Raw genomic sequence first — 57,671 nt, forward strand, 5'->3', positions numbered from 1 at the left:
ATCTCGGGGCCCGTACGCCCGGCCCCGGCGAGTGGGACGTCACCGTCGACGGACGCCCGCTGCATCTCATGCGCCGCGCGGACGGCACGTACCTGAGCATGATCGACCACTACCGCTCGTACCCGATGGCCCTGGAGGCGACCCGCGCCGCCGTCGAGGAACTGGGGACCACGCAGCGCCTGCGCGTGGTGGAGACGGCGGAGGGAGCGGTCGGCCATGGCCTACACACGTAAGGACGTCAGCACGCTCACACGCACGGAGCGGCGGCGGTTCGTGGGCGCGCTGCTGAAGCTCAAACAGCGCGGCGAGTACGACGAATTCGTGCGGATGCACATCGACCACTACGTCTCCGACGGCGACGGCGGTCTGCGGACGGCCCACATGGCGCCCTCCTTCCTGCCCTGGCACCGCCGCTTCGTGCTGGAGCTGGAGAAGGCGCTGCGCCGGATCGACGACTCGGTGACCGTGCCGTACTGGGACTGGACGCGGGACCGTACGACGACGTCGGTGCCCTGGACGGCCGATCTGCTCGGCGGCAACGGGCGGCGCTCCGACCTGCGGGTGACGACCGGTCCGTTCGCGTACGGGACGGGCCGGTGGACCATCACGGAAGGGCTTACGGACATCGAGTACCTCACCCGGGACCTCGGCTACCCGCGCAACCCCGTCGGCCTGCCCACCGCCCGGGACCTGGACGCGGCGCTCGCCGAGTCCGTCTACGACAAGGCTCCCTGGAACTCGGTCACGCGCGGGGGCTTCCGCAACCGGCTCGAAGGGTGGGGCCAGGGCACCGGCAACGGCTCCTGGCTCAACCACAATCGGGTGCACCGGTGGGTCGGCGGGCACATGGTCGGCGGCGCCTCCGTCAACGACCCCGTCTTCTGGCTGCACCACGCCTTCATCGACCTGCAGTGGACGCGCTGGCAGCAGCGCCATCGGGGCGCGCGCTACCTGCCGGCCAAGCCGCCGGGCAGGGGTGACTCCCAGCGGGGGCGGATCGTCGCGCGCGACGAGCGGATGCCGCCCTGGAACGTGACCCCGGGCGCGCTGGAGTCGATCGGTCACGTGTACCGATACGGGTGACCGGCGCCGGTACGGGTGACCGGCTGCGGTCTTCCGGGTTCCCGGGAAAGGCGCGAAGCCCCCGACGGTGGGACACCGTCGGGGGCTTCTTGTCACTGCCGTGTCGCTGCTGTGACGCTCGGGGCTGTGGGCCCCGTCAGTGGCCGTAGCCGGACGGGCCGGGGTTGCCCTTGTGGTCGTCGTGGCTCTTGTTGACACAGACGTTGCCGAAGGCCGGGTTCAGCAGGCCGACGACGTTGATCGTGTTCCCGCACAGGTTGACCGGCACGTTGACGGGGACCTGGATGATGTTGCCCGACAGGACACCCGGCGAGCCGATGGCCTTGGCCTCGGCGCCGGCGTCCGCCGCGGCCAGGCCGGCGCCGCTGAGCACGACGGCGGACGTGCCGAGGGTGACGACGGCTGCCTTCGCGATGCGAGACATCACGTTCTCCTTCTTGATCGGTGAGCACGACCCCCACTTCGTGGCCGCACGCCCCTTCAACGCGGCCGCGCACCGCGGGTCACGGCGTTCGCCGGGGGATCACCCGTTCCGAACGGGAGTATGGGGCGGGACGGGCGGCCGGTCGTGGGCCAATCGTGCGGCCGGTCGGGGGCCGGTGGTGCGGCTGGTGATACGGCCGGTCGGGCGGAGATCCGGCCGACCGGCGCAGCGCCCGCAAGGCCGTCCTGCTCCCGCACGTCTTCGACTCGCCCACAGGGAGGCGGGTGTACGACAACCGGCACACGCGCCTCACGAAGTGGCTCAACGACGGGATCCCACCCGCCCAGGTGGCCGAATGGGCCGGGAACAGCGTGCCGGTCCTGCCGGCCACTTACGCACGGTGCGTCGAGGGTCAGCTGCCTGACCTGAAAAGGCGCCTGGAGGCCGCTGGAGACCTGCCCGGGCCGGCCGACGGAGACTGAGGCTTCTCGCCAAGAATTTCGACACGTATTCGACAGGGCCACCCGCGAAAACCCGGTGACAGCCGGACAGCCCCGGAACCTCCCCTTGATCGTCGGGGGGAGTGTCCGGGGCTTTGTCGTTGCGAGCGATACCCGCTGTGACCAGCAAAAAACCCTCCCAATGGGAGGGTGGAGACTTGCGCCCCCGGCAGGACTCGAACCTGCGGCCAAGCGCTTAGAAGGCGCCTGCTCTATCCACTGAGCTACGGGGGCCGGGTGTGGTGGCCTCTGTCCTGGTGCCCGGGTGTGGGCTGATCCGTGACGTTGCCGGGGACAAGGATAGGGCTCCCGAGTCCTTGACCCTGTTGCTTCGCCTCCGTGGCTCAATGTGGAGGTTCGGTGAAGCGGTCCTGATAATCGCAGGCAGGTACGAATCGTGCACCTCTTTTGGCGCCTCGGGCCTCGCATGTTGTGCACTCGTTATGCCTGCGCCCCTCTCGTCCCCTCCGTCCCCCTGTGTCCGGTCGGCGCGCAGGCGTGCTCATATGCTTCAGAATGTCCCCAAAATTGGGCATTCTTCGCATGTGGTGACCTTGGACGTACGGCCTCAGCTGCTCGACGCGCTCTCCGCCCTGCGCGACCGTGTCGCCGCCGCGCGCTTTCCGCTGCCCCTGGCAGGGGCCCCGCGCGCGCGTGCCAACCGCGACGAACTGCTCGCGCAACTCGACGACTACCTGGTGCCCCGGTTGCGGCAACCCGAAGCGCCGTTGCTGGCCGTCATCGGGGGGTCGACCGGAGCCGGTAAATCCACTCTCGTCAACTCCCTGGTGGGGCGGAAGGTCAGCGAGGCCGGTGTGCTGCGGCCGACGACCCGTACGCCCGTCCTGATCTGCCATCCCGAGGACCACCACTGGTTCAGCGGGATGCGCGTCCTGCCCAACCTCACGCGCGCGTGGGCGCCTCCGCGGGAGCCCGGTCAGGATCCGGACGACCAGCCGTTTCCGCCGGGCGGGGACGGCGGCAAGGAGGGTGAGCGCGTCCTGCGCATCGAGACCGCCGACAGCCTCCCGCCCGGTCTCGCCCTCCTCGACGCACCGGACGTCGACTCCCTGGACGCCGACAACCGCGTACTCGCCGCGGAACTGATCTGCGCCGCCGACATCTGGGTGATGGTGACCACGGCCTCCCGCTACGCCGACGCCGTGCCGTGGCATCTGCTGCGGTCCGCGAAGGAACACCGGGCGACCCTGGTCACCGTGCTCGACCGGGTGCCCCACCAGGTGGTGTCCGAGGTCTCCCGGCAGTACGGGGCACTGCTGACCAAGGCCGGGCTCGGCGACGTGCCGCGGTTCACGGTGCCCGAACTGCCCGAGTCGGCCTGGGGCGGGGGGCTGCTGCCGGGTACCGCCGTCGCACCGCTGCGGGCCTGGCTCGTCCAGCAGGCGACGGACGCCGGGGCCCGGCACGAGACCGTGGCGCGCACCGCGCACGGGGTCCTCGACTCGCTGAGGTCCCGGATGCCCGAGCTGGCGAGCGCGGCGGCCCAGCAGTACTCCGCAGCCCTGCGGCTCACCGCCGCCGTCGACACGGCGTACGACAGCGAGCACGCGCGCGTGAAGGGGCGTCTGCAGTCGGGGGCCGTGCTCGCGGGGGACGCCCTCAAGAGGTGGCGCAGCTACCCGCTCGACTGCACCGCCGGTGAACTGCTCGACGCCCTCGTCGAAAGCCTCGGCACCCTGCTGCTCTGTGCCGTCACCGCCGCCGACGAGCGGATCGGCGAGGCCTGGCGCCGTGAACCGGCCGCCGTGGACGCCGGGCTGACGGAACGTGACGCCATGCGCGAGAGCGTCGAGGACCGGATCGGGATCACCGTACGACGCTGGCGGCGCGTCCTGGAGGAGTACGCCGAGGAAGAGGTGCGCGACCTCGACCGGAGTGTCGCTCCGGACGTGGAGGCGGTGGCCGCGCTGGGCGCCACGGCGCTGCTGGGTGGACGGCGGGCCCGGTCCGCGGGTGAGGGCCTCGCCGAACGGATCGGGGCGCACGGCGCGCTGCGGCTGCGCGACCGGGGCGGACGGCTGCTCACCGAGTACCTGGAGCGGGCCCTCGACACCGAGCGTGAACGCCGTCTCGCCCCCCTCGACGCACTCGACGTACATCCCGAACCACAGGCCGAACTCATCGCCGCCCTGTCCGTACTGCAGAAGGAGAGGTGACCGCCGTGACCGCCGTCACTGACCACACGGATCAGACCGGAGACGACGTCCCCGACAAGGGTGACGACAGGACGGGTGACAGGACGGGTGACAGGAGGGGTGACAGGAAGCCCGTGGACGGCGGGGCCGGCCGTCCCGGGGACGCGGGTGCCGGGGACGGGCGGCCGGGGAACTTCGACGGCGGGCCGTCGGAGAGGGCCGGGGGCGCGCGGTTCGAGGAGCGGCGCGCGGCGCCGGACCGGGCCGCAGGTGAGCCTGCCCGGCCGGGCGAGCGGCTTTCCCAGGGGGATGAGAACCGCGCCCACGCGCGCGTGCCCGAGCGTCCCGGTCCCGGTGGTGCCGCGCCCGGTGATCGGTCCGCCGACCGGTCCGCCGACCGGTCCGGCGACCGGGCTGGTGATCGGTCCGCCGACCGGGCCGGTGATCGATCTGTTGATCGGCCCGTGAATTCGTCCGGTGATCCGTCCGGTGACCCGTCCGCGCGGACGGAGTCCGGTGACCCCTGGGACGACGGGCTCATCGCCCGGCGTGTCACCGAGGCGGGCGCGGCCGAGCGGGCCCCGGGTGTGGAGAGCAGGGCTCAGGTCGCGCAGCCGGTCACCCCGCTCGCGTACGACGGACGCCTGAGGTCGCGGCTCGACGCGCTGCGGGAGCTGGTGGGACAGTCCCGCACACGACTGGACAGCACGACCCTGGCGGAGGCCGGACGGGTGTTGGACGAGGCCGCCGCGCGGCGCAGGCTCTCGGGGCAGCACACGGTCGTCGCCATCGCGGGCGCCACCGGCAGCGGCAAGTCGATGCTGTTCAACTCCCTCGCGGGGGTGACGATCTCGGAGACGGGCGTACGCCGGCCCACCACGGCCGCGCCCATCGCGTGCAGCTGGAGCGACGGCGCGGCGAGCCTCATCGACCGGCTGGGCATTCCGGGCCGGCTGCGGCGGCGGCCGTTGCAGAGCCCGGAGGCGGAGGCCCAGCTGCGCGGCCTCGTGCTGGTGGATCTGCCCGACCACGACTCGGCGGCGGTGCAGCACAGGGAGCAGGTCGACCGGATCCTGGCGCTGGTGGACGCGGTCATCTGGGTCGTCGATCCGGAGAAGTACGCCGACGCCATCCTCCATGAGCGTTATCTGCGGCCCCTGGCCGGTCACGCGGAGGTCATGTTCGTCGTCCTCAACCAGGTGGACCGGCTGCCCGGCGAGGCGGCCCACCAGGTGCTCGACGACCTGCGACGACTGCTCGACGAGGACGGGATCGCGCTGGGGGAGCACGGCGAACCGGGCGCCACCGTGCTCGCGCTGTCCGCGCTCACCGGGGACGGCGTGGGGGAACTGCGCGAATCCCTCGGGCAGTTCGTGGCCGAGAGGGGCGCGCCCGCCCGCCGGGTCCGCGCCGATCTGGACGCGGCCGCCGCGCGGCTGTGGCCCGTGTACGCCAACCAGCGGCGCACGGGGCTCAGCGAGCGGGCCCGGGACGAGTTCGCCGCGCGGCTCGCGGACGCCGTCGGTGCCACCGCCGCGGGCGAGGCCGCCGAGCGCGTCTGGCTGCGCCACGCCAACCGCGCGTGCGGTACGCCCTGGCTACGTCTGTGGCGGTGGTACCAGGACCGGAGCGAACCCCCTACGGGGCGGCTCGCCCTGGCGGCGCCCGTGGACGAGGAGGCCACCGCCCGGCAGCGCGTCGAACACGCCGTACGTACGGTGGCGGACCGCGCCGCGGCGGGGCTGCCCACACCCTGGGCCCAGGCGGTGCGCGAGGCGGCCGTACGCGGGGCGCAGGGGCTGCCCGAGGCGCTGGACGAGCTGGCCATGCGGGTCGGGGCGCCCACGGGACGGCCGCCGCGGCCGGGCTGGTGGCCCGCCGCGGTGCTCGCGCAGGCCTCCATGACCCTGCTCCAGGTCGTCGGCGGGCTGTGGCTGCTGGGGCAGATCATCGGCTTCATGGCACCGAATCTCGGGGTGCCGGTGCTGCTGATGGTGATCGGCATCGTCGGCGGCCCGGCCGTCGAGTGGGGCTGCCGGCTGGCCGCACGCGGTCCGGCGCGGCGGTACGGCCAGGAGGCGGAACGGCGGCTGAGGGAGGCCGCCGCCGGGTGCGGACGGGCGCTGGTGCTGGATCCGGTGGCCGCCGAACTGCTGCGGTACCGGGAGGTGCGGGAGCAGTACGGGCGGGTGCTGGGGGCGGCGCCGGTGGGGTGAGGCGCGGCTCCGGTCGGGTCGGTTCACCCCGTCGGGTGACGGAGTTGTCCACAACCGGCGGGTAGTGCACAGGGCTCCGCGGGCTCGGCCCGGCGGCGGCAGTCTGAACGGGCGGCGATCACAGCACCGCCGCACGACAGACGCAGCAGCCGTACGGGACGGGCCCGTACGCGTGTCCGTCGGCGCCGGCCTCGGTGCCGGCGTCGAGGAGGGGTTCACGAGATGAACGAGACGATGGTGTGCGTGGTGGGGAACGTGGCGACCCAGCCGGTCTGCCGGGAGTTGTCGACGGGTTCGTCGGCCCGGTTCCGGCTGGCGGTGACCTCGCGGTACTGGGACCGGGAGAAGAACGAGTGGACCGACGGGCACACCAACTTCTTCACGGTGTGGGCGCGGCGCACGCTCGCGGCGAACGTGGCCTCGTCCGTGGCCCTGGGCGATCCGGTGGTGGTCCAGGGGCGGTTGAAGGTGCGCACCGAGCAGAAGGACGGTCAGAGCTGGGCCTCGGCCGACGTCGACGCGGTCGCCATCGGGCACGATCTCTCGCGGGGCACCTCGGCGTTCCGGCGGACGCCCAGGGGCGAGACACCGGCGGATCGGTCCCCGTCCCAGCCGGAGCCGAACTGGGAGACACCGCCGCCCGGCGGCCGGCTCGATCCGGCCGCCGAACTCAGGTTGGAACCGGCCGGGGTGACGTGACCTCAGGCCGTGGCGGCGCGGTCGTGGGAGATCCGAGTACGCGTGGTGAAGGCTCCGTGTGCGGAATCGAGGGATTTGTCGACAAGAGCTGTTCACGAGCTGTGCAAGCGATAACGATTCCGATTCGGATCGGTTGTCTGACGATACGACTGGGAAGAGTGGTGCGCCTCGTCCCTAGGATGCCGGGCATAGCTCACGGGGCTTCTGATTCTGCTGGTGGGACCACACCCCCCACGTCAACGGGTCCTGCTCGAAGGGAAATTCTGTGCTTTCTTCGTTCTCGGCGTCGTTCTCCGGGTGGTCCGGGTGGGCCGCGCGCAGGCGAGGGGCTGCCCGCCTCGCCGCCGTGTCACTCGCGTCCGGCCTCGTCGTCGCGGGCGCGGTCGTCTCGGCGGGCCCGGCCGCGGCCGACGACACGGCGCCGAGTTCGGGCGGGGCGACCGCGACCATAGGTGGCCTCAAGACGTACGGAACGGCCGTGCTCCGGACCGAGGACGGCCAGGAACAGCAGCTGCCCGCCGGACTGTTCGAGATGTTCGTCGACGGCGGTGGCACCCTGCAGACCTACTGCGTCGACGTCCAGAACCCGACGCAGAAGGACGCCGAGTACCGGGAGACCTCCTGGAGCGGTACCTCCCTCGGTGCCAACAAGCAAGCGGGCAAGATCCGATGGATCCTGCAGAACTCCTACCCGCAGGTGAACGACCTCGCGGCACTCGCCGGCAAGGCCGGGGCCAAGGGCCTCACCGAGGAGGACGCGGCGACCGGCACGCAGGTCGCGATCTGGCGGTACTCGGACGGGGCCGAGGTGACGGCCCTGGACCCGGAGGCGGAGAAGCTCGCGGACTACCTGGAGAAGAGCGCGCGGAACCTGGCGGAACCGACCGCCTCCCTGACCCTCGACACCTCGGCGGTCTCCGGCCGGCCCGGCGAGCGGCTCGGCCCCGTCACGGTGCACACCACCGCGGACGCCGTGACCGTGACCCCGCCCTCGGACGCGACGGCGGACGGCGGAGGAGTGCGGGTCGTCGACGCGAAGGGCGAGGCCGTCACCTCGGCCGGGGACGGCGGCGAGCTGTACTTCGAGGTGCCCGAGAAGGCCGCGGCCGGCACGGCCGAGCTGACCGTGGAGGCCTCGACCACCGTGCCGGTCGGCCGCGCCTTCGCCTCCGAGACCCGCAGCCAGACCCAGATCCTCGCGGGCTCCAGCGAGTCGACGGTCTCCGCGACGGCGACCGCGCACTGGGCCGGGAAGGGCGCGATACCGGCGCTGTACGCCGAGAAGAACTGCGCCGCGGGCGGCCTGGACCTCACCGCCGCCAACCAGGGCGACGAGCCCTTCACCTTCGAGTTGATGGGGATCACCTACACCATCGAGGCGGGCGAGACCCGCACGGTGACGATCCCCTTGCAGGAGGACCAGGCGTACGACTTCACGATCGAGGGGCCGAACGGTCTCGCGAAGCGGTTCCGGGGCGTGCTGGACTGCCGGACGGAGACCGCGGCCGGCGCGGACGGGGAATCGGTCCAGACGCTGAGCGAGCCGAGCCCGGCGACGGTGGGCGGCGGCGGGGCCGCCGACACCGCCACTGACCTGGCCGAGACCGGAAGCTCCGGCGCCACCCCGGTGATCGGGGGCCTCGCCATCGGACTGGTCGTGATCGGCGGCGCGGTGATGATCCTCCTCCGCAAGCGGAACCAGTGAGCGGACCCGGTGAGCTGAGCGGAACCCCTGAGCGGACCCGGTGAGCTGAGCGGAACCCGTGAGTGGACCCTCTGAGCGGAACCCCTTGAGAAGAAGCGCTCCTTGGCAACTCAACAGTGAGTGACCGCGCGATCACGCACGCGTGCGATGCGGCCCCGGTACGCCCCCAAGGCGCCGGGGCCGCGTCGTTCGTCCGGGGGGCTTCACCATCCGGTTTCCGTCGAGGGCTGGCCGTGCGGCAAGATGGGTGGTACTGCCCACTGCCAGATTTCAAGTTGCCGGACGGTTTCTCTTGGCTGAGTACATCTACACGATGCGCAAGACACGCAAGGCGCACGGCGACAAGGTGATCCTTGACGACGTCACGCTGAGCTTCCTGCCCGGCGCGAAGATCGGTGTGGTCGGTCCGAACGGTGCCGGTAAGTCCACCGTTCTCAAGATCATGGCGGGCCTCGAGCAGCCCTCCAACGGTGACGCGTTCCTGTCGCCCGGCTACACCGTCGGCATGCTCCTGCAGGAGCCGCCGCTGGACGAGTCGAAGACGGTCCTGCAGAACGTGCAGGACGGCGCCGCCGAGATCATGGGCAAGCTCCACCGCTTCAACGAGGTCGCGGAGCTCATGGCGACCGACTACTCGGACGCGCTCCTCGACGAGATGGGCAAGCTCCAGGAGGACCTGGACCACGCGAACGCCTGGGACCTGGACACCCAGCTGGAGCAGGCCATGGACGCGCTGGGCTGCCCGCCCGGCGACTGGCCCGTCACCAACCTCTCCGGTGGTGAGCGCCGCCGCGTAGCGCTGTGCAAGCTGCTGCTCGAAGCCCCCGACCTGCTGCTCCTCGACGAGCCCACCAACCACCTGGACGCCGAGTCCGTGCAGTGGCTGGAGCAGCACCTCGCGAAGTACCCCGGCACCGTCGTCGCCGTCACCCACGACCGGTACTTCCTCGACAACGTCGCGGGCTGGATCCTGGAGCTGGACCGCGGCCGCGCGATCGGCTACGAGGGCAACTACTCCACCTACCTGGAGACCAAGCAGACCCGTCTCAAGGTCGAGGGCCAGAAGGACGCCAAGCGCGCCAAGCGGCTCAAGGAAGAACTGGAGTGGGTCCGCTCCAACGCCAAGGGCCGCCAGGCCAAGTCCAAGGCCCGTCTCGCCCGTTACGAGGAGATGGCGGCCGAGGCCGACAAGATGCGGAAGCTGGACTTCGAGGAGATCCAGATCCCGCCGGGCCCGCGCCTGGGCAGTGTGGTCGTGGAGGTCAACAACCTCAGCAAGGCCTTCGGCGACAAGGTCCTGATCGACGACCTCTCCTTCACGCTGCCGCGCAACGGCATCGTGGGCGTCATCGGCCCGAACGGCGCCGGCAAGACGACCCTCTTCAAGATGATCCAGGGTCTGGAGGTGCCCGACTCCGGTTCGATCAAGGTCGGCGAGACCGTCAAGATCTCCTACGTCGACCAGAGCCGCGAGAACATCGACCCCAAGAAGACGCTGTGGGCCGTCGTCTCCGACGAGCTGGACTACATCAACGTCGGCCAGGTCGAGATGCCCTCCCGCGCCTACGTCTCCGCGTTCGGCTTCAAGGGCCCGGACCAGCAGAAGCCGGCCGGGGTGCTCTCCGGCGGTGAGCGCAACCGCCTCAACCTGGCGCTCACCCTCAAGCTCGGCGGCAACCTGCTGCTCCTCGACGAGCCGACCAACGACCTCGACGTCGAGACCCTGTCGTCGCTGGAGAACGCGCTCCTGGAGTTCCCGGGCGCCGCGGTGGTCATCTCCCACGACCGCTGGTTCCTGGACCGGGTGGCGACGCACATCCTCGCCTACGAGGGCGAGTCCAAGTGGTTCTGGTTCGAGGGCAACTACGAGTCGTACGAGAAGAACAAGATCGAGCGACTCGGTCCGGACGCCGCCCGTCCGCACCGCGCCACCTACAAGAAGCTGACCCGGGGCTGATCTTGCGCCACATCTACCGCTGCCCACTGCGCTGGGCGGACATGGACGCGTACGGCCACGTCAACAACGTGGTCTTCCTCCGCTACCTGGAGGAAGCCCGTATCGACTTCCTGTTCCGCCCGGAGAAGGACTTCAAGCAGGGGTCCGTGGTGGCGCGCCACGAGATCGACTACAAGCGGCAGCTCGTCCACCGGCACAGGCCGGTGGACATCGAGCTGTGGATCACGGAGATACGAGCGGCGTCGTTCACGATCACCTATGAGGTCAAGGACCCCGAGCAGGTCTACGTCCGGGCCTCGACGGTGATAGTGCCGTTCGACTTCGCGACCCAGCGGCCCCGCCGGATCACCGCCGAGGAGCGCGAGTTCCTGGAGGAGTACAGGGACGACGAGGAGAGGGCCGTCGCCGCATGACGGTGCTCCACCTCGCCGACGAGGGGGAGGCAGCGGATCTCGCGGCCTTCCTCTCCCGGCTGCTCCACTACGACCGTGGGGCCGCGGTGCGCCTCCAGGCGGCCGGCACCGCGCTGGCCGTCTTCGGCCGGCCTCCGTCCTTCGAGGTCCTGGCCATCCGCTCCGCGCGCCTGGCCAAGCCCTACGAGAACGGGCTCGACGCCACGCTCGACGTGACCGTGTCGGCCGGTGAACTCCTGGAGTCCGTCGACGAGTCCGCGGGCACGGCGGTCGTCCCGGAGGCGGTGACCGGGCCTCCGTGGGCCGGAGTGCTCCCCCCGCGTGGCGGCTGGCGGCCGGAGGCGGGGCTGCCCGCGCCGGACGCGCTGCGGGCGATGGTCTCGGGAGCCGTACGCGAATTCCGCTCCCGCACCGAGGAGTTGGCGCCCGAGCGGCGTACGCGGGCCGAACTGGACCGGATCGGGCGGGAGATCTGGTCCCGGACGGTCGGGGACACCCCCCTGCCGGTGCGTGCCGTGCACGCGGCCCAGTCGCTCGGCTTCCTGCGCACCGCGCGGCAGACGCCCGGCGCGCCCGAGCAGGCGATGCCGGGACTGTTCTCGTCGGGCGCGTGGCTGCGGCTGCGCACCCCGTACGGGTCGATCGCCGTGCGCAGGGCGGGACTCGGGGCGTTCGACGTCAGCGTCCGCTGACCCGGCGCTTGCGCGGCCGGCTCAGCCCGGGGCGTTCACCATCGAGGCGGCGGCGTACGTCAGGTAGTTCCACAGGATGCGCTCGTGCTCCTCGGAGAGCGACAGCTCGTCGACGGCGTCGCGCATGTGCTTCAGCCAGGCGTCGTGGGCGGCGCGGTCGACGGTGAAGGGGGCGTGACGCATGCGCAGCCGGGGGTGCCCGCGGTTCTCGCTGTACGTGGTGGGGCCGCCCCAGTACTGGATCAGGAAGAGGGCGAAGCGGTCCTCGGCCGGGCCCAGGTCCTCCTCGGGGTACATGGGGCGCAGGATCGGATCCTCGGCGACGCCCTCGTAGAAACGGCGCACCAGGCGCCGGAAGGTCTCCTCGCCACCGACCTGCTCGTAGAAGGTCTGCTCCTGCAGCGTGCCGCGCCGAATCTCGTTCACGTCACCCATGGTCTCAGACGCGTGGGAGGAGGACTCGAGGCTTAGGACCATCGCACGGCGGACCGGGAGCACGGACCGGTCGATTCCGGACCGGTGCGGCGTGGTACTCGCCTCCGGGGGCGTCCGGCCGCACAGTGGAGGTATGGGCACGCGCGCTGTGGACCACGACCTGGAGCGTCTCGCCGCCGAGGCCCGGTCGGCGCTCGTGCGCGAGATCGAGGCCAGTGGGGCGTGGGACGCCGACCCGGTGTGGCGCAAGGCCTTCGAGAGCGTCCCCCGGCACCTGTTCGTGCCCTACTACTACGTGAGCGCCATGGGCGGCTTCGAGCGGCTGTGGGGCGAGGAGCGCGACCCGCGGCGGCGCGACCGCTGGGTGCGCGGCGCGTACGCCGACGCCCCGCTCGCCACGCGGTTGCGCGACGGGCGGCTGATCTCCTCCAGCAGTCAGCCCTCGCTGATGGCGAAGATGCTCGCCGAGCTGGAGGTGGAGGACGGCGACCGGGTGCTGGAGATCGGTGCCGGCACCGGGTACAACGCCGCCCTGCTCGCGCACCGGCTCGGGGACGACCTGGTCACGACCGTCGATCTGGACGCGGACATCACCGAGGCGGCGCGCAGACATCTGGACGCCGCCGGCTACCACCCGACCGTCGTCACCGCGGACGGGGCGCGTGGGGTGCCCGAGCGGGCGCCGTACGACCGGATCATCGCGACCTGCACCCTGCCCTCGATCCCGCGCGCCTGGCTCGCCCAGTGCACCCCCGGCGCGCGCATCCTGACACCGCTGGCCACGGGGCTGGTACGGCTGTGGGTCGAGGACGCGGAGCAGGCCGAGGGGCGCTTCCTGCACACGTCGGCGTACTTCGTACCGCTGCGTGGGGGCAGTGAGCCGGAGGCGATCCACCCGCACCTCGGCGGGCTGCCGAGCCGCGCCAGGGACCACGAGCTGTTCCGGTTCCTGCTCGCCCTGACGGCGGGCAGCCTCGACCCGCACGAGGCCCTCGCCCTGTGGCAGCGCGAGGGCATGCCCTCCCGGGAGCGTTACGGCATCACGGTCCGCGGCGACCACGCCTGGGCCTGGCTGGACGACCCGGAAGGGCCGTACGCCTGGCCGCTTCCGGACTGAGGACGCGGGCCTCGGCGCGATCCGGGGCCCGAGAGAAGGGGCAGGGCCGGCCGAAGTCGCTCGGCCGGCCCTGATCTCTCGCTGGTGGGGCGGGTCAGCCCCGGCGGATGGTGATCGTCGTCCACGCGCCCACGTGTACCCGGTCCCCGTCCTGGAGGGGGATCGGGACGAACGGCTGGATGGGCTCCTCGGAACCGTTGACGGTGGTTCCGTTGGTGGAGTTCTGGTCCACCACGGCCCAGCCGCCGTCCGGCTGCTGCACCAGCACCGCGTGCTGGTGGGAGACGCCCGGGTCCTCCGGCGGCACCGAGAGGTCGATGTCGGGGACGTCACCGGTGGAGTGGCGGCGGCGCCCGATGGTGATCTGGTTGCCGGTGAGGGCGCGCCGCTGCTCCGGGGAGTAGGCGGGCAGGTTCAGGCCCGCCGCCTCGGGGCCCGAGCGCTGCATCATCGCCATGAAGTAGTCGCGGTCCGGGCCGATGGTCGCGCTCCAGGACGTCGGCGCCTGCGGGTACGCGGGGCCGGGCGGGGCCTGGGTGGCACCGGGCTGCGGGTAGCCGTAGCCACCGGGGCGGGCGCCCGCACCACCGGGCCCGGCGGGCCCACCGTGTCCACCGGGGCCGGTCGACGGCGGGGAGATCACCCAGTCGTCGTCGGCACCGAAGGCGGGGCCGCCACCGGGGCCCTGACCCTGACCCTGACCGGGGCCGGGGCCGCCTGGCTGTGGTCGGCGGGTCTCCTGCGGGAAGGCGGGCGGAGCCGACGTCCCCGCCTGCTGGAACGCCTGCTGGCCCCCGCCGGGGCCCCGACCGTCGGGACCCTGACCACCGGGACCTTGACCACCGGGACCCTGACCACCGGGGAAGCCGGGGCCGCCAGGTCCACCGGGCGTAGGGCCGGGCGGAGGCGGAACCGGTCGTGAGGGATCGCCGCCGAAGCCCGAAGGCCCGGGGCGCGAGGGATCGCCGCCGAAGCCCGAAGGCCCGGGGCGCGAGGGATCGCCGCCGAAGCCCGAGGGGCCGGGGCGCGAGGGATCCTGGCCGAACGCGGACGGACCGGGCTGGCCGGGACGGCCCGACTGCCCCGGACCGGGCTGGCCGGGCTGTCCCGCGGGTCCGCCGCCGAACCCGGAGGACCCCCCCGGCCCCGACGGGCCACCCGGGCCACCCGGGCCACCGGGACCACCTTGACGGCCGGGGCCGCCGGGCCCGCCATACCCACCGTTTCCGCCCTGGCCCCCGGGTCCACCCGGACCGGACGGATCGCCGCCGAACTGCGGTCCCGGCGGGATCGGCTCGGCGGGGCGGTTCATCTGCGAGGGGCGGGAGCTCTGGTAGTCGTACCCGTCACCGCCGCCGTAGGACGGCGGAGGCGGTTGCTGCTGCTGGAACCGGAGCGCCGGGTTCCCGCCGGGGCCCTGACCGCCTCCGGGGCCCTGACCGGGGCCACCGGGACCGCCTCCGGGGCCCTGACCGGGACCGGGGCCGCCCGGACCCGCGCCGGGGCCGGGTGCCGACGGCCGGGGCGCGGCCGGGGTGTACGTCGTCGCGGTGTTGGTCAGGAAGTTCCACCGGCATTCCTCGCAGAAGGGCGCGCCGCCCTCGCGGGGCGTGCGGCACTGCGGGCAGAGTTCCGGCTGGGCGGCGAGGTGCGGGCGTCCACCGGGACCCCCAGGGCCCCCGGGGCCAGGACCGCCGGGACCGCCCGCGCCCGGAGGCGGGGGAGGGGAGCCGGGCGGCGGGTATCCGTAACCGGCGCCCGGGGGCGGCGGTGGTGGCGGCGGGGGTACGGCACCGGCCATACGGTGACCGCAGACCTCGCACCAGTCGTCGGAACCCGACTGGTGTCCGTTCGGGCAGGTCGGCATGTCGGCGCTTCCCCCTCTCCTTTCCGACCTCGCGGCCGGTTCCTGTGGCCACGACGGGCCGGTGTGGCCGGTTCTGTCCGGATTCCCGGTGGGGAAGCCAGGCTGACGCGCGGCGGTGCTTCGGGTTGTTTCTACCTACTTCTTTACACGAACAGTCTTTGTCGACCGCGTTTCGAGAGTCATCTCGTCGGCCTCCGTGACCTTCGCCTTCAGTCGCACAGTACCTGTCGCCGCGTCGACCACGTCCACCACCTTCGCAAGCAGTTTCGCAGTATCCGCGTTGCCCGACGCACTGGCGAGCTGCACGGCCCGTCCCAGCTTGGCCGTCGCTCCGTCGAAATCACCGGATTTGCGAGCGTCCAGCCCTTGCTGGATGACCTGTGCCAGTTCGGCCTGACCTGTGTAGTGCGCGACCTGGGGGTTGATCGACGTGGACGCGACCATGTCGTCGGTCCACACGGCCTTCACCAGACCCTGGGCGCCGAGGTTCTGCGCGGTTCCTCCGTCGGGCTGGGGGATGACCAGGGAGACGCGGGCGGCCAGCATCTCCTGGCCGAGGGACGCGGCCGGGACCTCGACGCACACGTGGTAGTCGCGGGACTCGTCCCCCCATGAACCGGTCGGGTAGTCGCCGGCGCGCGGCCCGGCCTCTGTGCGACGGTCGGTCAGCTCCTCCACGGTGGGCGCCACTTGCTTCACGAACTTGATCCGGGTGCCGACCGGGGTCCACAGCCGCAGGGCGACGTCCGCGACCTCCTTGCCCATGGCCGTCTCCATCATCTGCGTGAAGTCGGCGGAGAGGGCGGCGGGGTCGGCGACGATGTCGGCGGTGCCGAGGAGCGCGGAGGCGATCTGGGTGACCTCCCTGACCTCCCAGTCGGTGCCCACTCCACGCGCGTCACACGTGAACCGTCCGGCACAGGCGTCCAGCGCGGCCTTGAGGTCCTCCGGCGACTCGTGCTCGTTGCGGCCGTCGGTCAGCAGGATGCCGTGGCGGATGGCGACGTCCGCCGAGGCGAGCAGCCGGTCCGCGAGCTTCAGCCAGGTGCCGATGGCGGTGCCGCCGCCCGCGCTGAGCCGGCGCAGGGCCTGCTTGGCCTGGTCCCGGGTGGCGGAGTCGGCGACCGCGAGCCGGCCGCCGCCGGGATAGACCTCCCGGGCCACGTGGGTGCCGTCGATCACCGCGAAGTGGACGCCGTCGCGCAGGGTGTCGATCGCGGCGGCGGTGGCGTCCCTCGCGTTGCGCATCTTGGTCGGCGGGTAGTCCATCGACCCCGAGCAGTCGACCATGAGCGCCACGGCGGCGGACGGGCCCTGGCCGGGCGAGTACAGGTGCGGCGCGGCGACCGCGCTGCCGATGGTGCCGCCGCCGGTCGCGCTGACCGTCACGATGGCGTTGACCTCACGGCCGCCCTCGGGCAGGTACTCGTTCTGGTACACCTCGACCGAGAACTGCGGCACGTTCGACTTCGAGAATTTGGCCATGCCTACTCTGATCCCCCTAGCAGCACCACTGTTGGCCCCACAGCCCGTGGGGTGATGACTGTGCGTGCCTGTCCCGGACCGGTCCCCTCCGGTCCGTCGGCCCTTTCCCGTCCGGCCGCCGAGGCGCCCGCGGACATCCCGCCCGCGAGCACCCTCAGGCCGATCCTGCCCCCTGAGGCGGGGCCGGGAACGGCAGGACGGCCACTGTTACGTTGTCGTGGCCACCGCCGTCGAGGGCCCGGCCGACCAGCACCTGCGCGCAGTGCAACGGCCGCTCGGCCGCGTCCAGGGGCACGGCCTCGGCCATCTCCTCGGCGGCCTCCGCGTAGTTCCACAGTCCGTCGGTGCACACCACCACTACACCCGGCCGGTCCGGTTTGAAGGAAGCGGTGTGCGGCTCCAGTTCGTACGCGTCCGCGCCGAGCCAGCCGGTGATCGCGTGGGCGCGCTCGTCGGCGTACGCCTCCGCCTCGTTCATCAGTCCCGCTGACACCATCTGGGCCGCCCACGAGTCGTCCTCGGTGAGCCGGGCCGGGGGCGCGCTGCGGTCCACCGGGACCCAGTAGGCGCGGCTGTCGCCGACCCAGCCGACGACGAGCAGGGTCGGGGTGATCACGGAGCCGACGATGGTGCACGCCGGAGCGTTCTGGTGCGGGGCGTGCTCCTGGGCCGTCTCCGGCTCCTCCGCCAGGGCGTTGACGGCGCTCGCGGCGGCGACGATCGCGTCGTGCATCGCCTGCTGCGGGTGGGTGCCGCGAGGCAGCGACTCCAGCACCGTCTCGTTGGCGGCGCGGGCCGCGGCGAGCGAGGCGTCGTCGGGGCGGGTCGCGGAGGACACGCCGTCGCAGACGATCGCGACGACCGCGGGGGAGCCGTCGGGCAGGGCGGTCGAGGAGATCGCGAACGAGTCCTCGTTGCGGTGGTGGCGCAGACCCCGGTCGCTGACCGCGGCGACCGCGCCCAGCTCCAGTTCCATGTGGTCGCGCTCGCGCGGCTGCGCGTGCCCGCAGTTCTCGCAGTAGCCGTCCCGGTCGACGTGGCCCGCGCGGCAGGCCACGCACACCTTCGTACCGGCCGGCGGGGTGGCGAGGTCGCCGGTGCGCGGATCCGGCGGCTGGGGCGCGGCCAGCGGGTACTCGTCGGGCTCGCGGGGCCGGTCGAACCGTACGCCCCGCCCCGCACCGGGCAGTTCGCCGCCGCCGGAGTCGGTGCCCGGGATGTCGGTGGGGCGGACCACCGGCGGCGGGGTGTCGGAGCTGGGCGGGGAGGCGAGCGGCCAGTCCACGGACGAGGCCGCGTCGGGCCCGTCGCCGGCCGTCCCGTTCATGGTGAGAGTGGGATGGTCCTCCGGCGGCGCGGGCACCGCCGAGAGGTCATGGCCGCACGCACCGCAGAAGCGGTCGTCCGAAGCGAGGGGCCACTCGCAGATCGGGCACTTCGTCAGCGCGGTCGGCTGGGGCATCTGCGACATCAACTACACCCACGTCCGGGGGCGGTAACGATTGGCACGTTCCACCAGGTCGATCCTCTCCTCGCCGCCTGGGGCGAGCCGGGCCAAAGTGCGGTACGACCGCTCCAGTCCGAAGCGGAGGCCGCGCTCGTCCAGCGCGCTGCCGAGCAGCACCCGCTCACCGGCCGGGGGCGCGGCACCCTGGCTTCCGGAGAGTACCCAGTCCAGGGCGCAGCCAAGGACCTCTGTGGACAACTGCTCGCGGCGCACCGCGTCCAGACCGTACCCGCCGAGCGCCTCGATCTGCCCGGCGGCCGCGGTCAGGTCGTCCAGGAACGGAACGTCCGGCGCGGTTTCGGCGTTCCCGGCGGCCCCGGCGGGGGGCGGCGCCGAAACGGCTCCGAGCGTCGCCTCCGGGCGATGTCTGAGCCGCGCCCGTACGGCGGCGACCCGGGCGGCGGTGTAGTGGATGGACGCCTCCGGCACGGACTCCAGGGTCTGGACGGCGTTCTGCCGGTCCCCGGCGGTCAGCCGCACCCGGGCGAGGCCGAACGCGCTGCTGACGAAACTGGGGTCGGTCGTCCACACCAGGCGGTAGTACTCGGCGGCGTTGTCCAGCTGCCCCAGCACCTCGGCGCACAGTCCGAGGGCCAGCTTGGGGGCCGGCTCGCCCGGGAAGGCGTCGTAGATCGCGTCGAAGGACAGCGCGGCGTTCTCGTGGTCGCCGGTGGCGAGCGCGGCCACGCCCCGGTACCAGACCACCCGCCAGTCGTCGGGGTGGTCCCGCTCCAGGGCGTCCAGGGTGGCCAGCGCGATGGTGAACTCACCCATCTCCAGCCGGGCCCGCAGCTCCCGCAGCCGCAGCTCCAGCGAGCCGCTGGGGGCCGAGTGCAGCGCCGTGATCAGCTCGGTGGGCGCGGAGGTGATGAGCCCCGCCAGGAACCCGGCGTTCGGGTCCCCGGCGTCGACCCGGGGGACCGGCAGCGCCAGGGCCGCGGCGGCGGTGTCGAGCGCCCGGGTGAGCCGGGCGGGGACGGCGGTGCCGGCGGTCAGCAGAGCGGGCGGGGCGGAAGGCGAACTTCCGTTGCCCGTGCGCGCCTTGTCACGGCGCCTCCCCAGCCGGGACACGTCCCCGTCGAGCTTCGCGAACAGTTCCGTGTCCGTGACGCGCACCTCGGGGCCGAAGATCGTCGACAGGGCGGGGCGGGCCCGGCCCGTCTGGAGGGAGACGACCTCCCGCAGCACACCCGTCAGCTGCTCCGACATCTCCTGCGCGGAGGCGAACCGACGGGCCGGGTCGGGGTCGGTTGCCCGGACCAGCAGCCGGTAGAAGGACTCGTACTGCCGGAAGACCTCGATGTTGTCGGGGTCGGGCAGGGAGTCCACGAAGACGTTGGTGTAGCCCTGGAAGTCGAAGGTGAGGACCGCGAGCGTCCGGGCGACCGTGTACAGGTCGGACGCCACCGACGGCCCCACGTCGGCGACTTCGGGCGCCTGGTAGCCGACCGTGCCGTAGATGGCCGACTCGTCGTCGTCCATCCTGCGCACCGCGCCCATGTCGATCAGCTTGAGCTGGTCCTCGGTCTGGATCGCGTTGTCGACCTTGAAGTCGCAGTACAGCAGGTTGCGGCTGTGGAGGTGCCCGAGCGCCTCCAGCGCCTCGATGCCGTACGCGCACGCCTGCTCGACCGGCAGCGGGTCGCGGCGCCCGTCCGCCGTGCGGCGGTCGTTGGCGATCTCCTTGAGGGACTTGCCGCCGACGTACTCCATGACGATGTACCCGTCCAGCGAACCGGTGCGCTGGTCGAGGTGCTCGACGAAGTTGTAGATGCGGACGATGTTGGAGTGTTCGATCTCGGCGAGGAAGCGGCGCTCGGAGATCGCGGCGGCCATCGCGTCCTGGTCGCCGGTGTCGAGCAGACCCTTCAGCACGACCCAACGGTCCGACACCGCCCGGTCGATGGCCAGATAGATCCAGCCCAGACCGCCGTGCGCGAGACAGCCCACGACCTCGTACTGGCCGCGCACGATGTCGCCCGAGTGCAGCTTCGGCACGAACGAGTACGGGTGGCCGCACTTCGTGCAGAAGCCCTCCGTGCGACCCGGCCGCTCACCGCGCGCCCGGCCGACCGGCGCCCCGCAGTCGGAGCGCGAGCAGAACCGCTTCCGCTCGGGCACCTCGGCGGCCTCCAGGACCATCGAGCGCGGATCCGGGCGCGGTACGTCCGGTACCTGGACCAGACCCACGCCGAGCCGCGCCCGCCCCGAGGAGCCGGCGGTCTTGCCGGAGCTGCGCACCGACACCGAGCGACCCGTGGTCCTGCCCGACAGGGCGCGCGAGAGCCGCCCGGACACCGAGCGCCGGGACTGCGAGGAGCGCGCGGAGGTGCGCGAGGAGCGCGCGCTGCTGGAACCGGAGCCGCGCGAACCCCTGCCGCCCCCGGTGATGCCGGTGGGCGGGGAGTTGACCATGCCGCTCGCGGAGACGACCGGGGCCAGCCCGCACGTGTCGCAGTACAGCTCACCGCCGCCCATGTCCTCGTACGATCCCGAGCAGCCGGGCCGCTGGCACGACTGCTGCGGAGCCTCCTCGCCCGCCGGGGTCTCTCCCGCGGGGACCTCGCCCGCCGGGCTCTCCTCCGTCTGGCTCACGATTCCTCCTCCCTCCGGTCCTGGGGCGCCCGCTGCGCCGGCACCGACTGGCCCAGCACCTCGGCGGCCGCGTGCTGATAGCGCAGCACCGCCGTCTCGGCCACCCGCAGGTCGCAGGGGGCGCTCCACAGCATGCGCCGCGCCGCGTCGTACCGCTCGACCAGCAGCGCGTCCTCCGCGAAGCCGTGCCGGGCGACCTTCGCCTTGTACGCGTCGAGCCGGCCGCGCAGCTCGGCGCGGACCGCGAGCGGCGCGGTGACCGCCGTCAACGACTCCCGGGCCCGCAGCAGTTCGTCGTCCGCCTTCTGCTCCAGGGACTCCAGCAGCGGCGACAGCCGGTGCCACTGCGCGTGTCTGCGGTACTCGGCCGCCATCGCCAACTGTTCCTGCAGCACCGTCGGCGGGCCGCTCACCACGGGCACCTCGGTCGCGGCGATCTTCGCCAGCACCTCACCCCGCGCGCTGCGCGCCTCGGCGAGCGTCCGGTCCGCGCGGCTCAGCACGTCCCGCAGCTTCACCAGCCGAGACTCCGCGTCCTGCCGGACCGTCAGCACGGCGTCGATCTCCCGCCGGATGTCGTCCAGGGCCCGCGCCTCGCGGTCGTACGTCGTGGTGTCCGGGCGGCCGCCGCCGGGCGCCGAACTGCCCGGCGAGGGCACCCAGAAGGCCAGCGGGTCGGAGACGACCTGCTCCCGGAGCCGGGTCAGGGAGCGGGTGATCCGCTCCAGGTCGTCGCCCGCCGGGTGCTCACCGGGGCGTACACCGACGGAGTGCGCGAGCCGGCGGGTGCGCTGGAGCTCGGCGGCCAGTAGATCGATCCGGGCGGGCAGCGCCGACCACACCGCGTCGGCGGCCACGACCATGTCCAGCGAGGACGCGTACAGATCGTTCATCCGGTCCACGAGCGTGACCAGCGAGAACTGCTCGCTGAGCCGGCTCGTGCCCTGCAGCGTCGGCGCGTTGGCCATCGCGGTGGCGCTGCCCGCGACCGTCACCGCCTCGCCGCGCAGCAGTTCGGTCAGCTCCACCAGGTCCTCACGGCTCGACCAGCGGCGCCGCGAGCGGATCTCCCGGGCGGAGCGCAGCGCGTCCGAGTACGCGTCGAAGTACGCCCACAGCAGCGTGATCGACGCGTCCGCGGCCGTCCAGCGCTCCTTGGTGACGCCGGTCAGCGCGGCGCCTTCGAGCAGCCTGCGGCCCGCGTGGTCCTGCAGGGCGAGCAGCGAGGTCTCGATGGCCTCGTGCTCCGCGCCGAGCCGCGCGAGCGCACGGTCCACCTCGTCCCGGTCCATCACCGGCCCGGTGGATCCCGCGACGCCCATCGATCACCTCTCGCTGCTGTCGGTGTCCGTCAGTTGGAATGCGGTCCTCTGAATACGGTTTCTCGTACGTCGGCCCTGCCGCGTCAGTCGCGGTACCGCTGGGGGGAGGGCGGCCGGGACTTCTCCGCGTCCCCGACCATCGTGGCGGACAGCCAGGTGGTGTACGAGTCCTGCCAGCCGTCCTTGAGATAGTCCACCAGCACCTGGTTGACCCGGCGTACCAGATCGTCCGCCTCCAGGTTCATCGCCACGCCGTAGTACTCGGTGGTGAACGGCTCACCCTTCAGATCGACCGTCGGGTCCTGCGCCGCCTGGCTCGCGGCGAGCGCGCCGTCGGTGACCACGGCGTCGACCTGGCCGAGCTGGAGCCGTACCAGGCAGTCGAGTTGGTTGGGGACCTGCAGGGAGATGTCGGTGGTGGCGGGCACCTCGCCCGACTCCTTACCGGCGGTGAGGGCGGACAGGGCCGTGGAAGTGGCCGCCGTGCAGATCTTCTTGTCCGCCAGGCTCTCGCCGTAGCCCTTGATCGGCGAGGACTTGGGGGCCAGGACCTGCTGTCCGGTCCTGAAGTACGGCTGGGAGAAAGCGACTTCGTCCATGCGCTCGCAGCTGATCGTCATCGTGCGGACCACCATGTCGACCTCCCCCTCCTGCAGCGCGGGGATGCGCCGACTGGTGGGGATCGCCTTGAAGTGCACCTTGTCCGGGTCGCCGAGTATCTCCTTGGCGATGCGGTGCACGATGTCGATGTCGAAGCCCTCCAGCTGGGCCTCGTCGGCCTTGCCGTTCGGGTCGCGGTAGCCCCAGCGGTAGCTGTTCTGGTCGACGCCGACCGTGATGTAGCCCTTGTCCTCGATCCGCCGGATCGTCTCGCCGGAGTCGTCCGAGGAGGGCCTGAGGCTCCGGTCCTGCGGGTCGTTCTTCTTCTTGCAGTCCTCGTCCACCCGCGCCTGCGTCCCCCGGGCGACCCCCTGGCCCCCGGTACCCGTGACGCCGTCGCCGCGTGTCCCGCTCACCGGCAGCACCAGGGCGAAGACCACGGCCAAGGCGCAGAGGACCGCCATCGCGCCCACACCGCCCCAGCCCCTGAGACCGGCCCGCAGGCGTCGTACCGCATTCATCGCGACCCCTTCCACCGCGCCTCCTCCCGCCGCCGTCACCGGTACTCCGAAAGCCTGCGCCCGATGCCGAGCACCGCGCCCGCCGCGCCGATCACGGCCAGGACCGCCGCGCCGACGGGGAGCCCGAGCATCGCCTCACGGCCGTCCTCGGCCGCGCGCTTGAACTCCTTCGCCTCGTAGGCGCTCGCGAGGCCCAGGTTCCGGTCGACCTCGTCGAAGCACTCGCCCGTCGGCTTGTCACCGTTCTTGCAGGTGGCGGTGGCCTTGCCGCCGATCACCTGGGCGAGGGCGCACTGGTAGTCGCCCAGATCGTCGGCCGCGCGGGCGCTCTTGTGCCGGGCGTTCCACTCCTCCATGCCGGCGCCGGCCGCCTTCAGGGGCTTCTCGCCGCCGGCGTCGTCGGCGACCCGCTCGGCGGCGGCCAGTCGCTTCTTGAGCGTCGCCATGCTGGTCTCGAACGCGTAGTCGAACTTGTCCACGTTCTCGCCCTTGGCGTCCTTGACGGTCTCCGCGCCCCGGCTGATCAGGGTCAGGTTCTCGTTGCCGCGTGCGGTGAGGGAGGCGATCCGCGCGTCGTTCAGCACGGTCAGGGACCGCACCCCGTTGTCGTAGGAGTCGTTCAGCCCCGAGCGGGCGAGGGTGTGACCGCCGGCCAGCCACAGCAGGACGACGGCCGACGCGGCCGTCGCTGCCACGAGACCGTGGTTCAACACCCGGTTGGTCCGCCGGTAGTTACGGCGCTGGGCCCAGACGAGACCGCCGATGGCGAGCACCCCGAGACCGATGGCGGCCCACGGATACGCGGTGGCGTCCTCGTAGTCGTCGCGGAGCCGCTCGTTCTCGTTGTCGTAGATGCTCCGGGCCTCGCCGAGCATGCCCTGCATCGTGTCGTTCGCGTAGCGCAGGTAGGCGCCGCCCAGCGGGTAGCCCAGGCGGTTGTTGGCGCGGGCCCGCTCGACCAGGCCCTTGTACTCGGGCAGCAGGGCGTTCAGCTTGGCGATGCGTTCCTCGGAGTCCGAGCCGGCCTCCGACGCGGTCGCGGCGAGGGCCAGCTGCTTCGCCGCCTCCCGCATCTCCCGCTCGTAGTCCTTGCGCGACTCCTCGGTCTCCTGGCCACCCGCGAGGAACCCGCTGGAGGCCGCCGTGTTGGCGGCGGCCAGGGAACTGTAGATCTCCGCCGCCGCCGAGCTGAGGGGCTGGCTGCCGTGGAGCACGTCGTCGGCCGCGGCCGAGCGGTCGTTCATCTGCCAGGCGGTGACGGAGCCGAACGCGACGACCAGGAGGGCGAGCAGGGCGCCGATGATGCGCAGCCGGCCCGGCTCGGTCGTCGCGGCGGCGCGCAGCTGGTCGACACCCTCGGCGAACGCGGTCCTGCGGGGCGGGCCGCCGTCGGGGTCCGGGGACGGCACCGGGGGCCTCGGCGCGTGCGAGGCCTGGGACGGCACGACCGGGCCCGGCCCCGCGGGCGGTGCCGTCGGTGCCGTGCTGCCCTCCGGCGTGAATGTCACCCGACCTCCCCCTGGTCATCCGTCCGGCACCGCCGGCCGCTCGCGCGGACGCAGGTGCACGGCCGCAAGTATCGCCGCCGGGGGGTGACCACGCACAGACCTTGACTCGATCTTGTTCCCCGATCGTGTCCGTACGTGCCGTGCCTGCCGGATTCCGGCGCAGCACAAGGCTTCCCGCACCACCCCCCGCCCATGAATACGCGGCTCGGCCGGGTTCGGTTCCCTGGGGGTTCGAACGTGTTCGAGGGGGAGCGGCGGGGGTGGCGCGGGCCCGCCGGGTCACCCTCCTTCGTAGTGCGCCCGCACGCGCGCGTGCACGGCCCTCGGCGCGCCCACGTGGTCCAGCCCGAGCAGCGCCGCGCCCAGCACCGGGGCGGCCGTGACCACCCGGGGGACGGCCTTGGGCGCGGAGGCCGCCAGCGCCTCGCGGACCCGGCCGTCGAGCAGGGGGTGCCGGGCGGCGAGGACACCGCCGCCGAGGAGGACGGGGGTCTCCTCCCCGAGGAGGTCCAGCCGGGTCAGGGCCACCGTCGCCATGGCCACCACCTCCTCGGCCATGCGGTCCACCAGCGAGCGGGCCACCGGGTCGCCCGACGCCGCCGTGGCGAAGAGGACCGGGGTGAGCTCGTGGCGGCGGGCGGCCGGGATGCGCTCCAGGTGCAGGGCCTCGACCAGGGCGTACACGGAGTCCAGGCCGAAGTGCGCGGGCAGCGCGGCGGCCAGGGCCGTGGGACCGCCCCGGCCGTCCTCCGCGCGGGCCGCGTGCCACATCGCCTCCTCGGCGAGACCCCAGCCGCCGCCCCAGTCGCCGGAGATGCGACCGAGCGCCGGGAAGCGGGCGGTGCTGCCGTCCGGGCGCATCCCGACGCAGTTCACGCCGGCACCGCACACCACGGCCACGCCCCGCGGCTCGGCCACGCCGGCCCGCAGGATGGCGAAGGTGTCGTTGCGGACCTCGACGGTCGCGCCCCACGCGCGCGTGCCCAGCTCCGCCGCGAGCCGCTCCTCCTCCACGGGGAAGTCCGCGTTGGCCAGACACGCCGAGACATGGTCGACCGAGCCGACCCCGGCCTCGGCGAGGGCCCGCCCCACCACCTCCGCGAGGCCGTCGACCGCGACGCCCACGCCCACGGCCGGCGGCTGGAACCCGCCGCCGCGTGCCGCGCCCAGCACCTCCCCGTCCGGCGCGACCACGGCGACGTCGGTCTTGCTGTTGCCCGCGTCGACGGCGAGCACGCTCCCGCGCCCGGCCGGCCCGGGGCCGCCGCGCACGCTGTCGGTCACGCCCACGCGAGGTGCTCCCGGTTGTGTGCGATCAGCCGGTCGGTGAGGGCCTCGGCGTACGCGTACTGCCCGATCAGGGGATGCGAGAGCAGTGCGCGGAACACCCGGTCCCGGCCGCCGCGCAGGGCCGCGTCCAGGGCCAGGTCCTCGTACGCGGTGACGTTCGCCATCAGGCCCGCGTACAGCGGGTCCACGGTCTCCACCGGCAACGGTGCCGCCCCCTGCCGGCCCACGGTGGCCTGCACCTCGATCACCGCGTCGGCGGGGAGGAAGGGGAGCGTGCCGCCGTTGAGGGTGTTCACCACCTGGTAGGGGCTGCCGCCGTCGCCCAGCAGGGACGCGGCCAGGTCGACGGCCGCCTCGGAGTAGAACGCCCCTCCCCGCCTGGCGAGCAGCGCGGGCTTCTCGTCGAGCGCGGGGTCTGCGTACATCTCCAGCAACTCCCGCTCCATCGCGGCCACTTCGGCGGCCCGCGAGGGCTTGGTGCCCAGCTCCCGGACGACCTCGTCGTGGGCGTAGTAGTAGCGCAGGTAGTAGGAGGGGACCACGCCGAGGCGGTCCAGGACGGGGCGGGGCAGGCGCAGGTCGGCGGCGATGGTGTCGCCGTGGCCGGCCAGCAGCTTCGGCAGGACGTTCTCGCCGGAGGGGCCGCCGAGGCGGACGCCGGTCTCCCAGGTGAGGTGGTTCAGGCCCACGTGGTCGAGGTGGACCTCGGCCGGGGGCACGCCGAGATGCGCGGCGAACTTCCGTTGCAGGCCGATCGCCACGTTGCACAGGCCGACCGCCTTGTGGCCGGCCCGCAGCAGGGCGCGGGTCACGATCCCCACCGGGTTGGTGAAGTCGATGATCCAGGCGTCGGGGTTGGTCCGGCGGACCCGCTCGGCGATGTCCAGGACGACGGGGACCGTCCGCAGCGCCTTCGCCAGACCGCCCGCGCCGGTCGTCTCCTGACCGACGCAGCCGCACTCCAGCGGCCAGGTCTCGTCCTGCTCGCGGGCGGCCTGGCCGCCGATGCGCAGCTGGAGGAGGACGGCGTCGGCGCCCTCGACGCCCCGGTCCAGGTCATCGGTGGTGACGATCCGCCCGGGGTGTCCCTGGCGGGCGAAGATCCGGCGGGCCAGTCCGCCGACCAGCTCCAGCCGGTCGGCGGCCGGATCGACGAGCACCAGCTCCTCGATCGGCAGGGTGTCCCTGAGCCGGGCGAACCCGTCGACGAGTTCGGGTGTGTAGGTCGAGCCTCCGCCGACCACGGTGAGCTTCATAGCCGTATCAACCCTTTACTCCGGTCAGGGTGACGCCTTCGACGAACGCCTTCTGCGCGAAGAAGAACACGAGGATCACGGGGGCCATGACCAGCACGGTCGCGGCCATGGTCAGGTTCCAGTCGGTGTGGTGCGCGCCCTTGAAGGATTCCAGGCCGTAACTGAGCGTCCAGGCGGCCGGGTTCTCGGAGGCGTAGATCTGCGGGCCGAAGTAGTCGTTCCAGGCGTAGAAGAACTGGAAGAGCGCGACGGCCGCGATGCCGGGCTTCGCCATCGGCAGGACGACCCGCAGCAGGGTGCGCAGTTCGCCGCAGCCGTCGACCCGGGCCGCGTCCAGGTACTCGTCGGGGATGGTCGTCAGGAACTGGCGCAGCAGGAAGATGGAGAACGCGTCCCCGAACGCCATCGGGACGATCAGCGGCCACAGCGAGCCGGACAGGTCCAACTGCTTGGCCCAGAACAGGTACATCGGGATCACGACGACCTGCGGCGGCAGCATCATCATCGAGATGACCAGCATCAGGGCCAGGTTGCGGCCCCGGAAGCGGAACTTGGCGAGCGCGTAGGCCACGGGGACGGACGACACGACGGTGAGGACCGTGCCGAGGCCGGCGTAGAGGAGCGTGTTCTTCCACCAGGTCAGGAAGCCGGGGGTGTCGAGGACCTGGCGGTAGTTGCCCCACTCCCAGGTGTCCGGGACGAGGTCGCGGGTGAGCGTCTGCTGGTCGCCCATCAGCGAGGTCAGCACGACGAAGACGAAGGGCAGGGTGAAGAAGAGCGCGGCGGCCACGCCCAGCGAGTGGACGGCGATCCACTCCAGCAGCGCCCGGCGGCGGGCGGTCCGTTCGCTCGCCGCGGCGGCGGCCTGCGCCACCGGCCTGTCGCGTACATCGAGTACCTGGGTCATCGGTCACCCGCTCCGATCAGTCCGCCCCGGCGCCGCATCAGCAGCGCCGTGAACACCATCGACAGGGCGAACAGCACGAGGGCGACCACACAGGCGGAGCCGTAGTCGAAGCGCTGGAAGCCGAGGTTGTAGACGAGCTGCGGCAGCGTCAGCGTCGACTTGTCCGGGTAGCCGGGCTCGAACTGCTGCCCGGAGCCGCCGATGACGCCGGAGGCGACCTTTCCGGCCACCAGGGGCTGCGTGTAGTACTGCATGGTCTGGATCACGCCCGTGACCACCGCGAACATCACGATCGGTGAGATGGTCGGCAGCGTCACGAACCGGAACCGCTGCCAGGCCGACGCCCCGTCCAGCTCGGCGGCCTCGTACTGCTCCTTCGGCACGTCGAGCAGCGCGGCCATGAAGATGACCATCAGGTCGCCCACGCCCCACAGCGCGAGCGCGGTGAGCGCCGGCTTGGACCAGGCGGGGTCGGTGAACCAGCCGGGTGCCGGCAGACCCAGCCCTTCGAGGACGGAGTTGACCGGCCCGGTCCCGGGGTTCAGGAGGAAGACGAAGGCCAGCGTCGCGGCGACCGGCGGCGCGAGGTACGGCAGGTAGAAGAGGGTGCGGAAGACGCCCGCGCCGGTCTTGATCTTCGTGATCAGCAGACCGACGCCGAGCCCGAACAGCACCCGGCAGGTCACCATCACGAGGACCAGCCAGAGCGTGTTGCGCAGGGCCGGCCAGAACAGCGGGTAGTCCTCGAAGACGTAGGACCAGTTGCCGAGGCCGCGGAAGACCGGGGTACCGAAGCCGTCGTACTTCATCAGCGAGAAGTACACGGTCGACACGAGCGGATAGGCGAAGAAGACGCCGAACCCGATCAGCCAGGGTGACAGGAAGGCCGCTGTTCGAAGCGCCGACCGGCGGCGCTTCGACCGTAGCGTGTGCGTGGACGCGAGGGCCACACGCGGGGAGTGCGTGGACATCGGAGGGATCCCGTTCCCGTACCGCTACTTCGCCTGCGCGATGTCGGTGTCGATCTGCGCCGCGGTCTTCTCCAGCCCCTTGTGCAGGTCCTTCACCTTGCCGGACTCGTACTGGTAGCCGAAGTCCTGGAGTGTCGTCTGGTACGTCGAGCCGTTGATGGAGGCCGGCGGGGTGTTCGAGTGCGGGTTCTGGGCGATGTCCAGGAACGTCCTGAAGCCCTCGTCCACCTTCAGGCCGGGCGACTTCAGGGCGGCGAACGTGGACGGCACGTTGTGGATGGCGTTGGCGAAGGAGACGACGGCCTCGGTGTCGGTCGTCAGGTACTTCACCAGCTCCCAGGCCGCGTTCTGCTTCCGGCTCTGCGGGGCGATGCCGATGACCGTGCCGGAGAGGAAGCCCTTGCCGTACTCGGCCACCTCGTCGTCGGCCACGGGCATCGGCGCGGTGCCGATCTCGAAGTCGGTCCCGGCCTCCTTCGCCATCCCGAGCCGCCACTCGCCGTCCAGCTGCATGGCCACCTGGCCGGTCTGGAAGGGGTGCTTGGCGCCCCACTCGTCACCGAAGGTGTTCCGGTACTTCTCCAGCTTCGCGAAGCCGCCGAGCGAGTCCACCAGCTTCTTCTGGTACGTGAACATCTCCGCGAACGCCGGGTCCTCGGAGATGTTCGACTTGCCCTCGGCGTTGAAGTAGGAGTGGTCCCACTGCGACATGTAGTGGTCCACGACCGTCTCGTAGCCGTGGTAGTTCGGCATGAACCCGAGCTGCGTGTAGCTGTCGCCCTTGGTCTTCGTCAGCTTCTTCGCGTCCACGGCGAACTCGGACCACGTCTTCGGCGGCGACTTGATGCCCGCCTTCCGAAACGCGTCCTTGTTGTAATACAGCCCGTACGCGTCCCCCAGCAGCGGCAGCGCGCACCGGGTGCCCTCGAACTGCGTGTAGTCCAGCATCGGCTTCGGGATGATCTTGTCGAGGTCGAGCTTCGACTTCTCGATGAAGGGCTTGAGGTCGGCGAAGGCCCCGGAGGAACAGAACTTGCCGATGTTGGACGTCGTGAACGAGGACACGACGTCCGGCCCGCTCGAACCGCCCGCCCGCAGCGCCTGGTTGAGCTTGTCGTCGTTGATGTTCCCGACGACCTTCACCGTGATGTTGGGGTGCTTCTTCTCGAACCGGTCCACGTTCGCCTGGATCGCCTTCACCTCGCCGGGCGCGCTCCACCCGTGCCAGAAGGTGATGGTCGTCCTGGCGTTCGGGTCGTCGGAGGAGGTGGTGTCGGCCTGACCGGTGCAGGCGGTGGCGAGGAGGGCGAGAGAGGCGGTGGCGGCGAGCGCGATCGCCGCGTTCTTGGATATTCCGGACATGGCGAGGTCTCCTGAGGAAAGGGAGGGGAGGGGAGGGGTGATCTGGAGGGATGGGGGCGCGCCCGGGAAACCTCAGGGGCGCGAGGCGGTATCGATGTGCGGCTCCGCCGCGTGGGCGCGACCGGCCGCGACGGGCCGGCGGTTTTCGAACGACCTGGAACGCGGCCGAACTCAGCGGAGCGTCAACGTGTCGAACACTTCGTCCCGCGTCGTCGCGAGCGCACTCTCCAACGCCCCCCGCAGTACCGGGTGTTCGAGTACGGCACCGATGACCAGTCGTGGCCGGGAAGCGGCCAGTTCGCCCAGTTCGGCCGCCACGAGAGCCCGCAACGGCTCCCCGCCGGAGGCCAGCGCCGAGCCGCTGAGGACGATGAGTTCGGGATCGAGTACGGACACGAGTGCGGCCAGACCGGTGGCGACGGCGGTGGCGTACGTGGCCAGAAGTCGCCGGTGCGGACCGGAGTCGACCGCGGCGGCCCGCGCCACGAGGGCGGCGGCGACCTCCGCGTACGGCCCGTCGGGGATGTCGGTGATGCCCAGCTCACGGGCGAGCCGGGGGATGACCTGCGAACCGGCGAGTTCCTGGAACCCCCCGCTGTTCGCCTTGGTCACCTGGCGCACCAGCGGCACACCGGGGACCGGCAGGAAACCGACCTCGCCGGCGCCCCCGGTGAAGCCCCGGTGCAGCCGTCCGCCCAGGACCACCGCGGCGCCGAGTCCGCCCTCGTTCCACAGCAGGACGAAGTCCTCGTGGCCCCTGGCCGCGCCCAGCCGTTGTTCGGCGAGGGCGGCGAGGTTCACGTCGTTCTCGTACTCCACCGGCATCGGCAGCGCGGCGGCGAGTGCGTCGAGGAGGGCGGGGGAGTGCCAGCCGGGCAGGTGCGAGGCGTACCGCAGCCGCCCGGTGCCGGGGTCGAAGGCGCCCGGTGTGCCGATGACGAGCCGGCGCACGTCCGCCCGGACGAGCCCGGCGGCCTTGACCGCCCCGTCGAGGGCGGTGGTGACCTGGTGTACGACGGGTTCGGCGGGGCGTCGTCCGGGGGTGGGGACGGCGAACTCGCCGACCGTGCGGCCGGTGATGTCGGCGACGGCGGCCAGGACGCGTTCGGGGGTGACGTCCAGGCCCGCGGCGTACGCGGCGGTCGGGTCGACCGTGTAGAGCTGGGCGTTGGGGCCGGGTCGGCCCGCGCCGGATCCGCTCTCGCCGGGTCCGCCGGTGCCGGACCCTTCCGTGCCGGTGCCGGTGGCCACGACGAGTCCGGCGGCTTCGAGGCGGGCCAGGAGCTGTGAGGCCGTCGGTTTGGACAGCCCCGTCAGCTTGCCGAGCCGGGTCCGGGAGAGCGGCCCGTGCTCCAGCAGCAGATCGAGTGCGGCGCGGTCGTTCATGGCGCGCAGTACGCGGGGTGTTCCTGCCATGGTCCGCCACCTGCCAACTGTTAGGAAAGTTTCCTGTCGGATGCCAGGACGATAGGACTAGACCAGGTGGGCGTCAATATCTGGCCAGTAAAAACCGCCCCCGGGCGACGGAGTCGTTACCCGGGGGCGGTGCTGTCGGTGGCGCGTGGGGCGGGGCGGTCGCATCTCACCTCACGCGCGTCACCTCAGTTCACTTCGATCCGCTTCACATCACTTCACGTCGACGAAGTCCCCCGCGGACTTCACGGCCGCCGTGGTCGACGTGCCCGCGAACACGTAGCGGAAGGTGCCGTCCTTCGACGCCTTCACCGTGGTCGACAGGGCGCCGGTGGTGCCGGAGGTCACCGTCTTCACGTCCGTGTAGGCGGCGGCGCCCTTGGCCTTGAACTGCAGGGCCACCTTCTGGCCCTTGTAGCCCGCGTAGCGGCCGGTGTTCCAGTCGGCGCGGGTGAGCGTGCCCTTGACGGTCAGGGTCTTGCCCTTGACGGCCGGCTCGGGGGTGGCGTTGACGGTGGCCTTGGCGAGCCGCTGGAGCTTGGCGGTGCCGAGGTTGCCCCAGATGTCGCTCCCGAGGTGGAAGCTGATGTGGTCGTCGGAGTCGTCCTCGTCGATGGCCTGCTCGCTGTAGAAGGCGGCCGCCTTCCAGGTGGTGGCGTCCGCGCCCTCGAAGAGGCTGTCCCGAGGATCGATGGTGAGCTTCGTGGTGCAGGACTCGGTCACCGTGGTGTCGGTCGTCGCCGTCGGGGTGCAGACGGGCTTCTTGGGCGGGCTCTCGATGGCGTTGTCGGGCTCCGCGAGCCTGCCCCGGTAGAGGGCGACGCCCAGGAAGTTGTTCTTGTAGTCGACCTTGAAAGCGGTCGGCCGGGTGAGGCTGTACGTGACCGGAACGGTCACCTCGGCCTTGGTGCCGATGACGATCGGCTTGCCGTTGTTGACGGTGACGGCGCCGAAGGTCAGGTCCGGCGAGTCGGCCAGCGCGGCGGGCGCGGCCAGGCCGGTGAGAGCCAGGGCGCCGGACACGGCGGCGCCTATGGCGAGCTTGCGCATGAGTCCCCACATTCGAGGCGGGCCCCTGGGCGTTGCGCTCCAGAACAAGGGCCGCCTGTTGGAAGTGACACTAGGCGATCACTTGTGCGAGGGGAATGCGGGGTACTTGTGGAGACGGTAACGAAACCGCAGGTCAACCGGATGCGGGCGTTCCGGGTGCCCCGCGGGAGGAGGCACCCGGCCATGCAAAAACCCGGACCGTCAGGCGGAGATGCCGTCGATCCGGGCCATCGCGTCGTCCGCGCCGAACGGTTGCAGGTAGGGCAGCCAGCGCGGGTCCCTGTGACCGGTGCCGATGATGCGCCAGGCCAGCCCGGAGGGCGGAGCGGGTTTGTGACGGAGCCGCCAGCCGATCTCGACGAGATGGCGGTCGGCCTTGACATGGTTGCAGCGGCGGCATGACGCGACGACGTTGTCCCAGACGTGCTTGCCCCCGCGACTGCGCGGGATGACGTGGTCGACGCTGGTTGCGACGCCACCGCAGTACATGCACCGGCCCCCGTCGCGGGCGAACAGCGCCCGACGGGTCAGAGGAACGGGCCCCCGATAGGGAACCCGGACGAATCGCTTGAGCCGGACCACGCTGGGTGCGGGGACTGTGACGGTCGCGCTGTGCAGATAGGCGCCGGACTCCTCCAGGGAGACCGCCTTGTTCTCCAGGACGAGGACGAGCGCGCGGCGGAGCGGTACGACACCGAGCGGCTCGTACGACGCGTTGAGGACCAGGACGTGCGGCACGGATGCCTCCTTGTACGCCGGCGGCGCGTGGCTCGCGCCGTGGACGATCCGTAGTCAGTCTCCCCTCATGCCTGGTGGAAGCGCCACCATGTCCCGGTAACGGGCTGGGAGTGTTTTCGACCACACCTTGATTCATCCCCCGCCGCGTGCGCCCTTCACTCCCTGGTGAGCGCCTTGTCTCCCTCGAACATGGCGACGTCCTCCACACAATGCCCCGTTAGTGTGGTGGGCCTGCCCGTCCGGTGACCCATCCGTGATCTGACGGATCTTGACCGCCGTACCGGAGGGCAGATAGAGCACCTGGAGGTATCCGCCGTGTCGTCCGTTTCTTCCCTGCCCCTCCTACTGGCCGCCGCCACGCCGTCGCCGTCCCCCTCGGAGACGTCGACGACCCCCGCGGTGCCGTCGCTGGAGGACGCCCAGGAGAGCGCGACCAACGCCGCCAGCTGGGTGGAGGAGAACTGGTCCACATGGCTGGCGATCGGTCTCCGCGTCCTGCTGATCGTGGTGATAGCGGCGGTGCTGAGAGTGTTCGTCCGGCGGGCGATCACCAAGCTCATAGACCGGATGAACCGCTCCGTGCCGGGCGTCGAGGGCGGCACGCTCGGCGGGCTGCTGGTCAACGTGGAGCGCCGCCGCCAGCGCTCCCAGGCCATCGGCTCGGTGCTGCGCTCGGTGGCGTCCTTCCTCATCCTGGGCACCGCCGCCCTGATGGTCCTCGCCACCTTCGAGATCAACCTCGCCCCGCTGCTGGCCTCCGCCGGTGTCGCGGGCGTCGCCATCGGTTTCGGCGCCCGCAACCTGGTCACGGACTTCCTCTCCGGCGTCTTCATGATCCTGGAGGACCAGTACGGCGTCGGGGACACCGTCGACGCGGGCGTCGCCTCCGGCGAGGTGATCGAGGTCGGCCTGCGCGTCACCAAGCTGCGCGGCGACAACGGCGAGATCTGGTACGTCCGCAACGGCGAGGTCAAGCGCATCGGCAACCTCTCCCAGGGCTGGGCCACGGCCGGCGTCGACGTCATCGTCCGTTACGACGAGGACCTCGACAAGGTCCGCCGCACGCTGATGGAGGTCGGCGAGGCGATGAGCAAGGAGGAGCCCTGGAACGAGCTTCTGTGGGGCCCCATCGAGGTGCTCGGCCTCGACGACGTGCTCCTGGAGTCGATGGTCGTCCGCGTCTCCGCCAAGACCATGCCCGGCAAGGCCCTCACCGTCGAGCGTGAACTGCGCTGGCGCATCAAGAAGGCCTTCGACGCCGCCGACATCCCCATCGTCGGCGGCACCCAGGCCCTCGCCGCCGACAACCCGGACGCCGACCCGGCCGCCGGCGTGGCGGCCCCGTCCGTCTACTCCAGCACGACCTCGCCCCAGTCGGAGCGGGCGACGCCGATCACGCCCTCGGGGGTACCGAAGTAGCGCGAGGGCGCGTTCGTGGTGGTGCGCTGCGGTGGGGGCGCCCGGGAATGTCCGGGCGCCCCCACCGCTGTGTCCGGCGTCGTCCGGCGGCCGGGAGCACCCCCGTGTCCCCCGGGCCGCCGCGGCCTCGGGCCCCTACGCGAACCGCAGCTCCGCGGGGCGGACCGTGCGGCGCAGCAGGGGGAGGGCCGTGGCCGCCGCGAGGAGGCAGGTGCCGTAGGCCGCGAGGGGCACCAGGAGCGCGCCGTAGGGGATGACCAGGCCGTCGCCGAACGCCGTGGCGTACCCGACGGCGATCGCCGTGCCACCGAGGCCGGCGACCAGCACCGACGGAGCGAGCGGCAGGGCGGTCTCCAGCAGCAGCGCACGGCGCAGTACCTCGTACGGAACTCCGGCGGCGACCTGCGCGGCGAGGCCCCGGCGGCGGGTGGCCAGCGACTCGGCGGTGCCGACCGCCAGGCCGCACAGGGTGACGGCGAAACCGACGAGGATCGCGGCGGCGGCCAGGTTCACACCGGTGACATAGAAGGACGCCTCCTCGGCGAGGTACCTGGTGCTGTACACCTCTGCGAGCAGCGCCTGCCGGACCCCGATGAACCCGCTGCCCGCGACGGTCCCCATGAGAACGGCCGCGTGGGTGCGGGCCGAGGCCCACGGGTCGTCACGCAGCCGCTCGGCGGCGATCAGTACCGCCGGGCTCCCGGCGCGCGCGGCGAGCAGCCGGCCTACGAACGCCGAGACCGTGCCCGAGAGCCACACCGCGCCCGCGCCCACCGCGAGCAGTGCGCCGGCCACGATCAGCGGACCGTGGCCGGTCTTGCCGGGCATGTCGCGGTTGGTGTTGGCGACGAAGAGCAGCCCCCCGAGCATCACCAGGGCCACCGCACCCAGGAACACCCACCCGGGCCCCCGGCCGGTGCTCGGCCGCACCCGGCGCACCCAGCCCAGCGGCGAGGCCACCACCCGGCGCAGTGCCAGCGCGCTCGCCACCACGCCGAGCACAGGCACCCCGAGTGCCACCAGGACGACACCGACCCAGGCCAGGGCGGGCGGGGTCCACGTGGTCAGCAGGAACAGCACGAAGAAGACCGTCACGACCAGGGAACCGACGAGACAGGCCACGGCCGTCTCCAGCGCCGCGATCCTGCGCACCTGGGCCGCCGACGCCCCGGCCAGCCGCAGCCCGGCCATCCGCCGGTCGCGGTGCACGGCGCCCACGCGGGTGGACTGGCCGAGGAACCCGAGCACCGGGACCAACAGGAGCAGAAGGGTGACGATCACCCCGGAGCGTTCGCCGGGGTGGTTCAGCAGACCGTTGCCGTACTGGACGGAGTACTGGCCTTCCAACGAGGCCAGCGCTGCCGCCGACATGGCGAATCCGGTGGCCAGGGCCGCTCCGAGGGCTGTCAGGGTCATCCGCCACCGCTCGCGCCGGTCGGCGCCCCGGGTCAGCAGGACTGCCAACCGGAAGTCGTTCGTCAGCGCCCTCACCGCGTCACCTCCAGCGCGGCGTCCGCCTCCGCCACCACGACACCGTCCTGCAACACGACCTCCCGATCCGCGTACGCCGCCGTCTGCGCGTCATGGGTGATCAGCAGCACCGCCGTACCGGACTCCCGGGCCGCGTGCGTCAGCGACGCCATCACCTGCTCGCTCGCCAGTGAGTCCAGCGCCCCGGTCGGTTCGTCCGCGAACACCACCTTCGGCGCGGTCACCAGAGCCCGCGCCAGTGACACCCGCTGCGCCTGGCCGCCGCTCATCTCACCGGGCCGCTGTTCCTCCTGCCCGCGCACGCCGAAGCGCTCCAGCCACTCACCGGCCCGCTCCCGCGCCTCCTGGCGGGCCGCGCCGGCCAGCAGCAGCGGCAGCGCGACGTTGTCGACGGCCGTCAGTTCGGGTATCAGCTGCCCGAACTGGAAGACGATTCCGAAGTCCGTCCGGCGCAGTTCGCTCAGTTCCTTCTCCGGGAGCCGGTCGAGCCGCCTGCCCGCGTACGTCACCGAGCCCTCGTCCGGCCGGACGATGCCCGCGAGGCAGTGCAGCAGGGTGGACTTGCCGCTGCCGCTGGCCCCGGTGACGGCGAGGATCTCTCCCTCGCGCAGCTCCACCGAGGCGCCGCGCAGCGCCTGTGTCCTGCCGTGCCGCCTGGCGAGACCCCGGGCCGTGAGCAGCGGCCCGGGGCCGGAGTTGTCGTGGGGGTTCTGTTCGTTCACGCTGCGTCGACCTCCGCGGTCAGGGTGGTCAGCCGGGCCGCGGTGGTGTTCATCCAGCGGAGATCGGCGTCGAGATGGTTGAGGGCGAAGTCGGCCCCGAGCACCGTCGCGAGATCGGCTCCCGGCGCGGTCTTCACGGCGGTCAGCTCCCGCATCCGCGCCATGTGCGCGGTGCGCTGCGCCCTCAGGTAGCCGGCCGGGTCGCCCCCGGCGAGGATCGAGACGACGAGCTTGGCGAAGATCTCGTTCGTCACGAACGGCGCGGGCGCGGTGATCTCCCCGGCCCACTCGGTCAGTTCGCGGGCCCCCTTGTCCGTCGAGCGGTACATCGTCCGCTCCGGACCGCTGTCCGCCTCGGTGCCGTCGATCTCGGCGAGTCCGTCGCGGACCAGCCGCTGCAGGGTCGTGTAGACCTGGCCGTAGGCCAGCGGGCGGGCCTGCGGGAAGCGTTCGTCGTGCCGTCGCTTGAGGTCGTAGCCATGGCTCGGCCCACCGGCGAGCAGGCCCAACAGGATGTGACGGGTGCTCATGGTGATCACTATACATCGAGTACATATACTGAGTGAATAGTGAGCGGGAGGGGCTGGGTGAGCCGGGGGAGGAGCACCGGCGCGAAAGTGATCAGAACCACGATGTCCCCCCACCCACGTCTGCGACGCCGCCCGCTGGGTAGGGCTGGAGTACCCCGGACCCGCACCCCATCGCCGTACGACGACTAGGAGACCCCCGTGGCCGCACCGGCTCATCTTCCGGCCCCCGTCCGCTCCAAACGCACGCCGGAGCCCTTCGAGCTCCACGAACCCCACGTCTGTGTCTTCAGTGCCGAGGGGCCCTGCGCCGACGTCCCGCTCACCAGTGAGCCCCCGCTCCCGGACGCCGAACCCCTCACCAGCGAGCCGCCTCTCACCGACGCGGCCCCCCTCACCAGTGAACCCACGTCCCACGGCGCCGCATCGGGGGTCTAGATGCACGAAGACCCAGGGGGTTCGAGCCCGATGGCCGAGACCCCGCTGGCCCGGCTCGCCGCCCTGTGCGGCGTCGCCACCTCCTACAGCCCCTCCCCGGACCACACGGTCGCCGCCTCGGACGGCGCGGTCGTGGCCGCTCTCGCCGCGCTGGACGTCGACGCGAGCACCCCCGAGTCCGTCGCCGCCGCCCTCGCGGCCCGCGAACGGAGTCTCGGCGAACGGCTGCTGCCGCCGACCGTCGTCCACTGGGCCGACGGCGAGCCCCCGGCCGCGCTGACCGCCCTCCCGGACGGCACCCGGCTGCGTATCGAGACCGAGCAGGGCGAACTCCGCTCCGGCATCGAGAAACTGCCCCCGGGCGTGCACGCCCTGCGCGCCACCGCTCCCGACGGGCGCACCGCCGACGCCCACCTCGTGGTGGCCCCGGCCCGGCTGCCCGCCCCGCCCGGCCGCACGTACGGCCTCCTCGTCCAGCTCTACTCCCTCCTCTCGCAGCGCAGCTGGGGCATGGGCGACCTCGGCGACCTCGCCGAACTCACCGCCTGGGCGGGCCGCGCCCTCGGCGCCGGATTCGTCCAGGTCAACCCGCTGCACGCGGCGGTCCCCGGCGCCCCCACCGACCCCTCCCCGTACCGCCCCTCCTCCCGCCGCTACCCCGACCCGGTCCACCTGCGGGTGGAGGACGTACCGGAGTACCCCTACGCCCTCGCCTCCCCCGAGGGGCGCGACCGCGTCGGCGGGCTGCTGGAGCGGGCCGTGCGGCTGCGGGAATCCGTCCTGGCCAAGGGCGAGCTGATCGACCGGGACGCGGTGTGGGCCCTCAAACGCGAGGCCCTGGACCTGGTACGCGCCGTCCCGCTCGGCCCCGGGCGGCGGGCCGCCTACTGGGACTTCCTCGCCGAGGAGGGCGAGGCGCTGGAGGACCACGCCACCTGGTGCGCGCTCGCCGAGGTCCACGGCTCCGACTGGTCGCGCTGGCCGGCCGGCCTGCGCGACCCACGCTCCGCCGAGACCGCCCGCGCACGCGGGGAACTGATGGACCGCGTCGACTTCCACACCCGGCTGGCCTGGCTGACCGACGCCCAGCTCGGCACCGCCCAACGCTCCGCGCGCGACGCCGGCATGCCGATCGGTCTGGTGCACGACCTGGCCGTCGGCGTACACCCCGGCGGCGCCGACGCCTGGGCCCAGCAGGAGTACTTCGCCTCCGGCATGTCCGTCGGCGCGCCCCCCGACGCCTTCAACTCCCGCGGCCAGGACTGGGGTCTGCCGCCCTGGCGCCCGGACCGCCTCGCCGAGTCCGGCTACGCCCCCTACCGCCACCTCCTGCGCGCCCTCCTCCGCCACGCGGGCGCCCTCCGCATCGACCACGTCATGGGCCTGTTCCGCCTCTGGTGGGTACCGCAGGGCCAGGCCCCGACCGAGGGCACGTACGTCCGCTACGACGCCGACGCCATGCTCGCGATCCTGGTCCTGGAGGCGTCGCGGGCCGGCGCCCTGGTGATCGGCGAGGATCTCGGCACGGTCGAGCCGGGTGTGCGCGAGGCCCTCGACGCGCGTGGGGTGCTGGGCACGTCCGTCCTGTGGTTCGAACGCGACTGGGAGGGCACGGGCCGGCCCCTGCCGCCCGAGCGCTGGCGCGCGAACTGTCTCGCCACCGCCACCACGCACGACCTCCCGCCCACCGCCTCGCGGCTGACCTGCGACCACGTCGACCTGCGCCACGGCCTGGGTCTGCTCACGCGGTCCCTGGAGGAGGAGCGGGCGGAGGCCGCCGCCGACGCGGGCGAATGGCTGGCCCTCCTGGCCAGGCTGGGTCTGCTGAACGGCGCCGGCGGGGGCATCTCCACGACGTCCGAGGAGGAGCGGATCCAGGCCGTCCACCGGTTCCTTCTGCGGACACCCGCCCGCATGATCGGGCTCTGGCTCCCCGACGCGCTCGGAGACCGCCGTCCGCAGAACCTGCCCGGTACGTGGGATCAGTATCCGAACTGGCGTCTGCCGATCGCCGACGCGGAGGGCCGTCCGGCGACGCTGGAGGATCTGGCGGCGTCACCTCGTCTGTACGCGCTGGTGGACGTGGTGCGGGGGGTGTCGTAGCGGCGTTCCTGGGGGCGGGGGGCGCCTAGGGGGTGGGGGGGGGTTCCTGTTCGTGGGCGGGCGCGGGTCCGGTGGGGCTTCTCGCGCAGTTCCCCGCGCCCCTAAAAGCTCCAGGCCCTGCGGGCCTGAAAGCCGACGGTCCTGCGGGCCTGAAAAGCAGGGGGCGCAGCCCCTGCTTTTCAGGGGCGCGGGGAACCGCGCGACCAGCCCCCACCGAAGCCGCACCCGCCGACGAAACCCGCGCCCCCACCCCCTCAGGCGCCCCCCGCCCTCCGAAAGGCGCCCCCCGCCCGAGCGGACCCCCCGCACGTTCGTTACCTTTAGCGCGTGGACAAGAAGAACGCCCTGCGCGCCGGCGCCCTGGCTGCCGGTACGACGCTGATGATGCTGCTCATGTCGTCCCCCGCCCTCGCGCTGACGCCCGACGACGGCGACGACCCGGGCCCGGGCCTCAGCGTGATCGAGACGCTCGGCCTCTTCGTGGTGGCGCCGCTCGCCCTGTTCGCGGTGATCGCCGGCCTCGTGTGGGTCCTGGACGGATCGACGGACCGTCAGCCGAAGGCCAAGGCCAAGGCGAAGGCCTGACCACCTCCGCTCCACCTCGCTGAGACGTTCCATCGAGGGCACCCCCGGCGCACGCGCACACCCGCGCGCCGGGGGTGCCCTCGACGCGTTCCCTCATGACCCCGTACCCACCACCAGCAACCGCAGCAGGCCGGCCAGTTGGCCGGCCTGTTCGTCGTCCAGGGCGGCGAGCGCCTCGGTCTGCACGGCCAGGCCCGCCACGACCGCCTCGTCGATCAGGCGCAGCCCCTCGTCGGTGAGGGTGACCTGAAGGGCCCGGCGGTCGTGCGGGTCGGGGGAGCGGCGGAGCAGGTGCGCGCGTTCGAGCTTGTCCAGCCGGCCGGTCATCCCGCCGGTGGTGAGCATGAGGGTGGCCGAGAGCTGACGGGGCGAGAGGGTGTACGGCTCCCCGGACCGCCGCAGGGTCGCGAGCACGTCGAACTCGCCGCGTGAGATCCCGAACCGCGCGTACGCCTTCTCCATCCGGTCTCCCAGCGCCCGCGAGAGCCGGTAGACGCGGCCGAACACCTCCATCGCGGTGGTGTCCAGGTCGGGCCGGGCCACGGCCCACTGGTCGACGATCGTGTCGACGGGGTCGCGAAGGGGCCTGTCGGGCTCGGGGCGCGCGTTCATGGGGTGAGTATCGGATGCCGATGGGTCGGCCGCAAGAAAGTAGCTTGACGGAAAGTGGCTTAGCGCTAAGCTAATTGCAAGCAAGCTACTTCGAGTGCCTACCGACCGAGCCGCCCTCCCCGCCGCGAAGGACGCGTCCCATGACCGCGCACACCGCGCACACCGCCCGTCGTCTTCCCCTCATCGCCCTGACCGCGCTCGCCCCCCTCTCCTGGGGCACCACCTACGCCGTGACGACGGAGTTCCTGCCGGCCGACCGCCCCCTGTTCACCGGCCTGGTGCGGGCGCTCCCGGCGGGGCTGCTGCTCCTGGCGATCTCGCGCACGCTGCCGCGCGGGGTCTGGTGGTGGAAGGCCACGGTGCTGGGCGCGCTGAACATCGGCGCCTTCTTCCCGCTGCTCTTCCTCTCCGCGTACCGGCTGCCGGGCGGTATGGCGGCGGTGGTCGGCTCGGCCGGGCCGCTGTTCGTCGCGGGACTGGCGGCCCTGCTGCTGGGTGACCGGCCGACCGTACGCACGCTGCTCACCGGCATCGCCGCGGCCCTCGGCGTCAGTCTGGTCGTCCTGAAGGCGGCGGGCGCGCTGGACCCGGTCGGACTGCTCGCGGCGCTCGCCTCCACCGCCTCCATGTCCACCGGCACGGTCCTCACCAAGCGGTGGGGGCGCCCGGCCGGCGTCACCCCCCTCGCCCTCACCGGCTGGCAGCTGACCGCGGGCGGCCTCCTGATCGCCCCGCTCGCCCTGCTGGTCGAGGGCGCGCCCCCGGCCCTGGACGGCCCGGCGATCGGCGGCTACCTCTACCTCATGCTGGGCAACACCGCCGTCTCCTACTGGCTCTGGTTCCGGGGCATCGGCCGCCTCTCCGCCACCCAGGTCACCTTCCTCGGTCCGCTGTCCCCCCTCACCGCCGCCGTCGTCGGCTGGGCAGCCCTCGGCCAGTCCCTCGGCCCCCTCCAACTGCTCGGCATGGCCATCGCCTTCGGCGCGACGATCGCCGGCCAGCTCCGGCCCCGCACGCCGACGCCGGCCGACGGGGCACGGCACATGCCTCGGCCGCGGCACGGCGGCGAGTCTCGGGCCCCGCTCGTCAGCCGCCCCGGCCGCTGACGAACGACGGGGGCGCCCGGTGATCTCTCACCGGGCGCCCCCGTCGTCGTACGAGCGGTGGTCGTTGCTCGCGGCGGCCGCTACTCCGTGGCAGCCGCCGCGTCCGCGGCCTGGGCCCGCAGCGCTCGCTCCACGCCCGAGCGGGACTCCGAGATCAGGCGGCGCAGGGCCGCGTTGGGCTCGGCGGCGGTCAGCCACGCGTCCGTCTTGTGCAGGGTGTCGGCCGATACCTGGACCGTCGGGTAGAGGCCGATCGCGATCTGCTGGGCGATCTCGTGCGAGCGGGACTCCCAGATGTCCTTCACCACCTCGAAGTACGGGTCGGTGTAGGCGGCGAGGAGGTCGCGCTGGTCGGTCTGGACGAAGCCGCCGATCACCGCTTCCTGCAGCGCGTTGGGGAGCTTGTCCGACTCGATGACCTGCGACCAGGCCTCGGCCTTGGCCTCGGCGGTCGGACGCGAGGCGCGGGCGGTGGCCGCGTGGCGCTCACCGGCGGCGGTCCGGTCGCGCTCGTACTCGCCGGCGATCTCCGCCTCGTCGTAGCGGCCCACCGTCGCGAGCCGCTGTACGAGGGACCAGCGCAGCTCGGTGTCGACGGCCAGGCCCTCGATCGTCTGCGTGCCCTCCAGCAGTGCCTCCAGCAGGTCCAGCTGCTCGGGCGTCCGGGCGGTCGCGGCGAACGCGCGGGCCCAGGCCAGCTGGTGGTCGGAGCCGGCGGCCGCGGCACGCAGATGCGCGAGCGTGGCGTCCGTCCAGCGGGTCAGCAACGCCTCGCGGGCCGTCGGGTCGGCGTACAGCTCGATCGCCAGCTTCACCTGGCGGTGCAGCGACTGGACGACACCGATGTCGGACTCCTTGCCGATGCCCGACAGGACGAGCGACAGGTAGTCCCGGGTCGCCAGCTCCGCGTCACGTGTCATGTCCCAGGCCGAGGCCCAGCACAGCGCGCGGGGCAGGGAGGCCTCGAAGTCGCCGAGGTGCTCGGTGACGAACGCGAGCGACCGCTCGTCGAGGCGGACCTTCGCGTACGACAGGTCGTCGTCGTTGAGGAGGACCACGGCCGGGCGGCGGCGGCCCACCAGCTGGGGCACGGCGGTCAGTTCACCGTCGACGTCCAGCTCGACGCGCTCGTCACGGATCAGCTTGCCGCTGTCGTCGTCGAGTTCGTACAGGCCGACCGCGATGCGGTGCGGACGCAGCGTCGGCTCGCCCTTCGCACCCGCGGGCAGCGCCGGGGCCTCCTGGCGGATCGCGAACGCGGTGATGACCCCGTGCTCGTCCGTCTCGATCTCGGGGCGCAGGACGTTGATGCCCGCCGTCTCCAGCCACGCCTTCGACCAGGCCTTCAGATCGCGGCCGGAGGTCTTCTCCAGGGAGCCCAGCAGGTCGGACAGGCGCGTGTTGCCGTACGCGTGCGCCTTGAAGTAGGCCTGCACGCCCCGGAAGAACTCGTCCTGCCCGACGTACGCGACAAGCTGCTTCAGGACGGAGGCGCCCTTCGCGTAGGTGATGCCGTCGAAGTTGACGAGCACGTCCTCCAGGTCGCGGATCTCCGCCATGATCGGGTGCGTGGACGGCAGCTGGTCCTGCCGGTACGCCCAGGTCTTCATGGAGTTGGCGAACGTGGTCCACGAGTGCGGCCAGCGCGAGCCGGGGGCGTCGGCCTGGCAGGCGATCGAGGTGTAGGTGGCGAACGACTCGTTCAGCCACAGGTCGTTCCACCACTCCATCGTCACCAGGTCGCCGAACCACATGTGGGCCAGCTCGTGGAGGATGGTCTCGGCGCGGACCTCGTACGCCGCGTCCGTCACCTTCGAGCGGAAGACGTACTGGTCGCGGATGGTCACCGCGCCCGCGTTCTCCATCGCGCCCGCGTTGAACTCCGGCACGAACAGCTGGTCGTACTTCTGGAACGGGTACGCGTAGTCGAACTTCTCCTGGAACCACTCGAAGCCCTGCCGGGTGACCTCGAAGATCGCGTCGGAGTCCAGGTGCTCGGCGAGGGACGGCCGGCAGTAGATGCCGAGCGGCACGCTCTGCCCGTCCTTCTCGTACACGCTGTGCACCGAGTGGTACGGGCCGACGATGAGCGCCGTGATGTACGTGGAGATCCGGGGCGTCGGCTCGAAGACCCAGACGTCGTCCTTGGGCTCCGGAGTCGGCGAGTTCGAGATGACGGTCCAGCCCGTCGGGGCCTTCACGGTGAACTGGAACGTGGCCTTCAGGTCCGGCTGTTCGAAGCTCGCGAAGACACGGCGGGCGTCGGGGACCTCGAACTGCGTGTACAGGTACGCCTGGTCGTCGACCGGGTCCACGAACCGGTGCAGGCCCTCGCCCGTGTTGGTGTACGCGGCGTCGGCCACGACCCGCAGGATGTTGCGGCCCTGGAGCAGGCCGGGAAGCGCGATCCGGGAGTCCGCGAAGACCTCCGCCGGGTCCAGCGCGTCGCCGTTGAGGGTCACCTCGTGGACGGTCGGGGCCACCAGGTCGATGAAGGACGTCGTGCCGCTCTCCGTGACGTCGAAGCGCACGGTGGTCACGGACCGGTAGGTGCCTCCCCCGCTCTGCGCGCCGGAGAGGTCGAGATCGATCTCGTACGAGTCGACGGTGAGCAGCGCCGCCCGCTGCTGAGCCTCGTCGCGGGTCAGGTTTGTGCCAGGCACGCGGTCATCTCCTCGGTATGTGTGGGTTGCGCCATCCTTCCATGACCGGTGTCCTCGCACGGATGCCGATTCCCGCGAGGACACCTGTGCCCGCTCCCCCCGAATCCTCCGAACACGCGAAGGGGCGCCCACCGCCGTCCGGTGGGCGCCCCTTCCTCGCGTGCCGCCCGGCTACTCGCTTAGCTCCGCCGCCACCAGCTCCGCGATCTGCACCGCGTTCAGCGCGGCGCCCTTGCGGAGGTTGTCGTTGGAGACGAAGAGGGCGAGGCCGTTGTCCACCGTCTCGTCGGCGCGGATGCGGCCCACGAAGGACGGGTCCTGGCCGGCGGCCTGGAGGGGGGTCGGGATCTCGGAGAGGGCGACGCCGGGGGCGCCGGCCAGCAGCTCCGTCGCGCGCTCCACCGTGATCGGGCGCGCGAAGCGGGCGTTCACCTGGAGGGAGTGGCCGGAGAAGACCGGGACGCGGACGCAGGTGCCGGAGACCTTGAGGCCGGGGATCTCCAGGATCTTGCGGGACTCGTGGCGGAGCTTCTGCTCCTCGTCCGTCTCGTGCAGACCGTCGTCGACGATCGAGCCGGCGAGGGGGACGACGTTGAAGGCGATGGGCCGCTGGTAGACGCCCGGCTCGGGGAAGTCGACCGCGGAGCCGTCGTGCGTCAGCTTGTCCGCGTCCCCGACGACCTTCTGGACCTGGCCGTGCAGCTCGGCGACGCCCGCCACGCCGGAGCCGGACACCGCCTGGTAGGTGGCGACGACGAGGGCTTCGAGACCCGCCTCTTCGTGCAGCGGACGCAGGACCGGCATCGCGGCCATCGTCGTGCAGTTCGGGTTGGCGATGATGCCCTTGGGGCGGTCGGCGATCGCGTGCGGGTTCACCTCGGAGACGACCAGCGGTACCTCGGGGTCGCGGCGCCACGCGGAGGAGTTGTCGATCACGACAGCGCCCTGCGAGGCCACCTTCTCGGCCAGCGCCTTCGAGGTCGCGCCGCCCGCGGAGAACAGGACGATGTCGAGGCCGGAGTAGTCGGCCGTCGCCGCGTCCTCGACCGTCACGCCGTCGACGACCGAACCGGCCGAGCGGGCGGACGCGAACAGGCGCAGCTCGCTCGTCGGGAAGTCGCGGTCCTTGAGGATCCTGCGCATGACCGTGCCGACCTGACCGGTGGCTCCGACGATTCCGACCCTCACGGCGACTCCTTCTACATGGCTCTGGTGTGTCTGCGGCATGACCGAGGCCTTTCCATCATGCGGTCAGGCCGGGCCCGCCTGTCCAATCGATTGATCGGCTGGTCCGACGGACGGGACGCGACAGACCCTGCCACCGGGACCGCTTCTTTGGCCGCCACCCCTGCTGAGCTGGAGAAATTCGCCCTACGGTGGCCCCGTACCGCAAGCTGTGCTGCCCCGACCCTGCCCACGGCATCCGGGCGCACGCGAAGGTGTGACGTACGCCTCTGCGCTCCGCCGGGAAAGCCGGGCCGAACCCGCCGAACGTTTCGGCCCGGGGCGGCGTCGTAGGGGAAACGCGGGAGGGGAGGGGGGACTGTGCTGCGCAGAAAGGCGCGCCACGTCGAGAGCGTCCGGGAGGCCACGAGCGTCCGGGAGGCGCACGACCCGCTGGACGAGGCCCAGGAGCGGCGGGTGCGGGCGGTGCTCGCGCTCGGCGGTGTGCCGCAGTCGGACCTGCTGGACGGGGTACAGCAGGTACGGCTGCGGCTGCTGGAGCGGGCCGCGAACGGCCAGGAGGCGCCGCGGGACGTGTCCGCGTGGGCGGCGGTGGTCGCCTCCAACCTGGCGATGGACTGGCACCGCGCCAAGCGGCGCCAGGAGCGTCTGGGGGAGCGCCTGGCCTCGCTGCGCCAGCACGAGCTGCCCTCCGGGGAGGACTCCAGCGTGCTCTCGCTCGCCGTCGCCCGAGGCCTGGACGAGCTGCCCGACGCCCTGCGTCAGGTCCTCGTCCTGCGCTTCTACGCCGACCTGCCGGTGCGCGGGATCGCCGACGAACTCGGTATCCCCGAGGGCACGGTCAAGAGCAGGCTCCACTCGGCGGTCCGCGCCCTGCGCACCCGCCTGCACGAGGACGAGGTGGTGTGACGTGGCCGCCCGGGACGACAGCAGGCGCGACGCCGAGTACGAGGACGTCGCGCGGGACGGCGTGGAGCGAGACGGCGTGGCTCGCGGGGACGGGGCCGGCGAGGGCCTCGCCCGCGGTGACGGCGCGCGCCGCGCCGACGACGAACACGAGGGCGCCCGGTCGTACGACGACACCGGCCACGACGGGGCGCGGGGTTACGACGACACCGGTCACGACGGCCCCGTCCACGCCGGTATGGACGCGCTGATGGCCGCCCTCCTCGACGATCCGCTGCCCGAAGAGGCGCTGCGGGACGCGGAGTTCATGGCGGCGCGGGACACGGCCGCCGCCGATGTCGCGCTGCTGCGGGAGCAGCTGGGGATCATCGGCGAGGCGCTCGCGGTGACCGGCGACGACGCCCTGGCCGGGGCCCCGCCGGGGCGACCGGCGGCCGCGCGGCCGGGGGACGCGGCCGGTGCCCGGACGGACCCCGGGCGGGTGTCCGGGACCGCGCCGGCCTCCGCCGCGTCGGTGACGCCCCTGCTGCCGCGGCCGGACCGTGCCCGGCGCGCCCTGAGGATCACCTTCGGCAGCCTCGCCGCCGCGGCGGTCGCCTCCGTGGTCCTCGGCGTGGGCTGGGGCGTCATGCAGGACGGCGGCGCGGCGGACACGAAGTCGTCCGCCGACTCGGGAGTGTCCGAGGAGTCGGCGGGCCGGATCGACGGCGACGCCGAGAAGCAGGACAGCGGCGGAGACTCGGCCTCGCTCAGCCGGGAGGGGTACGTCGCCTGTGCCCGCTTCATCGTCGAGGGCACCGTCACCGAGGTCGAACCGGTCCCCGGCGCCGCGCAGGACCGCATCACCGTCGAGGTGGAGCACTGGATCAAGCCCGACAAGGGCGGGGAGCGGATCGTCTTCCCCATGGACCAGGACGTCGACCCCCGGCTGAAGCGGGGCGACCACGTCCTCGTGGGCATCCCCGAGGACAGCGCCCACCCGGACGTCTGGACCACGAAGGAGGCGCAGATCGCCCGCGAGCGGGCCTGGATGGAGGCGGCGCTGCCCGAATCGGAGAAGCTGTCGTGCGAGTGACCCGCTGAACGCCGAAGGGGCGGGTGTCCTGGTGGACACCCGCCCCTTCGTCACTCACGCACTACCGGCGCGCTACGGCGTGACCTTCTCGATCCGCACGCTGCCGGTGCCCGCGGCGGTGCCGCGCGCGTTGACCAGCTGGACCTGGCCGAAGAACTCCCGGCCGGCCGGGGCCTGGGCGGCCGCGACGACGTCACCGGAGACGGTGGTCGACTGACCCGTGCCGAGCTTGACGGTGGCACCCGCGACCTTCACCTCGCCGAGGGCGGAGGAGAAGAACACGTCGCGGTAGTCGTACGCGGTGGACCCGGACGGGACGGCGTAGCCGACGACCTCGATGGTGTAGGTACCGGCGGCCGGCGACGGCAGGGAGACGGTCTCCTCGGAGTCGCCGTCCGCGGAGCTGCCGACCTGGGTGCCCGCGGCGTCGTAGACGTACAGGTCGAGGTCGGCGCCCGTGTCGGCCGTGTCGCCGATGGAGACGTCCAGGGACTTGGCGCCCGCGGGCACCGTGACCGTGGAGGTCTGGGTGGCACCGGTGGCGATGGTCGGCCGGTCGGTCTTGGCCGAGCCGAGCGGGCCGCCCGTCAGCTTGCCCTCGATCGGGGCGAGCTTGTTGATCACCTTCCAGGAGGCGGCGGTCGGGGTGCCGACCTTGGCCTCGGGCACGGTGACGACCTCGGGGTCGAAGGTCGCCCCGTAGATCGCGAAGTCGAGCTTGAAGGGGTTGTCGAGCAGCGGGGAGGTCCGGCGCGACTCGACCTCGAACTCCCAGACACCGGGCTGCGGGTTGGCGTACGAGCGCACGTCCGGCTTGCAGCCCCCGCCGTCCTGGAAGTTGTTGTAGCAGGTCAGCGAGCTGGTGCTCTCGACCGCCAGACCGTACGGGTGGTTGGCGATGAACCGGGTCTGGCTCTTGTCCTTCAGCCCGCCGATCGCGACCTCGAGGGTCTTGGCGCCCTCGGGGACGGTGACGAAGTACGACTTGAAGGCGTTGCGCTGGACCGTGCTCTTCACCGAGTGGGTGTAGTTCAGCGGCTTGGAGACGACCACCGTGTTGAGGATCTGCTTGTCGACGCCCACGGTCTTCGGGTCGTCGACCTCCAGGATCACGCTGCTGATGCCGGCCTCTTCGGGCGTGGCGGCGATCTTCACGGTGACCGGCTTGTTCAGCGGCAGGGAGACCGTGTCGCCGCCGACGATCGAGAACGCGTCGTTCTCGTCGTTCTTGAGGCGCAGGTCGTGCGCGACGGCCTTGTCGGCGCCGGTGGTGCGGGTGACGGTGACGTCGTACGTCTTCGTCTGCCCGGCCTTCAGGCCGCCCTCGCGGTCGTAGACGCCGGTGCCGAAGCCCGGGGTCTTCAGCGCGAAGTCGATCGCCGTGTCGACGGGGGCCTTGACGGTGTACTCGTGCGCCGAGGCGCCCGCCTTGATCGACTTCCAGGCGGCCTCGATGTCCATCAGGCCCGCGCCCTCGGCGTACGCCTGCACGCGGCGGATGTGGTCCGCGGTCGAGGTCAGCGCGGTGCGCAGCTTCGCGGGCGGCAGGGCGATGCCCTTCTGCTTCGCGGCGCTGAGCAGCAGCGCGGAGGCGCCGGCCGCCTGCGGGGAGGCCATCGAGGTGCCGTTCAGCATCTGGTAGCCGGCCGGCAGGGTGTAGCCCGCCTCGGGGGCGATGAAGCCGGGCAGCCAGGTCTGGGCGGTGTTGACCGCGGCGCCGGGGGCCACCAGGGTCGGGGTGAAGCCGCCGTCCTCGCGCGGGCCACGCGAGGAGAAGTTGAACAGCTGGTAGCCCTTGGCGACCTCGGAGCCGTAGTTCGAGGCCCAGGTCTCCTTGGAGATGGACGCGCCGACCGAGATCACCTTGTCGGCCAGACCGGGGTCGCCGATGGTGTTGGCGCCGGGGCCCGAGTTGCCGGCCGAGATGACCAGCTGGACGCCGTAGGTGTCGATGAGGCGCGTGTACAGCTCGGCGCGCGCGTTGTTGCCGTCGTTCAGCGCCGGGAGGCCGCCGATGGACATGTTGACGATGTCGACGCCGCGGTTGACGACGAGATCGATCATGCCCTCGGTGAGCGCCACGTTGGTGCAGCCGGGGCCGAACTCGCAGGCGCGGGACGAGACGATCTTCGCGCCGGGGGCGGCGCCGTTCATCTTGCCGCCGAACAGGCCGTTCGCGGCGGTGATGCCGGCGACGTGGGTGCCGTGCTCGCTGGAGATGAGGCCGATGTTGACGAAGTCGGCCTTCTTGCCGACCCAGTCGCCCCCGAAGGGGTCCATCGGTACGTCCTTGCGGTACTCCACGACGAACGGCTGACGCTCGGCGACGTCGGTCGCCGGGTCGTCGGTGCCGAAGTAGCCGATCTGGTAGCCGTTTTTGTACGGCTTCATCGGCTTGTCGTCGCGGAAGTCGAAGTTCTGGTTGACGTCGACGGTGACGGTGCCGGCCGCCGCGTCGTAGAGCACGCCCCACGCGTCGGTGGTGTCGCCGTCGCGGTTCACGTCGCCCGCCGCGTCGCCGCCCGCCGTGGCGGACTCGCGGAAGGTGTTGACGGAGTAGGTGCCCGCGGGGGCGGTCCAGGTGCGGCCGCCGTAGGTGAACGTCGGTCCGGAGACCGAGTTCGTCATCGGACGCCAGCTGAGGTCGTTGTCGACGATCGGGTCGGTGGACGTCACCCAGTCGACGATCTTGCGCTCGCCGGTGGTCGTCTTCTGCAGCGCCGGGTGCGCGAGGTCGACGCCGGAGTCCAGGACGCCGATGGTGATGCCCCGGCCGTCGGCCGTCGGGTTCTTCCGCACGAAGTCCACGGCGCCCGTCTCGAAGGACGGGTTGTACGGGTTCTTGGCGGGGGTGTTCTTGTCCGGGCCGGGGTAGGTCTCGGCGACCGTGCCCTGCGTCTTCGCGCCCTTCGCGGTGTCCGCGGCCGGCGAGGGGTCGTCGAGGACGATCTCGTGGCGCAGGTCGATGCCCTGCACGGAGGAGAGCTTCGCGGCGGCGGAGATGGCCGAGTCGGCGCGCTTGGTCGGGACCGTGGCGCGGACGTAGCCGAGCTTGTCGTAGGTGCGGCCCACGGAGCCGCCCTTGACCGCGTCCAGCTGCTCGGCGACCTGCTCGGTCTTGCCGGGGGCGGTCGCGATCATCATCGTGACGTTCTTGTCGCCGTCGGCCTTGGCCTCGGCGAGGAGGTCGGCGTCGTTCGAGCCGAGCTTGTCGTGCGCGGACTTGACACCGCCGTCGGACGGGACGGTGGTGGACGGGTTGTCCGCCGAGAAGGCCATGGGTATCGGCCCGGCCGCGGAGAGCGCGGCGACCAGTCCAGCGGCCACGGCTGTGCGGGCCACGCGTCTCGAACCCGGCCGGGGGCCGGGCTGGGGGGTGAGGGTCATCGACATCCCTTGTAGGTAAGGAATTCAGTGAGCACGGGCATGGGTGATCCGAGCGGCAGGTTCGGATCGGTCCGGTCCGTTATGTGGTCCCGGCTGATCGCCCAGTCTTACCAAAGTGATAGATGTTTGGGGAGTGCTGACCGCAACGGATCCATTTCATGGGGTTAACCCTCAACCCGTCATGGGTGCGATGGCCGCGCATGAGCGGACATTGTGGGTAACGTGCGCGCATGCGTGAGCAGTTGAGGGTGGCGGCCTACGCCGTGTGTGTCCGCGACGGGCAGCTGCTGCTGGCCCGCTGGGTCTCCCGGGAGGGCGTGCGGAGGTGGACCCTGCCGGGCGGCGGCATGGACCACGGTGAGCACCCCTACGACACGGTCGTCCGCGAAGTGGCCGAGGAGACCGGCTACGCGGTCGAACCCACCACCCTCCTCGGCATCGACACCGACAGGCGCGAGGATCCCCGCCGACTGGGCACCCGCGTCGACTTCCAGGCCCTCCGCATCGTCTACGAGGCCCGCGTCACCGGCGGCGACCTCCGCCACGAGACGAACGGCTCCACGGACATGGCCGCCTGGCATCCCCTGACCGAGATCCCGGACCTGGACAGGGTGGGCCTGGTGGACGTGGGCCTGCGCCTGTGGAGGGAACGCCCCGGGCACGGCCGGCTGTCGCCGCGGTGACTTCCCCGGACCCCGGTGAAACAGGTGCCCTACCCCCGCAGATGAACAAGGAGTGACCGCTGTCCCTCACTCCCGCTCACATTCGGGAACCCCCGGTGACGCGCACCGTCGCCGTAGATCCACGTACGGTGATCGGCGCTGTCCGTTGCGACGTCGTTAACGTCCAGGCCACCCCCGCTGCCAAGCATTCGAGGAAGAGCGGGAACCTCACTCCGGCCCCACCGCGGAGCGGCCCCGCGACCACTTCCGACGCGTTCGCACTCGGGGAGACCGCGCCATGTCGCGCATACGCTCAGTCGCTGCCGCCGCCACCAACCCTGACCGCCGGGCCTTCCTCGCCGCCACCGGCGCGGTCGGCCTCGCCGCGGGGGCCGGCTTCGCCCTGCGGCCGGAGACCGCCGCCCACGCCGCCTCCACGGCCGCCGAGGCCACCGAGATCCCCCTGGCGAACCTCTCCAACAGACAGGCTCCGGCCGCACCCCTCGCGCCGTACACGCGGGGGACGACCCTCGCCTCGGTCGCAGCCCCGCGGGGCTCCTCCGGCTACCGTCGCCTCGGCTCCGGTCCCGCCTGGGCGCGGGTCGTCCGCGGCGACCTGGCCACCCCCAAGTCCGGCCGCGAGAAGCGCCGTACGGCACTGGCGTCCTTCGTGCAGTTCACCGACCTGCACGTGGTGGACGTCCAGCACCCGCTGCGCTACGAGTACCTGCGCGCCCAGACCGCCAGCGCCTGGCGCCCGCAGGAGGCGCTGTCCGTGGCCGGCGCGGTCTCGCTCGTCGAGCGGGTGAACGCGCTGCGCGGAGCCCCGGTGACCGGCTCCCCCCTGCACTTCGTCATGACGACCGGCGACAACACCGACAACAACTCCCGAACGGAACTGGACTGGTTCCTGAAGGTGATGAGCGGCGGCCGTGTCACCCCCAACTCCGGTGACCCGCGCCGCTACGAGGGCGTCCAGAACAGCGGACTCAAGCTCTACTGGCAGCCGGACGCGGCCCTGCGCGACGCCGACAAGCAGCTCGGCTTCCCGCGCCTGAACGGCTTTCTCGCCGCCGCGATCCGCGAGGTCAACAGCCCCGGCCTGAACGTCCCCTGGTACTCCACGGTCGGCAACCACGACTCCCTGCCCGGCGGCTGCTACGCCCCCGGCGACTCCTGGTTCGCCGACTTCGCGGTCGGTGGCAAGAAGCTGATGACGCTGGACGAGAAGGTCGGCAAGGCCATCTGGGACAACGTCAAGAGCGGCGGCGACCCCAAGGGCGCCGAGTGGAAGGCCGTCATGAAGGCCCAGGCGAAGAAGATGCGTTCGGTCACCCCGGACGAGAACCGCGCCCCCTTCACCCCGCAGGACTACCTGAAGGCCCACCTGGACCCGGCCCACACCGGCCCCGGCCCGGTCGGCCACGGCTACTCGCAGGCCAACCTCGACGCCCGCACCCAGTACTACGCCTTCCGCATCGGCGACGACGTCATCGGCATCAGCCTCGACTCCACCGACCCCGGCGGCCACTACGAGGGCTCCCTCGGCACGGCCCAGCTCACGTGGCTGGACCGCACGCTGAAGGAGGCCGCCAAGAGCGGTTCGTACGCCGTCGTGTTCAGTCACCACACCAGCGCGTCGATGCGCAACCTCCGCAAGGACCCGGCCCGCCCCAAGGAGGCCCGCCACGGCGGTGCCGAGGTGCTGTCCCTGCTCGGCCGCCACCGCAACGTCCTGGCCTGGGTGAACGGCCACAGCCACCGCAACCGCATCACGCCGCACAAGTCCACGAACGGGTCCTTCTGGGAGATCTCCACGGCCTCCCACATCGACTTTCCCCAACTCGCCCGCATCATCGAGCTGGTGGACAACAAGGACGGCACGATCTCCCTCTTCACCACCCTGATCGAATCGGCCGCCCCGCACGCCACCGACTTCACGGACCTCTCGCAGACCGGCCTCGCCGCCCTCTACCGCGAGCTGTCCTACAACGCCCCCGGCCGCCGCGACGCCCTCACCGGCACCCCCGGAGACCGCAACACGGAGCTGGTGCTGCGGAAGGGCTGAAAGCAGCTCAACCGGCGCGCATCCGCTCAACCTCCCCGCCCGTCCCCGTGTCCCCCCTCGCGACCGGACCTTCTCGGAACCGCCGAGGATGTCGGTGCGAAGGGGGAGACCACATGCAGGCTCGCACGGCACGTACGGTTCTGGTGGCGGCGACCGCGGTGGCCGCGGCGGTGGCGCTGGCCGCGCCCGCCGTGGCGGCACCGGCACCGGCCGGAACCGATCACACCGCGACCAGGGAGGCCATGGACGCGGCGGTGAAGGACGGCGTTCCGGGCGTGGCCCTCCAGGCCAAGGACGGGCGCGGCGTCTGGAAGGCCACCTCCGGCGTCGGCGACATCAGGACGGACAGGCCGCGCTCCGCCCACGACCGCTACCGCGTCGGCAGTATCACGAAGACCTTCGTGTCGACGGTCCTGCTCCAGCTGGAGGCCGAGGGCAGGCTGTCGCTGGACGACAAGGTCGACAAGTGGCTGCCGGGCCTGGTGCGCGGCAACGGCCACGACGGCCGGTCGGTGACCCTCCGTCAACTTCTCAACCACACCAGCGGAATCTCCGACTACACGTCCGACGAGGAGTTCGGCCGCACGTACTTCCTGAAGGACGGCTTCTTGCGGCACCGCTACGACACGGCTCCCCCGGAGCGACTGGTGGCGGTCGCCATGAAGCACAAGCCGGACTTCGCCCCCGGCACCGACTGGAACTACTCGAACACCAACTACGTCCTGGCCGGCATGGTGATCGGCAAGGCCACGGGCAACCCGTACGGCGACGAGGTCCGCGCCCGCGTCATCGAGCCCCTCGGCCTGCGCTCCACCCTTGTCCCGGGCACGTATGCGAAGGTCCCCGGACCGAGCAGCCGCGCGTACGGCAAGCTGGCCGAGACGGCGACGGGCCCGACGTACGACGTCACGGAACTGAACCCCTCCCTGGCCTATGCGGCGGGCGAGATGATCTCCGACTCAGGCGACCTCAACCGCTTCTACACCGCGCTGCTCAAGGGCAGGCTCCTGCCGCCGAAGCAGCTCGCCGAGATGAAGACCACGATCAAGGTCGACGAGATGCCCGGCGCCGGCTACGGACTGGGCCTCATCGAACGCAAGCTCAGCTGCGGCATCACCGTCTGGGGCCACGGCGGCGGCATCCACGGCTCCACCTCCGAGGCCGTCACCACCTCCGACGGGCGCCATTCCCTCGCCTTCAACTTCAACAGCGACTGGACGGGCGACACCGAGGCGATCGTGGAGGCGGAGTTCTGCGACAAGTAGTCGCCCCGGCACGAGGAAGGGCCGCCGAACGGGCGGCGGCCCTTCCTCTCCCCTCCTGATGTCCCCGGGTTACCCGATCTACCGGGGGAGCACCACGACGTACGCGGCCGGATCGCGGTCGCACGACGCCATCAGCGCGGTGCGGACGACGGCCGCCTGCTGCTCCAGGGAGTCACGCAGCTTCCTGGGGGTGATGTGGACGACGGTGATGCCGAGCCGCTCCAGCATCTCGCGCTTACGGGCGTACTCGGACCACAGCGCGTCGTCCTCCTGACGCGGGGCGCGGGTGTCCAGCTCGACCGCGACGGCCTGCTCCGGCCAGTACGCGTCGAGACCGCCGAGGTGCGGGCCGCCGGGCAGACGGAGGTCGACGTTCCAGACCGGGTCGGGCAGGGCGTGTTCGCGCACCATCCGGTACAGGTGGTCCTCCGCGATCGCCCGGCCCTCGGCGACCAGCGAGTCCACCGCGTCGGCGACATGCGGACGGTTCAGCAGCCGTGCCTCGGTCAACTCCCGTACCACAGCGACCGGTTCGGTGTGACCGCCGCGCACCGCCTCCGTCAGCAGCCGGCGCACCACGCCCGCGTCGTCGAGCTCCGCGACCGCGTCGGCGAGGGCGCGCGGCACGGGGGCGACGGGCAGGCCGGTGACGTAGGACGGGGTCGGCACGGCCGGGGTGCGGACGATCCGGGCGCAGCCGACGCTCCGCAGCCGGCGCATGCGCGGCACGAGGACGTCGATCGTGTCGAGGGAGGGGAGCGGCGGCGCGGAGGTGAACCCGTGCAGGGTCAGGGCGGCCAGGCCCGTGATCACCGCCTCCGGGTAGCGGGGCGCCGGGCGGGGCTCGTCGGCGTTCGGCTGCGCGGGTACCCCGGCGGCCCCCGCGACCCCGGCGGCCGTCTCGCGGAAGGGGGAGCGGGCCGCGTAGGACAGCACCGCGTGCAGGCGCTCCTCGGAGGTGGGCGGGCCCGGGTGCAGCAGGAACACACCCGGCAGGATCTGCTGCCAGGGTCCACCGGGCCGGCACTGCTCGTTCGTGTCGGCGGCGGTGACACCCTGCGCGCGCAGCTGCGCGGCCGTCAGCACCCGGCGCGTGACGTCCGGGAGGCGACGGAGGGGGCGGGGGGAGAGCGGGGTGTTGTGGGTCATGACCCGGAGGTTCCCGCTCCGGAGCCGCGGATTAACCGCTGTTACACGCTCGTCGACAAATCAGGACAAGACCACACTAAAGTACGTGCGTTCGACTGCCGATATCCGCTGGTCCGGACGCGATCGGAAAAGGTTACGGCTCCGATTACCCGAATTCGGTAACCCTCAACCGGGCCGGATCCGCGCCCGCGAACGCCCGGCACGCGCACCCGGCCCCTGCCCCACGGCAGCCGCCGGGTGCGCAACACACCCCGCCCCGGCGGCAGTTACCCCTCGTCCCCCGCCGCCGCGTCACACGCCTGCGCCCGCAGCGCCCGCGCCAGGTCGTCCCGCGCCTCCAGCACCAGTCGCCGCAGCGCGGGCGCCGCCTTCTCGTGCCCGGCGAGCCACGCGTCCGTCGCGTCCAGCGTCCCCCGGGAGTCCTGCAGCGAGGGGAACAGCCCACGCACCACGTCCATCCCGATCTGGATGGAGCGCTCGGCCCACAGCCGCTCGATCACCGCGAAGTACTTCTCGGCG

At 72.0% G+C, this 57,671-nt stretch carries 46 protein-coding genes and 1 tRNA gene (2 of these 47 cut by a window edge); 20 read left to right on the forward strand and 27 right to left on the reverse strand.

The features are described from left to right. Positions 1 to 233, forward strand: the 3' portion of a protein-coding gene (locus ACWCRJ_RS32630; RefSeq protein WP_450942664.1) for a tyrosinase family oxidase copper chaperone. Its footprint begins 226 nt before the window's first position; 233 of the gene's 459 nt are visible here — the last part of the coding sequence; its start codon lies beyond the left edge, outside the window; it ends in the stop codon at positions 231 to 233. Then, on the forward strand, positions 217 to 1,083 hold the full coding sequence (locus tag ACWCRJ_RS32635) for a tyrosinase family protein (protein WP_450942665.1): 867 nt from the start codon (positions 217 to 219) through the stop codon (positions 1,081 to 1,083). The genes ACWCRJ_RS32630 and ACWCRJ_RS32635 overlap by 17 nt, the downstream gene beginning before the upstream one ends. Before the next feature lie 136 nt (positions 1,084 to 1,219). Here ACWCRJ_RS32635 and ACWCRJ_RS32640 read toward each other — a convergent pair whose 3' ends face one another. Beyond that, positions 1,220 to 1,507 carry a chaplin gene (locus ACWCRJ_RS32640; protein WP_450942666.1) on the reverse strand — a complete coding sequence of 96 codons (288 nt, stop codon included), beginning with the start codon at positions 1,505 to 1,507 and terminating at the stop codon, positions 1,220 to 1,222. A 661-nt stretch (positions 1,508 to 2,168) separates the two neighbouring features. Further along, positions 2,169 to 2,241: transfer RNA gene (locus ACWCRJ_RS32645), tRNA-Arg, on the reverse strand. 272 nt (positions 2,242 to 2,513) lie between these two features. Here ACWCRJ_RS32645 and ACWCRJ_RS32650 point away from each other — a divergent pair. The 7 genes from ACWCRJ_RS32650 to ACWCRJ_RS32680 all read left to right on the forward strand — a co-directional run bounded on the left by ACWCRJ_RS32650 (position 2,514) and on the right by ACWCRJ_RS32680 (position 11,845). Continuing rightward, complete coding sequence (locus ACWCRJ_RS32650; RefSeq protein ID WP_450942667.1) at positions 2,514 to 4,184, forward strand: dynamin family protein; 1,671 nt, start codon at positions 2,514 to 2,516, stop codon at positions 4,182 to 4,184. Beyond that, the gene (locus ACWCRJ_RS32655; RefSeq protein ID WP_450942668.1) at positions 4,181 to 6,379 is read left to right on the forward strand and encodes a GTPase; all 2,199 of its coding nucleotides are present in this window, start codon (positions 4,181 to 4,183) and stop codon (positions 6,377 to 6,379) included. The genes ACWCRJ_RS32650 and ACWCRJ_RS32655 overlap by 4 nt, the downstream gene beginning before the upstream one ends. 222 nt (positions 6,380 to 6,601) lie before the next feature. Further along, positions 6,602 to 7,078, forward strand: a complete 477-nt coding sequence (locus tag ACWCRJ_RS32660; RefSeq protein WP_450942669.1) for a single-stranded DNA-binding protein — start codon at positions 6,602 to 6,604, stop codon at positions 7,076 to 7,078. 265 nt (positions 7,079 to 7,343) lie between these two features. After that, on the forward strand, positions 7,344 to 8,783 hold the full coding sequence (locus tag ACWCRJ_RS32665) for a Cys-Gln thioester bond-forming surface protein (RefSeq protein WP_450942670.1): 1,440 nt from the start codon (positions 7,344 to 7,346) through the stop codon (positions 8,781 to 8,783). Between the two features lie 292 nt (positions 8,784 to 9,075). After that, positions 9,076 to 10,740: an energy-dependent translational throttle protein EttA gene (ettA, locus tag ACWCRJ_RS32670; RefSeq protein ID WP_450942671.1), complete on the forward strand. Its 1,665-nt coding sequence runs from the start codon at positions 9,076 to 9,078 to the stop codon at positions 10,738 to 10,740. 2 nt (positions 10,741 to 10,742) lie between these two features. Continuing rightward, positions 10,743 to 11,153, forward strand: coding sequence for an acyl-CoA thioesterase (locus tag ACWCRJ_RS32675; RefSeq protein ID WP_046915526.1), 411 nt, complete (start codon positions 10,743 to 10,745; stop codon positions 11,151 to 11,153). Then, a complete protein-coding gene (locus tag ACWCRJ_RS32680) occupies positions 11,150 to 11,845 on the forward strand; it encodes a hypothetical protein (protein ID WP_450942672.1) in 696 nt (231 codons plus the stop codon). Before ACWCRJ_RS32675 ends, ACWCRJ_RS32680 begins: the two co-directional genes overlap by 4 nt. A 21-nt stretch (positions 11,846 to 11,866) precedes the next feature. Here the strand turns inward: ACWCRJ_RS32680 and ACWCRJ_RS32685 are convergent, their stop codons facing one another. Then, positions 11,867 to 12,280 (reverse strand): globin, encoded by a 414-nt coding sequence (locus ACWCRJ_RS32685; RefSeq protein WP_046915528.1) that lies wholly within the window; start codon positions 12,278 to 12,280, stop codon positions 11,867 to 11,869. A gap of 133 nt (positions 12,281 to 12,413) precedes the next feature. On the opposite strand from ACWCRJ_RS32685, the gene ACWCRJ_RS32690 reads away from it, so the two are divergent. Beyond that, a complete protein-coding gene (locus ACWCRJ_RS32690; protein WP_450942673.1) occupies positions 12,414 to 13,397 on the forward strand; it encodes a methyltransferase domain-containing protein in 984 nt (327 codons plus the stop codon). Between the two features lie 94 nt (positions 13,398 to 13,491). On the opposite strand, the gene ACWCRJ_RS32695 is transcribed toward ACWCRJ_RS32690, so the two are convergent. The 15 genes from ACWCRJ_RS32695 to ACWCRJ_RS32765 all read right to left on the reverse strand — a co-directional run bounded on the left by ACWCRJ_RS32695 (position 13,492) and on the right by ACWCRJ_RS32765 (position 33,789). Beyond that, the gene (locus tag ACWCRJ_RS32695) at positions 13,492 to 15,264 is read right to left on the reverse strand and encodes an FHA domain-containing protein (protein ID WP_450942674.1); all 1,773 of its coding nucleotides are present in this window, start codon (positions 15,262 to 15,264) and stop codon (positions 13,492 to 13,494) included. A 135-nt stretch (positions 15,265 to 15,399) separates the two neighbouring features. Beyond that, positions 15,400 to 16,749 (reverse strand): vWA domain-containing protein, encoded by a 1,350-nt coding sequence (locus ACWCRJ_RS32700; protein WP_450942675.1) that lies wholly within the window; start codon positions 16,747 to 16,749, stop codon positions 15,400 to 15,402. Between the two features lie 154 nt (positions 16,750 to 16,903). After that, entirely contained in the window at positions 16,904 to 18,220 is a 1,317-nt protein-coding gene (locus tag ACWCRJ_RS32705; protein ID WP_046915532.1) for a PP2C family serine/threonine-protein phosphatase, read from the reverse strand. Between the two features lie 3 nt (positions 18,221 to 18,223). Beyond that, a complete protein-coding gene (locus ACWCRJ_RS32710; protein ID WP_450942676.1) occupies positions 18,224 to 20,851 on the reverse strand; it encodes a tetratricopeptide repeat protein in 2,628 nt (875 codons plus the stop codon). Continuing rightward, positions 20,848 to 22,173 (reverse strand): hypothetical protein, encoded by a 1,326-nt coding sequence (locus ACWCRJ_RS32715; protein WP_450942677.1) that lies wholly within the window; start codon positions 22,171 to 22,173, stop codon positions 20,848 to 20,850. Before ACWCRJ_RS32715 ends, ACWCRJ_RS32710 begins: the two co-directional genes overlap by 4 nt. An 83-nt stretch (positions 22,174 to 22,256) precedes the next feature. Then, positions 22,257 to 23,309: a glutamate ABC transporter substrate-binding protein gene (locus ACWCRJ_RS32720; RefSeq protein ID WP_450942678.1), complete on the reverse strand. Its 1,053-nt coding sequence runs from the start codon at positions 23,307 to 23,309 to the stop codon at positions 22,257 to 22,259. A gap of 20 nt (positions 23,310 to 23,329) precedes the next feature. Then, on the reverse strand, positions 23,330 to 24,802 hold the full coding sequence (locus ACWCRJ_RS32725) for a hypothetical protein (RefSeq protein WP_450942679.1): 1,473 nt from the start codon (positions 24,800 to 24,802) through the stop codon (positions 23,330 to 23,332). A 279-nt stretch (positions 24,803 to 25,081) separates the two neighbouring features. Continuing rightward, positions 25,082 to 26,092: an N-acetylglucosamine kinase gene (locus ACWCRJ_RS32730; RefSeq protein ID WP_450942680.1), complete on the reverse strand. Its 1,011-nt coding sequence runs from the start codon at positions 26,090 to 26,092 to the stop codon at positions 25,082 to 25,084. Continuing rightward, complete coding sequence (locus tag ACWCRJ_RS32735) at positions 26,083 to 27,348, reverse strand: 6-phospho-beta-glucosidase (protein ID WP_450942681.1); 1,266 nt, start codon at positions 27,346 to 27,348, stop codon at positions 26,083 to 26,085. The genes ACWCRJ_RS32730 and ACWCRJ_RS32735 overlap by 10 nt, the downstream gene beginning before the upstream one ends. A gap of 7 nt (positions 27,349 to 27,355) precedes the next feature. Next, positions 27,356 to 28,255 (reverse strand): carbohydrate ABC transporter permease, encoded by a 900-nt coding sequence (locus ACWCRJ_RS32740; RefSeq protein WP_450942682.1) that lies wholly within the window; start codon positions 28,253 to 28,255, stop codon positions 27,356 to 27,358. Further along, positions 28,252 to 29,226 carry a carbohydrate ABC transporter permease gene (locus ACWCRJ_RS32745; protein WP_450942683.1) on the reverse strand — a complete coding sequence of 325 codons (975 nt, stop codon included), beginning with the start codon at positions 29,224 to 29,226 and terminating at the stop codon, positions 28,252 to 28,254. Before ACWCRJ_RS32745 ends, ACWCRJ_RS32740 begins: the two co-directional genes overlap by 4 nt. Positions 29,227 to 29,250: 24 nt before the next feature. Beyond that, positions 29,251 to 30,588, reverse strand: coding sequence for an ABC transporter substrate-binding protein (locus tag ACWCRJ_RS32750; protein ID WP_450942684.1), 1,338 nt, complete (start codon positions 30,586 to 30,588; stop codon positions 29,251 to 29,253). A 171-nt stretch (positions 30,589 to 30,759) separates the two neighbouring features. Further along, entirely contained in the window at positions 30,760 to 32,004 is a 1,245-nt protein-coding gene (locus tag ACWCRJ_RS32755; RefSeq protein ID WP_450942685.1) for an ROK family transcriptional regulator, read from the reverse strand. A gap of 210 nt (positions 32,005 to 32,214) precedes the next feature. Then, on the reverse strand, positions 32,215 to 33,051 hold the full coding sequence (locus ACWCRJ_RS32760) for a hypothetical protein (RefSeq protein ID WP_450942686.1): 837 nt from the start codon (positions 33,049 to 33,051) through the stop codon (positions 32,215 to 32,217). A gap of 201 nt (positions 33,052 to 33,252) precedes the next feature. Beyond that, positions 33,253 to 33,789: an HNH endonuclease gene (locus ACWCRJ_RS32765; protein ID WP_005479438.1), complete on the reverse strand. Its 537-nt coding sequence runs from the start codon at positions 33,787 to 33,789 to the stop codon at positions 33,253 to 33,255. A 315-nt stretch (positions 33,790 to 34,104) separates the two neighbouring features. On the opposite strand from ACWCRJ_RS32765, the gene ACWCRJ_RS32770 reads away from it, so the two are divergent. Then, positions 34,105 to 35,208: a mechanosensitive ion channel family protein gene (locus ACWCRJ_RS32770; RefSeq protein ID WP_450942687.1), complete on the forward strand. Its 1,104-nt coding sequence runs from the start codon at positions 34,105 to 34,107 to the stop codon at positions 35,206 to 35,208. Between the two features lie 135 nt (positions 35,209 to 35,343). Here ACWCRJ_RS32770 and ACWCRJ_RS32775 read toward each other — a convergent pair whose 3' ends face one another. Genes ACWCRJ_RS32775 through ACWCRJ_RS32785 form a run of 3 tightly spaced genes read right to left on the reverse strand, consistent with a single transcriptional unit; the run spans position 35,344 to position 37,951 of the window. Beyond that, positions 35,344 to 36,699 (reverse strand): FtsX-like permease family protein, encoded by a 1,356-nt coding sequence (locus ACWCRJ_RS32775; RefSeq protein ID WP_450942688.1) that lies wholly within the window; start codon positions 36,697 to 36,699, stop codon positions 35,344 to 35,346. Continuing rightward, positions 36,696 to 37,421, reverse strand: coding sequence for an ABC transporter ATP-binding protein (locus ACWCRJ_RS32780; protein ID WP_450942689.1), 726 nt, complete (start codon positions 37,419 to 37,421; stop codon positions 36,696 to 36,698). The genes ACWCRJ_RS32775 and ACWCRJ_RS32780 overlap by 4 nt, the downstream gene beginning before the upstream one ends. Next, on the reverse strand, positions 37,418 to 37,951 hold the full coding sequence (locus tag ACWCRJ_RS32785) for a PadR family transcriptional regulator (RefSeq protein WP_450942690.1): 534 nt from the start codon (positions 37,949 to 37,951) through the stop codon (positions 37,418 to 37,420). The genes ACWCRJ_RS32780 and ACWCRJ_RS32785 overlap by 4 nt, the downstream gene beginning before the upstream one ends. 198 nt (positions 37,952 to 38,149) lie before the next feature. Between ACWCRJ_RS32785 and ACWCRJ_RS32790 the strand changes: the two genes are divergently transcribed. From ACWCRJ_RS32790 to ACWCRJ_RS32800, 3 genes are all read left to right on the forward strand, one after another. Then, positions 38,150 to 38,386, forward strand: coding sequence for a hypothetical protein (locus ACWCRJ_RS32790; protein WP_046915544.1), 237 nt, complete (start codon positions 38,150 to 38,152; stop codon positions 38,384 to 38,386). A 30-nt stretch (positions 38,387 to 38,416) separates the two neighbouring features. Beyond that, positions 38,417 to 40,489: a 4-alpha-glucanotransferase gene (gene malQ, locus ACWCRJ_RS32795; RefSeq protein ID WP_450942691.1), complete on the forward strand. Its 2,073-nt coding sequence runs from the start codon at positions 38,417 to 38,419 to the stop codon at positions 40,487 to 40,489. A gap of 327 nt (positions 40,490 to 40,816) precedes the next feature. After that, positions 40,817 to 41,074: a hypothetical protein gene (locus ACWCRJ_RS32800; RefSeq protein ID WP_450942692.1), complete on the forward strand. Its 258-nt coding sequence runs from the start codon at positions 40,817 to 40,819 to the stop codon at positions 41,072 to 41,074. A gap of 93 nt (positions 41,075 to 41,167) precedes the next feature. Here ACWCRJ_RS32800 and ACWCRJ_RS32805 read toward each other — a convergent pair whose 3' ends face one another. Beyond that, positions 41,168 to 41,686 (reverse strand): MarR family winged helix-turn-helix transcriptional regulator, encoded by a 519-nt coding sequence (locus ACWCRJ_RS32805; RefSeq protein ID WP_450942693.1) that lies wholly within the window; start codon positions 41,684 to 41,686, stop codon positions 41,168 to 41,170. Between the two features lie 140 nt (positions 41,687 to 41,826). Between ACWCRJ_RS32805 and ACWCRJ_RS32810 the strand changes: the two genes are divergently transcribed. Then, positions 41,827 to 42,792: an EamA family transporter gene (locus tag ACWCRJ_RS32810; RefSeq protein ID WP_450942694.1), complete on the forward strand. Its 966-nt coding sequence runs from the start codon at positions 41,827 to 41,829 to the stop codon at positions 42,790 to 42,792. Between the two features lie 80 nt (positions 42,793 to 42,872). Here ACWCRJ_RS32810 and pepN (ACWCRJ_RS32815) read toward each other — a convergent pair whose 3' ends face one another. After that, a complete protein-coding gene (pepN, locus tag ACWCRJ_RS32815; protein ID WP_450942695.1) occupies positions 42,873 to 45,455 on the reverse strand; it encodes an aminopeptidase N in 2,583 nt (860 codons plus the stop codon). Positions 45,456 to 45,626: 171 nt separating this feature from the next. Then, positions 45,627 to 46,643, reverse strand: a complete 1,017-nt coding sequence (locus tag ACWCRJ_RS32820) for an aspartate-semialdehyde dehydrogenase (RefSeq protein ID WP_450942696.1) — start codon at positions 46,641 to 46,643, stop codon at positions 45,627 to 45,629. 357 nt (positions 46,644 to 47,000) lie between these two features. On the opposite strand from ACWCRJ_RS32820, the gene ACWCRJ_RS32825 reads away from it, so the two are divergent. Together ACWCRJ_RS32825 and ACWCRJ_RS32830 are read left to right on the forward strand one after the other, a co-directional pair. Continuing rightward, entirely contained in the window at positions 47,001 to 47,549 is a 549-nt protein-coding gene (locus ACWCRJ_RS32825) for a sigma-70 family RNA polymerase sigma factor (RefSeq protein WP_450942697.1), read from the forward strand. Between the two features lies 1 nt (position 47,550). Next, the gene (locus ACWCRJ_RS32830) at positions 47,551 to 48,621 is read left to right on the forward strand and encodes a hypothetical protein (RefSeq protein WP_450942698.1); all 1,071 of its coding nucleotides are present in this window, start codon (positions 47,551 to 47,553) and stop codon (positions 48,619 to 48,621) included. Positions 48,622 to 48,693: 72 nt separating this feature from the next. Here ACWCRJ_RS32830 and ACWCRJ_RS32835 read toward each other — a convergent pair whose 3' ends face one another. Further along, positions 48,694 to 52,014: a S8 family serine peptidase gene (locus ACWCRJ_RS32835; protein WP_450942699.1), complete on the reverse strand. Its 3,321-nt coding sequence runs from the start codon at positions 52,012 to 52,014 to the stop codon at positions 48,694 to 48,696. A gap of 224 nt (positions 52,015 to 52,238) precedes the next feature. Here ACWCRJ_RS32835 and ACWCRJ_RS32840 point away from each other — a divergent pair, with 224 nt between their 5' ends. From ACWCRJ_RS32840 to ACWCRJ_RS32850, 3 genes are all read left to right on the forward strand, one after another. Continuing rightward, complete coding sequence (locus tag ACWCRJ_RS32840) at positions 52,239 to 52,691, forward strand: NUDIX hydrolase (protein WP_450942700.1); 453 nt, start codon at positions 52,239 to 52,241, stop codon at positions 52,689 to 52,691. Between the two features lie 277 nt (positions 52,692 to 52,968). After that, positions 52,969 to 54,738, forward strand: coding sequence for a TIGR03767 family metallophosphoesterase (locus tag ACWCRJ_RS32845; protein WP_450942701.1), 1,770 nt, complete (start codon positions 52,969 to 52,971; stop codon positions 54,736 to 54,738). Between the two features lie 113 nt (positions 54,739 to 54,851). Continuing rightward, complete coding sequence (locus tag ACWCRJ_RS32850) at positions 54,852 to 56,003, forward strand: serine hydrolase domain-containing protein (protein ID WP_450942702.1); 1,152 nt, start codon at positions 54,852 to 54,854, stop codon at positions 56,001 to 56,003. A gap of 78 nt (positions 56,004 to 56,081) precedes the next feature. On the opposite strand, the gene ACWCRJ_RS32855 is transcribed toward ACWCRJ_RS32850, so the two are convergent. Next, entirely contained in the window at positions 56,082 to 57,152 is a 1,071-nt protein-coding gene (locus ACWCRJ_RS32855; RefSeq protein ID WP_450942703.1) for a hypothetical protein, read from the reverse strand. Between the two features lie 266 nt (positions 57,153 to 57,418). Further along, positions 57,419 to 57,671, reverse strand: the final stretch of a protein-coding gene (gene pepN / locus ACWCRJ_RS32860; protein ID WP_450942704.1) for an aminopeptidase N. 2,342 nt of this gene lie beyond the right edge of the window; the window shows 253 of its 2,595 coding nt (coding positions 2,343-2,595); its start codon lies off the right edge, out of view — the gene reads right to left on this strand; the stop codon is at positions 57,419 to 57,421.

Source organism: Streptomyces sp. NPDC002324 (genome assembly GCF_053593335.1).

Bases quoted from the DNA above. Each gene is read 5' to 3' on its own strand.
- ACWCRJ_RS32635 (WP_450942665.1), top strand. From the start codon at position 217: ATGGCCTACACACGTAAGGACGTCAGCACGCTCACACGCACGGAGCGG.
- ACWCRJ_RS32640 (WP_450942666.1), bottom strand. From the start codon at position 1,507: ATGTCTCGCATCGCGAAGGCAGCCGTCGTCACCCTCGGCACGTCCGCC.
- ACWCRJ_RS32650 (WP_450942667.1), top strand. From the start codon at position 2,514: ATGCTTCAGAATGTCCCCAAAATTGGGCATTCTTCGCATGTGGTGACC.
- ACWCRJ_RS32660 (WP_450942669.1), top strand. From the start codon at position 6,602: ATGAACGAGACGATGGTGTGCGTGGTGGGGAACGTGGCGACCCAGCCG.
- ACWCRJ_RS32680 (WP_450942672.1), top strand. From the start codon at position 11,150: ATGACGGTGCTCCACCTCGCCGACGAGGGGGAGGCAGCGGATCTCGCG.
- ACWCRJ_RS32685 (WP_046915528.1), bottom strand. From the start codon at position 12,280: ATGGGTGACGTGAACGAGATTCGGCGCGGCACGCTGCAGGAGCAGACC.
- ACWCRJ_RS32690 (WP_450942673.1), top strand. From the start codon at position 12,414: ATGGGCACGCGCGCTGTGGACCACGACCTGGAGCGTCTCGCCGCCGAG.
- ACWCRJ_RS32695 (WP_450942674.1), bottom strand. From the start codon at position 15,264: ATGCCGACCTGCCCGAACGGACACCAGTCGGGTTCCGACGACTGGTGC.
- ACWCRJ_RS32700 (WP_450942675.1), bottom strand. From the start codon at position 16,749: ATGGCCAAATTCTCGAAGTCGAACGTGCCGCAGTTCTCGGTCGAGGTG.
- ACWCRJ_RS32705 (WP_046915532.1), bottom strand. From the start codon at position 18,220: ATGTCGCAGATGCCCCAGCCGACCGCGCTGACGAAGTGCCCGATCTGC.
- ACWCRJ_RS32715 (WP_450942677.1), bottom strand. From the start codon at position 22,173: ATGGGCGTCGCGGGATCCACCGGGCCGGTGATGGACCGGGACGAGGTG.
- ACWCRJ_RS32735 (WP_450942681.1), bottom strand. From the start codon at position 27,348: ATGAAGCTCACCGTGGTCGGCGGAGGCTCGACCTACACACCCGAACTC.
- ACWCRJ_RS32740 (WP_450942682.1), bottom strand. From the start codon at position 28,255: ATGACCCAGGTACTCGATGTACGCGACAGGCCGGTGGCGCAGGCCGCC.
- ACWCRJ_RS32745 (WP_450942683.1), bottom strand. From the start codon at position 29,226: ATGTCCACGCACTCCCCGCGTGTGGCCCTCGCGTCCACGCACACGCTA.
- ACWCRJ_RS32750 (WP_450942684.1), bottom strand. From the start codon at position 30,588: ATGTCCGGAATATCCAAGAACGCGGCGATCGCGCTCGCCGCCACCGCC.
- ACWCRJ_RS32755 (WP_450942685.1), bottom strand. From the start codon at position 32,004: ATGGCAGGAACACCCCGCGTACTGCGCGCCATGAACGACCGCGCCGCA.
- ACWCRJ_RS32760 (WP_450942686.1), bottom strand. From the start codon at position 33,051: ATGCGCAAGCTCGCCATAGGCGCCGCCGTGTCCGGCGCCCTGGCTCTC.
- ACWCRJ_RS32785 (WP_450942690.1), bottom strand. From the start codon at position 37,951: ATGAGCACCCGTCACATCCTGTTGGGCCTGCTCGCCGGTGGGCCGAGC.
- malQ (WP_450942691.1), top strand. From the start codon at position 38,417: ATGGCCGAGACCCCGCTGGCCCGGCTCGCCGCCCTGTGCGGCGTCGCC.
- ACWCRJ_RS32805 (WP_450942693.1), bottom strand. From the start codon at position 41,686: ATGAACGCGCGCCCCGAGCCCGACAGGCCCCTTCGCGACCCCGTCGAC.
- ACWCRJ_RS32810 (WP_450942694.1), top strand. From the start codon at position 41,827: ATGACCGCGCACACCGCGCACACCGCCCGTCGTCTTCCCCTCATCGCC.
- ACWCRJ_RS32835 (WP_450942699.1), bottom strand. From the start codon at position 52,014: ATGTCGATGACCCTCACCCCCCAGCCCGGCCCCCGGCCGGGTTCGAGA.
- ACWCRJ_RS32840 (WP_450942700.1), top strand. From the start codon at position 52,239: ATGCGTGAGCAGTTGAGGGTGGCGGCCTACGCCGTGTGTGTCCGCGAC.
- ACWCRJ_RS32845 (WP_450942701.1), top strand. From the start codon at position 52,969: ATGTCGCGCATACGCTCAGTCGCTGCCGCCGCCACCAACCCTGACCGC.
- ACWCRJ_RS32850 (WP_450942702.1), top strand. From the start codon at position 54,852: ATGCAGGCTCGCACGGCACGTACGGTTCTGGTGGCGGCGACCGCGGTG.
- ACWCRJ_RS32855 (WP_450942703.1), bottom strand. From the start codon at position 57,152: ATGACCCACAACACCCCGCTCTCCCCCCGCCCCCTCCGTCGCCTCCCG.